Raw genomic sequence first — 56,062 nt, 5'->3', positions numbered from 1 at the left:
AAACACCCCGAACGGGTCGTTGACGCGTTTTGCCGTCGGGTCACGCGGGGCGCCGCGCGGCATGCGCGGCCCGGTGCCGGCGCCCGGCTTGGCGCCGAAACCCCAGCTCGGGCGGCCATCGGTTTCCTTCTCGGCATGCAGGTGGTTTTCCATCTCCTCGGGCTTCATGCCCGCAAAGAAGTTGAACACCTGGTTGTAGTGGCGCACGTGCTCGAGGCAGAAATGGTGGTATTGGCCGATGGCGCGATTGCCCTTGGGTGCCTTGTAGAGGCCAGGCTGGTCGCACCCCTCCCATCCGCAGGCCGGAACTTCGGGCTGCGCTTCGGGTTCCGGGTGCCGAGATCGGATCCGGATGCGGTCAAAATACTTGGAATCCAGCTTCATCAATCCTAGTTACGGGGCCTCGGCCACGCCTCAAACTGAACCGGTATCCATATGTCCGTTCGCGACACGATTGCAGAAAAACTTTCGGTCAAATTCGCTCCGACCCATCTTGAAGTGATTGACGAGAGCGAGAAACATAGAGGGCACGGTGGTTATCGGGAGGGCGGCGAGACGCATTTCCGGGTCCGGATCGCTTCACCGCTGTTCACGGGACAGTCACGCCTCGCACAGCATCGTGCCGTGATGGAGGCGCTCGACGCCGAGCTCAAGGCCGGTGTCCATGCGTTGGCCGTCGAGATTGTGGCCTCGACGCACTGATCTTCTCTGTTCGGTTTGGATGCGGCAGATATGGGTGCAACTGCCCGATGCTGCAACCGGCGCTTTGCTTTGCGGCCAAAGCCGGGCGAAGCCGTGGCAGCTTGCCGCTTTGTCTCCGAACTATCGCCCAAGGCGTTGCCTAGCACTGATCCTCGCAGACAGATGTGGAGGGCGACATGTCCACTTTGAAGACGGCGGTCCTCGCGGCCGCCTTTGCGCTATGCGCAGTACCCGGTGCCTTCGCCGCGGGCAGCAGCCTGCAGTTGATCATCGGCGGCGAGGCCTATGACGGGCCGCCGAAGTTCGAGGTGACGTTCGACGGCAAGGTGCTGGGCGAGGGGGCGGTGAACGCCGCCATCGACACGGCGACCACTGGCCGCTTCGCCGACGCCGAAGACAAGACGCCCTACGTGCAGGCCTTCGACTTCGATATCCCCGAAGAGCTGTTCAAGCCCGGTGGTGAAGTCCGCGTGCGGCTGGTGAACGAGGCCTATGGCGGTGACGGCTCCAACCGCGACCGCAACCTCTATCTCGCGGCAGTAGCGGTGAATGGCCGGGCTGTGACGGTGTCGGGGCTATCGACCCAGGGCACCACCGCCAATACCGAGAACGAGTTGCTGGGCGAATTCCTGGTGCTGAAGGACGGCAATGTCGAAGGCGTCTCGCGGGCGCCGACCGGCGGCTGGCCGCTGCCCGACGCCACCATCGCTGCAGCGCAACCGGTGGTGGAGCCGGTGACGACGGAAGTTGCGGCGGTGGCCGAGGAGCCTGCCGCGGCTCCGGCAGTGAAGGCGCCAGCCGCGGTAACTGCCCTGAAATTGCCGGAGGCGGCCAAGGCCGACAAACCGCTCGCCACTGCAAGCCTCGCTGCGGCGGAGCCAGCAGGCGCCGCGAGCCCCAGCTGCAACCGCGATGAACTCTACAACGTCGTCGGCTTCAACGAGAGCTCGAACGACCTGACGCCCAGGCTGATGCAGCGGCTCGACCAGATCGTTGCCGATATCGGGGAGCAGAAGTGCAAGGTGCTGGTCACCGGCTACTCGAGCCGCGCCGGCAACCACGCCACCAATGCGCTGTTCGCCATCGAGCGGGCGCAGAACGTGCTCGCCTATCTCAAGCAGGCCGGGTTGAAGTTCGAAAAGGTCTCGGCCACCGGCGCCGGCGCCACCGAGCAGTTCGGAGATACGTTCTACGCCAACCGTCGGGTGGTGATCTCGGTTGCGCCGTAAGCCAAGCTACATCTTGTCGGCCAGCTGCTGCAGCCGGTCGGCAAGGTTATTCAGCTCCCAGTCGCGGGCGAGCGCCGCGGCCTTGCCCCAGGTCGGCCTGGCGTCGGGAATGGGCCCGAGCGGCGCATCCGTCACCATGGTGGCGATGCGCTTATAGAGTCTCAGGTCATCGGCCTGGGTGGGGAAGCGGTTGTCGGCGATCATCGCTTCGAGATCGGGGTAACGCTGCAACAGGCTGGCCGCCGTGGCCTCGCCGACCCCCTTGGCGCCGGGAATCTTGTCGGACGGGTCGCCGCGCAGCGCGATGAAATCGGGGACCTGGCGCGGCTCGACCTTGTAGCGCTCACGCACACCGGCAGGGTCGATACGGGCAATCTCGCCCCCCTTGATCGGCGCGAGAATGGTGGTTCGCTCCGAGGCCAGTTGGTAAGCGTCGCGGTCGCTGGTGGCGACCAGGGCGGTGCCGCCGGAGGCTTCTTCCATCGCCACGGCGGTGGCGAGGAAATCGTCCGCCTCGAAGCGGCCGGCCTTGCCAAAGACGAAGCCGCACGCGGTGACCATCTCTGGCAGGACCTCGAGTTGCTCGACGATTTCGTCCTCGAAGATGCGGCCGCCTTGATAGGGGGCGAACTCAAGGGCTCGCCAGTTGGGTTCGGCCAGCGTGTCCCAGCCGACCACCACGGCGCGCGGTTGCTCGGCTTCGTGCAGCCGGATCAGGTAGTTGGTGAAGCCGACTATGGCGCCGCCGCCGCGATCGCCGGCCCGACGCACCGTCTTGGGCAAGGCGTGATAGGCGCGGTGGGCGAACGAGTCGCCGTCGATGACGAGCAACGGGCGGCGATCGGACATGGCTTTTCCTCGGCGATGGTCGCGCAGCACGAATCGATGCCGGCGCGTGAGCGCATTCAGGCGGCAGAATACATGTCGGAGGAAGCCGGCGTAGCGCGATCTCGCCCTCCGCCCATACTGATATGTAGCGCAGAAGGGGCTTGCTTCAAGACCCCGGCCATCCCGTAAAAGGCGTGTCCTCGTCCCTCAGAACGGAGACAACAGATGCGTAGATCCGAACATCAGGTGCTCATTGCCGGTGGTGGCCCGACCGGCTTGATGCTGGCCGGTGAACTGGCGCTGGCCGGCATCGACGCAGCGGTCGTCGAGCGCCGGCAGAGCCGCGAGGTGGTTGGAGCGCGCGCCGGGGGGCTCCATCCCCGGACGCTCGAAATCTTCGACCAGCGTGGCATCGGCGAGCGGTTTCTCGCCGAAGGGCAGGTGGCGCAGGCGGTGGGATTTGCCGGCGTCCGCCTCGACCTCAGCGGCTTTCCGACGCGCCATCCCTATACGCTTGGCCTGTGGCAGAACCATATCGAGCGGATCCTCGGCGGCTGGGTCGACGAGTTGGACGTGACGGTCTATCGCGGCACCGAGGTCATCGGCTTTACCCAGACCGATGCCGGTGTCGACGTGGCGCTCGGCGATGGTGAGACGATGCGGGCGCAGTATCTCGTCGGCTGCGACGGCGGGCGGAGCCTGGTCCGCAAGGCCGCCGGCATAGAATTCCCCGGGTCCGAGCCCACCACCAGCAACCTGATTGCCGAAGCCGAAATGGCCGAGGAGCCGCCGGAACTGGGAATTCGCCGCGATGCCACCGGCATCCACTCGATCGGACGCGCCGAGTATGAAATCCGCGACGGCCAGATCATCTTCGCGAAAAGCGGTCCGGTGCGGGTGCTGGTGACCGAGCGGGAGGTGGGCAAGAGCGGCGAGCCGACGCTGGACGAGGTGAAAGAGGTGCTGATCGGTGTCTACGGCACCGACTACGGCATCCACAGCCCGACGTCGATCACTCGCTTCACCGATGCGGCGCGACAGGCCGCCGCCTATCGGCACGGGCGCGTGCTGGTGGCGGGCGACGCGGCGCACATCCATCCGCCCGATGGCGGCATGGGGTTGCAGACCGGGGTGCAGGATGCGGTGAACCTTGGCTGGAAGCTGGCGCAGGTGATCAAGGGGAACGCGCCCGAGAGCCTGCTCGACAGCTATCATGACGAGCGACACCCGGTGGGCGCCAAGGTGTTGCGTTACACCATGGCGGCGGTGGCGCTGCGCCGCGAGGACGACCGCACCAAGGCGTTGCGTCAGACGATGGCCGACCTGCTTGAGCTCGATGAGCCACGTCGGCATGTTGCTGCAGACCTCACCGGGCTCGGCATCCACTACGATCTCGGCGAGGGCCACCCGTTGCTGGGGCGCCGCATGCCGGACCTCGACATCGAGACCGCCAGCGGCCGGCAGCGGGTGTCCGACCTGTTGCACGCGGCGCGGCCGGTGCTGCTCAACCTTGCTGCGCCAGGCACCCTCAAGCTCGCACCATGGGCGGATCGGGTCGAAGTGGTGGATGCGACATCTGCCGGGCCGTGGGCGTTGCCGGCGATGGGTTCGGTCACAGCGCCGGCGGCCCTGCTGATCCGGCCCGACGGCTATGTGGCCTGGGTCGGGGACGAGTCAGGACAAGGGCTGGCGGAGGCGCTTGCCATGTGGTTCGGGCCCGGAACGCCTCACGGATGAACTGGACGCCTGCGGCCATCGCCTCCGTCCCCCTTGAGGCCAACTCAAGCTGACGGCGTCTTCGATGCCTTCTTCCGACACCAGAAAATAGAAACCATCGCCCCTCGCTCGATAGCATCCAGAACTGTTCGCGATGTCTCCGGTCCATACACCCACAAGGGGGAGGGGAGGCGACGGAGTTAGTGGTGGTTCCTGACCGCTTCTAGGTAGGCGCGCACGGTGGCCGGGTCGACGTTCTTTTCAATGAAGGCCCGGCCGATGCCATGGGTGAGGATGAAGGTGAGGGCGCCGCGCACTACCTTCTTGTCCTGGGCAATTGCATTCATCAGGTAGTCGGTGTCGGGCAGTTCGCCTGGAATGTCGTTGATATGGGTCGGCAGGCCCGCAGCGCCGAGGTGCTGGGCGATGCGTCCGGTATCCTGGCTTGGAGCGAGGCCCAGGCTGGCCGAGAACCCGTGCGCCAGCACCATGCCGATGGCAACGCCTTCGCCGTGCAGCAGGCGATCGGAATAGCCGGTCGCCGATTCGAGTGCGTGGCCGAAGGTATGGCCGAGATTGAGCAGGGCGCGGACCCCGGTTTCCTTCTCGTCTTCCAGAACGAAACGGGTCTTGGCGGCGCAGCAGCGCGCCACCATCTCGCCGCGCAACGCGGCGTTGCCAGCAAAGATGTCGCGGCGGTTGTCCTCGAGCCAGAAGTAGAACGGCTCGTCGTCGATCAGCCCGTACTTCACCACCTCGGCATAGCCGGCGGCGAGCTGGCGTGGCGGCAGGGTGTCGAGGGCATCGAGGTCGGCGAGCACCAGCCGGGGCTGATGGAAAGCGCCGATAAGGTTCTTGCCGTGCGGCGAGTTGATGCCGGTCTTGCCGCCGACGGAGCTATCGACCTGCGCCAGCAGCGAGGTCGGCACCTGGACGAAATCCATGCCGCGCCGGGCAATGGCCGCGGCAAAGCCGGCGAGATCGCCGATGACGCCGCCACCCAGCGCGATGATCAGGTCACCACGCTCGAGCCGCGCCGCGAGAATGGCGTCGACGGTTTCGCCCAGTCGAGCGAAGGATTTCGTGCCCTCGCCATTGGGCAGCACGACGGTCGCATACTTCACCTCGGCTGCATCGAGCGAGGCGGTGAGCCGGGGCAGTTGTGCGATGGCGACTTCGGTGTCGGTGACGATGCCGAAGCGGCGGCCGGGGAACTTCGCCTTGAGCAGGGCGCCGGCATTGTCGATCAGCCCATTGCCGATGAGGATGTCGTAGGCGCGCTCGCCCAGCGGGACGTGGACCTTGGTCGGCTCAGTCATTGCTCTGCTCGGCGGTCAAATGTGCCAACACGGCATCGATCACTTCGCTCGCCACCTGATCCTGCGGCACGTCGCGCGAGACGATGGTGACGTCGGCCTCGGCATAGACCGGATAGCGCACCTCGATCAGCTTCTGCAGCGTCTCGCGCGGATTGGCGGTCTTCAGCAGCGGCCGGTTGGAGCGGCGGGAAACGCGCTGGAACAACAGCTCGAAATCGGCCTTGATCCAGACCGAGATCGCCGCGTCCTTCACCAGAGCGCGAGTCTCGGGGTTGATGAAGGCGCCACCGCCAGTGCCCAGCACGATGTTGTGGTCCTTCAGCAGCCGGGCGATCACCTTGACCTCGCCGGCGCGGAAATCGGCTTCGCCGTGGGTGCGAAAGATGTCCTCGATGGTCATGCCGGCGGCCTTCTCCACCTCCTCGTCGCTGTCGACGAAGTGGCGGCCGAGCCGGGCGGCGAGGCGGCGGCCAACGGTGGTCTTGCCGGCGCCCATCATGCCGATCAGGACGATCGGGCGGCGCCCGAGGAGCCGTTGCAGATCCTCGCGCCGGTCGTCGCGGGTGGTCGTGCCGTCGCGTGACATCGCATTTCCCTGTTCGGGCGGTTTGAACCGTTAGGGCGGCATAAAGTCAATGCCCGCTATGGTCGGAGCGCTATGGTTAGCGCGCCCTTGATCGCATCCGGCAAACAGGGGACACTGACCCGTAGCGTGACAAAAGCGGATTGCCATGCCGACTCTCATACGCCTGATCGTCATCCTGCTGGTCCTGGTCGGGCTTGGCTACGGCGCCATGTTCGCGCTCGTCGCGATGGTGCAGCCGCGCGACAAGGAAGTCACCGTCCGCATCCCGGCGCGCGATCTGGTGCCATCGGCACAGCGCGACCCGCTGGTGCGGCGCGAGATCAACACCACGCGCCAGCCCGAGGCGCCGGCGACGACGCCACCGGCCGCCGAGGCGCCGGCGCTGTCGGTCGAACCGACCACCGAGGTCCCTGCCGACGACGGTGAGGTGGTGACGCGGCAGCAGGGGATCGAATGAGCGGCGGCCATCTGGTCGACGCGTTCCTCGAGATGATGAGCGCCGAGCGCGGCGCGGCCAGGAACACGATCGAGGCCTACCGCCGCGACCTCGGCGACTATGTCGGGTTCCTGGCGCGCCGTGGCACAGGGCCGACTGCGGCCGGGCGTCAGCAGGTGACGGAATACCTGGCCTTTCTCGAAGCCGAGGGGATCGCCGCCTCCTCAAGTGCGCGCAAACTCTCGGCGATCCGGCAGTTCCACAAGTTCCTCGCCGCCGATGCGATACGCGGCGACGACCCGACGCGAATCATCGCTTCGCCCAAGGCGCGTCGGAGCCTGCCCAAAGTGCTGTCGATTGCCGAGATCGATCGGCTGCTCGGTCTTGCGGAAGCCGAAATCGAGGCGCCGGAGGCGAGTGACGCCAAGCGCGCCATGGCGGGGCGGCTCTACCTGCTGCTCGAACTGCTCTATGCTACCGGGATGCGCGTCTCGGAACTGGTGGAGCTGAAACGCGCCGCGGTGATGCGCGACGCGAGCTTCCTCACGGTGCGCGGCAAGGGCGGCAAGGAACGGATCGTGCCGCTCACCGATCGGGCGCGCGACGCGGTGAAGGCTTACCTGACGCGGCTCGAGCCAGGCATCTGGCTGTTCCCGGCCGGCGGCGAGAGCGGCCACCTCAGCCGGCAGGTATTTGCGCGTGAACTGAAGGGCCTGGCCGGGCGGGCGGGAATTTCGGCGGCTCGAGTGTCGCCGCATGTGCTGCGGCACGCCTTTGCCAGCCATCTGCTGGCGGGTGGAGCGGACCTGAGGGTGGTGCAGACGCTGCTCGGGCATTCCGACATCTCGACCACGCAGATTTACACCCACGTACTCGACGAGAAGCTGAAGTCGCTGGTGGAAGCGCACCATCCGCTGGCGGGGCAGGACTAGGCTTCGCCGGGCGCGTTGACCGCAGCGCCCACGGGCGATCGAGCTTACCCACGTTTCCGCTCGGTCATCCCATCCAGTCGCAGCAGCAACTCGTCCAGCGCTCGCAGTACGTCGCTCATCAGTATCGGCTTTGCCGGCGCGGCAGCCGGGACATCCTTCCAGGTCGCGCGCAACTCGTTGAGACGATCCTTGCGGCGACGGCGGGCGGCCTTGGCTTCGGCGAGGGTGCGGCGGGTCGCCTGATCCGAGGCGTCCAACGTGAACAGCTTCTCGCAGTGCGGACACCAGGCGGCGCCATCGGGGCGTACCAGCTTGGCGTTCTCGAGGAACTGGCCGCTGCAATGTGGGCAGCCGACGCTCACCAGCGCATAGGTCGTCATGGTCGAAGTGCGGTTCCGGTCGTTCGCGCCAAGCGTTGTCATGAAAGCGTCATTCAATGGTTAATGCGGCATGACGCGGCTGTGGAACGCGGACCGTGCACTCACCAGTCGCCCGGTCCGCGCTTGACTCAACCGGGTCGCATCGCCACTTTCCGGCCACTTTGGGGCGCGAGTTGACGCCCTCTCCATAAACTGGCGGGTTGGATGCAGTCCTATCTCGATTTCGAAAAGCCGGTCGCCGATCTCGAAGGCAAGATCGCCGAACTCAAATCCCTCGCCACGTCCGACCAGGCCGTGTCCATCGATGAAGAGGTGACGCGCCTGTCGGCGCGGGCCGACGAGGCGCTTGTCGATATCTACAAGAAGCTCAGTCCGTGGCAGAAGACGCAGGTGGCGCGCCATCCGCAGCGCCCGCATTTCTCGGACTACATCAAGTCGCTGATCTCCGAGTGGACGCCGCTCGCCGGAGACCGCAAGTTCGCTGAGGATCCGGCGCTGCAGGCCGGCTTTGGTCGTTTCAACGGGCAGCCGGTGGCGATCCTCGGACAGGAAAAGGGCTCCAACACCGAGAGCCGGCTGAAGCACAATTTCGGCATGGCGCGGCCGGAGGGCTATCGCAAGGCCGTGCGCATCATGGATATGGCCGACCGCTTCGACATCCCGTTGGTTTCGTTCGTCGATACTGCGGGCGCGTATCCCGGCATCGGCGCCGAGGAGCGCGGCCAGGCCGAGGCGATTGCGCGCTCGACCGAACGTTGCCTCGAGTTGGGTATTCCCAACCTCGCGATCATCATCGGCGAGGGCGGCTCGGGCGGCGCCATTGCCATCGCCACGGCCAACCGCGTGCTGATGCTCGAAAACGCCATCTATTCGGTGATCTCGCCGGAACCGGGCGCAGCGATTCTGTTCCGCGACGCGGCGCGCGCTCCCGACATGGCGGCAGCGCAGAAGATCACCGCGCCGGACTTGCTGTCGCTCGGCGTGATCGACGGCATCATCCCGGAGCCGGCCGGCGGGGCGCATCGCCATCATGCAGAGGTGATGGCCTCGACCGCCAAGGCCATTACGCAGTTCCTGACCGACTTCCCGGGCACACGCGGCCGACTGGAGGTTCGCGAACACAGGCGCGACAAATTCCTCGCCATCGGGACCAATTTGGGTTGATCGCCGCCCGGGGGCGAGGCATGAAGCCAATAGTAAACGGGCTGTTAACCAGGTCGGAATACCACTTGGTAACTGTCCGCTCGTAACCCGATTGTTCGGGCAGACAAGCATTTCGGGTACCTGACTTTGGGCAGAACGCTTCGTTCCATCCTTCTCGTCGGCGCCGCCATCAGCGTGGCCGCGCTGCTGGCTGGCTGTGGTGGGCTGAAGCCGGGCAACGCCAAGGCGATGGCGCCCTTGAAGCAGGAGACGATCAGCCGGCTTGCCGGACTTGGATCGTCCCCCAGTGCGGCGATGATGGTCCGCATTTTCAAGGAGAGCTCGGAGCTCGAGGTCTGGAAGCAGACGGCCAACGGCAGCTACAAGCTGTTCAAGAGCTACGAGATCTGCGCCTGGTCGGGTGTGCTCGGCCCCAAGATCAAGGAAGGCGACCGGCAGTCGCCCGAGGGATTCTATACGGTCACCCCGGGCCTGATGAACCCGAACTCCAATTATTATCTCGCCTTCAACACCGGCTTTCCCAACAAGTTCGATCGCGCCTATGGCCGTACCGGTTCGGACCTGATGGTGCATGGCGATTGCTCGTCGCGCGGCTGCTACTCGATGACCGACGAGTCGATCGCCGAGATCTACGCGCTGGCGCGCGAAAGCTTCAAGGGCGGGAACGCGTCGTTCCAGCTGCAGATCTATCCATTCCGCATGTCGGCGCAGAACCTTGCCAAGCATGCCGACAACCCGAACATGAGCTTCTGGAAGGACATCAAGGAAGGCTATGACCGCTTCGAGATCTCGAAGGCGCCGGTCTCCTGGGATGTCTGCAACAAGGAATATGTGTTCGATGTGCCCGGCGGCACGGCGCTCGACGCACTGGGCAGTTGCCCGGTGACGGTGGCGCAGAATGTGCCGGCGACGGTGAAGGCCAAGGCGGCTGCCGACGATGCGGCGATGGCGCAGGAGGTTGCCAACCTCGCCAACAAGGCGGCCAAGGAGGCGGCCGAGGCGCAGAAGGCGGCTGACGAGCGCGCTGCGGCCAAGGCGCGGGGCGAGGCGATCGGCAGTTTCTTCGGGGGCATGTTCGGCGGCGAAGCGGAGCCCGGGGTGGTCGACCCGAGCAAGGTAGCGCCAGTTCCGCTGCCACGGCTGCCGCGGGCCTAGCTCGGCACCTTGCGATGCGATCCCGTCGCTCCCATGTTGGCATGGTCATCGCGATCGGGGTTTTGCTCCTCTCGGTGCTGCTGGTCGGGCGCTTCATGCTCACCGAACGAGTGGGAGTTCGCGATATCGCCACCGAGCGCGTCCATGACCGCACGCAATTGGTTGCCGAGCTGACCGAAGCCGGGTTTGCGCTTGGCGACGCGGCGCATATCCGCATCTTCAAGCGCGAGCACAAGCTGGAGCTGTGGCTCAGGCGGGCTGACGGGCGCTTTGCGCTGTTCCGCGACTACGACATCTGCAAATTCTCGGGTGAGCTCGGCCCCAAGCTCAAGGAAGGCGACAAGCAAGCGCCCGAAGGTTTCTACCGGGTGGCGACGAGCCAGTTGAACCCCAATTCGCGCCATCACCTGAGCTTCAACCTCGGCTTCCCCAATGCTTTCGATCGGCAACTGGGCCGCACCGGTTCGGCATTGATGGTGCATGGCGGCTGCTCGTCGGTCGGCTGCTATGCCATCACCGATGCCAATGTCGACGAGGTCTATGCGGTGGTCGAAGCAGCGCTGAACAATGGCCAGGACGCAGTCGACGTGCACGTCTTCCCGTTCCGCATGACCGCCACGGCGCTGGCCGCCGAGGGCGGTAACACCTGGGCGCCGTTCTGGCGTAATCTCAAGGCCGGCTACGACTTGTTCGAGGCCGCGGGCCGCCCGCCCAAGGTCGGAGCCTGTCGAGGCGAGTATCGCTTCGGCGCAGATGCGGAGGGGCCGGAATGCGCCGTTATCGCCGCCTGGTCCTGATCGACCGGCTGATCCCGTTCCTTGCCGCCATCGTCGGGCTCGTGGCACTGGCCGGGGCTGTCGCGGTGCAGCTCAATACCGATGCCAAGACCAAGGCGGTGGCCGAGGCCGTGGCGGCGCTCCGCAGTTCGGTCGATGAACTGGGCAAACGAGCGGAGGCAGCGGCGGCGCCCGTCGACGATGGCACGGCGGCGGGCCTGCTGGCTCTGCAGGACCGGATGGTGAAGCTCGAGGGTGAATGGACGGCACAACAGGCCGCCGCAGCGGCGGCTCCCGCCGCTCTGCCGGGAGCCCCGGATGCAAGCACGGCGACGGCCGAGATCGACCCGAACCTGCCGACCACCGACTGCATCCCGCTGGGCACCCGCTTCATGGTGACGCCGGGCGAGAGCTACCCGATCTGCCAGTCGAAGGCGGTGATCAAGACCGGATTGATCACAGCCGACACGGTGACCATGGACGGCGTCGGCCAGGTGGTGGAAACCGGCTTCGGTTCCATTGCCGGCACCAGCTGCACGGTGATGGTGTTCTCTGCCGATGAGGCCGGCTTTGCCGAAGTGCGGGTAACCTGCACTTAAGGTTTGGGCTTCAGCGGCCAGTACACGGGCCTCTCAGTGCCGCCTCCCTCCCCCTTGAGGGGAGGGATTGAGGGAGGGGGTGGTGCAGTCGGCACCGAGGTTCCCCTCGCCACCCCCACCCCCCGCCCCTCCCCTCAAGGGGGAGGGGAGCAGATCGCGGCTCAGAAATGCTGCAAGTTTGCGGGTGCGTGCGCTCGGTCGACCGGCTAGAGCTAGCGCCGGGCGTTCGCCCCACACCACCTCGAGTCCATCGTGTCTTCACCTGCCGCCATGTCAGCGCATCAGTCCGCCTCGCTCAAGCGCATGGCGCTGGGGATCTTCGCCTACACGCTGTTCTCGGTGCACGATGCGCTGGTGAAGGCGGTGATCATCGCGCTGCCGGTGGTGCAGATCCTGTTCGTGCGCAGCCTCGTGGTCACGCTGATCTGCCTTGCCATCGGGCGGCGCCAGTTGGTGCTCGATCTCATCAGATCCGGCAACAAGCCGATGCTGCTGCTGCGCGCCGTGCTGACGCTGGCGGCCTGGTGCATGTACTACTCGGCTGGCCGCGAGCTGCAGCTCGCCGAGATGACGACGCTCTACTATTTCGCCCCGGTGCTGACCATCGTCCTGGCGGTGATGTTCTTGAAGGAACAACTGACGCTGGCGCGGGTCGGCGCCTCGGCCATCGGCTTTTTCGGCGTGCTGGTCGCCAGCAATCCGACCGGGCTGAGCTTCGGGCTGCCGGCGCTGATGGTACTGGGGGCGGCGTTCTTCTGGTCGGTGGCGATGATCCTGATGCGCACCATCTCGAGAACCGAGAGTTCGATGGTGCTGATCTTCTCGCTCAACCTGCTCTACACCTTGGTGATGGGGGTGGCGTCGATCCCGTTCTGGACTGCCATGGACCCCTTGCAGATCGCCATTGTGGTGGCGACCGGCATTGTCGGCGGCACGGCGCAGTATGTGCTGGTGGAGGCGGCGCGCCTGGTGCCGGCAAGCGTCCTCGGCACCGTCGAGTATTTTGCCCTGATCTGGAGCTTCGTGTTCGGCTTCCTGTTTTGGGGCGAGCAGCCCGCCGAGGTGGTGTTCCTCGGCGCGGCGCTGGTAATCGTCGCGGGGCTGGTGCTCGCCTGGAGCGAACGGCGACCGCGACGACCGGTGGTGGATATGCCTTAGGCAGCAGGTCGCGCCTCAGGCTTTTGCCGGGGCGGCGCCATCGAGCCCCGCGGTAGCTGGACGGGGCCGCAGCCCCGTCCAGATCAGGACCACTGCGAGCATCGTCACGCCGACATTGACTGCCAGGGCCAGGTGGATGCCGGCGATCAGCCCGGCCTGGGTGGCGGCGATAGCGCCGAAGATCGGAATTCCGATGGTGATGCCGACCTGCTGCGTCATCGAGACGAGACCGGTGGCGAGCCCCTGTTCGCTGTCGCGAACACCGGACGTGGCCGTGACCATCGATGCGACAATCGCGGTGACGTGGCCGAAAAAGCCGATGAACAGCGTCGGCACCAGCACCCACAGCCACGCCGGATCGGGGCCGAGCAGCAGCAACGGCGCGGTGAAGCTGGCCTGCACCAGGAGCCCGATGGCAAGTACGTTCCGCACGCCGTTGCGGGCGATGATACGGCCGGCGATGATGCCGGCGACGATCGAGGAAAGGCCGGGGATGCCGAAGATCAGGCCGGTGTCGAACGCCGACAGATGCAGGGCATCCTGCAGGTAGAGGGTGACGAGAAAGATCAGCGCCGGCTCCATCGAAAAGACGACCAGCGCCGAGAGATTTCCCCATTTCACCGTCGGCCGGGCGAGAATGCTGACGGCGACCAGCGGCGCCTTGCTGCGCAGCTCGATGATGAAGAACAGTGCCAGCAGGACGAGGCCGCCGACCAGCACGTATGGGTTGGCGCTGGTGACGCCGTAGACCAGGGCCAACAGGCCCAGCGTCACGGTTGTCGCCCCCGGAAGGTCGAGCCTGACGCCGACCGGCGCGCTGCTGGCACGAAGCACGAAGGGGGCAACGGCAAGAATCAGTACGGCGACCGGCACGTTGATGAAGAAGGCCCAGCGCCAGCTGAGGGCGCCGACCAGAGCGCCGCCGACCAGGGCGCCGACGGTGAAGCCGCCGGAGAGCAGCGCCCCATTGAGGCCAAGGACGCGGGCGCGCTGCCGTTCATCGCTGAACGAGGTGATGAGCAAAGCGAGCGCGGCAGGTGTGGCGATGGCGGTGGCAAGGCCCTGCAGCGCGCGGGCCGTCAACAGGATCTCGGGGCTGGTGGCGAAGCCGCCGAGAACCGACGCAATGGCCAACAGGGTGATCCCGATGAAGAACATGCGGCGGCGGCCGAAGAGATCCGCGATGCGGCCGAACAACAGGGTGAAGCCAGCCGCCGGCAAGGCGTAGGCGGTGGCGATCCAGGCCAGTTGCGAGAACGGCAGACCGACCGCCTCGCCGACTTCGGGCATGGCGACGTTGAGGATCGAGAAATCGACCGACAGCATGAAGCCGGTGCCGAGCAGGAGCAGGACGACCAGCCATTGCTGCCCGGTCATGGGGGGAGGAGCGGTGTTGCTCATCGGTTGTCTCCAGGTGGTGTGCTGCGCAACGGCGCGGCTCCGCCCTTGGCGATCCGCGGGGCCGGCAGCGAGCAGTTTCGGGGGTGGGGGCGAGTAGAGGAGAGCGAAGGCGTGGGCTAGTTCCGCCTCAGCGGCAGCAAGACCCGGCCTGGTTCAAAGTCTGCCGTCCACCGGCGCTTGCGCCGGTGGACTATTGCCTGCAGTTGCCCACGGGAGTGGGGCGGCTCAGGCGGCCGGTGCAGCGAGTTCGATCAGCTCGGTCCGGCCGCTCACTATCAACTGCTTGAGGCTGCCCTGAATCAGCGAGGTCCAGGCATCAGAGCAGGTATCGTAGCACTCGACGGCGGGCGCGATGCCCTGGTGGGTGAACACCACTTCGGTCTTGCCGCCCCTGTCGGCGATATCGAACATGATGGTGGTGCCGACCCACTCGGTCTTGTCCTCGACAAAGCTGAGCGTGCCCTCGACCACCTGCCAGGCGACCCGCTTGTTGGGCACCAGTTCGGTCACCACCTGCTTTGAATAATGGAACTCCTGGTAGCGGTAGCTGAACACGTCGCCGAGGTTACTGGTGCCGCCCTCGAACTCGCCGCTCCACCAGGCGCGCGGGTCGGTGATGGCGGCAAAGGCCGCCTCGGGGCTCTGGTCGACGGTGAACGAGGTGGTGAAGCTGTCTTCGGCCATCTTGGCATCTTTCATCAGGGTGGCGGGGTCTTCGGCGGTGATCCCGGCGCCGCTGTTCGGGTAGCCCTTGCCGGAGGTAATTAGGGCTTTGAGGCTGCCGCGGATGTAGGTGCCCCAGGCATCGTGGCAGACGTCGTAGCACTCGTGGTCGGGCAGCAGGCCGTGATGGGTGAAGGTGAGCCGGGCGCCTTCACCGACCGCCTCGATATCGAAGGCGATGGTGGTGCCGATCCATTCGGTCTTGTCGGCGATGAAGTTGAAATGGTTGTCCAACACCCGCCATGCGATGCGCCGGCCCGGCGCGGACTCAACCACCTTGAGGGTGCAGCGGTGGAGGTCGCGGGCATGGTAGTACCAGACATCGCCGAGCACTGCGGTGTTGCCCTCGACATCCTCGGACCACCAACCGCGCACGTTGTTGATGGCGGCAAAGACGGCGTCGGGGCTCGCCTTGACGGTGATCGAGGTGGTGTAGCTCTTGTCGGTCATTCTCGTTCTCCTTGGTTGAGTGAGGGGTCAGCTGGCGTTGCGCAGCTTGATGCGGGCCCAGAGGCGGCGGGCATCGCCATCGAGGGCATCCTCGACATCGGTGCGTTCGAGCCCAATATCGGCGAGTTGGAAGGCATCGAGGCTGGCGAGCTTGAGGATGGTTTCCCGGCGGGCCGGCCAGGTGGCGAGGCGGACGGCCAGTTTGATCAGGCTGCCGGCGATGCCGACTTGGCGGGACTTGTCGTCTGCGATTTCATAGAGTTCGAGGGTGGTCATGGCTGATCTCCGTCGGTTGCTTTTCGGTGAGCAGAACCTAGGCGGGGGTCAGTCGAGGGTGAGAGTGACAAGTGTGACGGGATTTGAATGGACTCGCTGATCACTGCTGCAGCGCTGGCGCTCGGGGCCGGTGATCCGCTCGGCGCGCTGAAGCGTGTGGCGCTGCGTGACGACGCGCCGGCGCTGGCATTGCGCGGTATCGCCATGGCGCAGCTGGGCGATCTCGAGCGGGCCAAGGCGCTGCTCAGGGCAGCCGGCAAGGCGTTTCACGCCCGCGAGGCTGTCGCGCGCGCCCGTTGCGTGGTGGCTGAAGCCGAGATCGCGCTGGTGTCGCGCGAACTCTCGTGGCAACCCAAGGCGCTGGAGACCGCGCAGCGGACGCTCGAAGCGCAGGGCGACCGCGCGAATGCGGCGCATGCCGCCAATCTGGCGGCGCGCCGGCTGCTGCTGATCGGCCAGGTGGATGCGGCGGAGTCCATCCTCGCACAGGTGGAGTTGCCGGGGCTGCCGCCGGCGACGGTGGCAGTACATCAACTGGTAACGGCCGGCATTGCGGTGCGGCGGGTCCAGACCGGACCGGCGCGGCTCGCGTTCGAGCGAGCGCTGGCAGCAGCGCGCCAAGCCGGCATTCATGCGCTGGTCGCCGAGATCGAGGCCGATGCGCTGGTGCTGGAAGGGCCGGCGGCGCGGCTGATCGGCGATGGTAGCGAGCGATCGCTTGACCTTGCCGGGGTGGAGCAGGTGCTGGGGTCGACAGCCGTGGTGGTGGATGCGACGCGCAGCGTCGTGCGGCACGCCGGAGCGATCGTCACGCTTGCGACGCGTCCGGTGCTGTTTGCTCTGCTGCGGACGTTGGCCGAGGCATGGCCGCGGGATGTATCGCGGGCGCAACTCGTGGCCGCGGCCTTCCGGGGCAAGGAAGCGGACGAGTCGCACCGCGCGCGGCTCAGGGTGGAGATGGGCCGGCTGCGCGCCGAACTGGTTGAAATTGCCGAGGTCAACGCCACCATGGCCGGGTTCACACTGGTCCCGGGCGCGGCGGCTGAGGTGGTGGTGCTGGCACCGCCCGTGGAGGATCAACACGCCGAGGTGCTGGCGCTCTTGGCCGATGGCGAGGCCTGGGCCAGTTCGGCGCTCGCCATCGCGCTCGGCACCAGCCCGCGTACCGTGCAGCGGGCGCTCGAGCAGTTGGCGGAACAAGGCAAGGTGCAGTCATTCGGTCGCGGCCGGGCGCTGCGCTGGATCACGCCGCCGGTGCCGGGTTTCCCGACGGCTTTGTTACTCCCGGGGCCGCTGCCCGGCGACTAGACCAAGGGTATCGAAATTGCACGAGAGGCTAGTCCGATGAAGCATGCGCATGCCGAAATCCTTCGCGAATACGGTCCATTCCCGGGTGCCGACGATGTGGCCGGGGTCACTTTCGACGGCACCAATGTGTGGTTTGCCTCGGGCGATCGGATCAACGCCTTCGACCCCGAGAGCGGCGCGCCGGTGCGCAACATCGACGTCGCGGCCCATGCCGGCACGACCTTCGATGGCGAGCACCTGTATCAGCTCGCCGAGGACGTGATCCACAAGATCGACCCCCGTACCGGGCAGGTGGTGAAGCGCATCTCCTCACCTGGCGGCGGGTCCGGCCTCGCCTGGGCCGAGGGCTCACTGTGGGTCGGGCAGTATCGCAGCAAGCAGATCCTGCAGGTCGACCCCGAAACCGGCGCCGTGCTGAGAACCATCAATTCCGACCGCTTCGTCACCGGCGTCACCTGGGTGGAAGGCGACCTCTGGCATGCCACCTTCGAGGACGGCGCCAGCGAACTGCGTCGTGTCGACCCGCAGTCGGGCGAGGTGCTCGAGCAACTCGACATGCCCGCCGGCATCGGCGTTTCCGGTCTTGAATCCGATGGTCGCGACCGGTTCTTCTGCGGCGGCGGCCGCACTGCCAAGGTGCGGGCGGTGCGGCGTCCAAAGCGCGAGACAGCGGCGGTCTGAAGCCGCAGCCGCCGGAGCCGGGCGCCACGACCTTACCGAAACCGGCCGGTCCTCACGAGGGGCCGGCCGGTGGTGCTGTTTGCCGGCAAGCTCGGCCCGGTGCTCCTGATGCCTGGCCTTTCGATGACCTCAGCCGCTCGCTGGGCAGATCGAGCTCGAGCGGTCGGCGCGAAACCAACGGCGGTTTCGCACCTAGACGCCAGGCGGCAGTGCCGAGGGGCATGAATAGTCAAGGCAATTTGGCTTCCTGCTGATTGTCTGCCACTATCGGCGCCAACAAGTGCGTAACCGAACCTGAGGCTTGAGGAGGAACTCCATGATGCATCATTTCCCGAACCAGATCGTCGGTGGGCTGGCAGCGATAGTCATGAGCGTCGCCGCGACCTCGGCTGTCCAGTCGCAGGAATTCATCAACGTACTCGCTGGCGGCACCTCGGGAGTTTACTACCCCCTCGGCGTCGCCCTCTCCGAAATCTACTCCGATGGCATTCCCGGCAGCCGGGTGCAGGTGCAGGCCACCAAGGCCTCGGTCGAAAACCTCAACCTGCTGGCACAGAAGAAGGGCGAGATCGCCTTCGCGCTCGGCGATGCTGTCAAGCTCGGCTGGGAGGGCAATACGGAAGCCGGCTACCCGACAGCGCTGACCGGCCTCCGCGCCATCGCCGCCATCTACCCCAACTACGTGCAGATCGTCGCTTCGGGCGATGCCGGCGTCGCCACAGTGACCGATCTCAAGGGCAAGAGCGTCTCCGTGGGCGCCCCGGCCTCCGGCACCGAACTCAACGCCCGGGCCATCTTTTCCGCCGCGGGCATGAGTTATGACGATCTGGGCAAGCTTGAATACCTGCCCTATGCGGAATCTGCCGAGCTCATCAAGAATCGCCAGTTGGAAGCCACGCTGCAGTCCTCCGGCCTCGGTGTCGCCTTCATCAAGGATCTGGCCTCGACCCACGAGATCAACCTCGTCGCCGTTCCGGCCGATGTGGTCGAAAAGATCGGCGCGCCTTACGTGCCGTCGGTGATCCCCGCCGGCACCTATCAGGGGCAGGACACGGACGTCCCGACCGCGGCCATCGGCAATATCCTCGTCACCCATGACGGTGTCAGCGACGAGACCGCCTATCAGATGACCAAGCTGTTGTTCGAGAATCTCGACCGCATGGTCGCCTCGCACGCCGCCGCCAAGGACATCACCCTCGAAGGCGCCATCACCGGCCTGCCCATTCCGCTGCATCCGGGCGCCGAGCGCTACTACCGCGAAAAAGGCATCATCAAGTAGTGGCGGCTTACCTGCGTCGGTCCGGAATTAGTCCGGACCGAGCCCCGGTGGGGCAGCGATGACAGATAGTGCCGCGCCGCACGGCGACGCCGTTTCATCAGGCGAGGAGGTGACCGAGGGTCTGCCGCCAGGCTTCGGCTCGGGCCTTGCCGGCCGCATCGCCTTCGGCATCGCCATTGCCTTTGCACTGTTCCAGCTCTGGACCGCTGCCTATGGGACGCTGCCCAGCCAGGTCGTGCGGGCCATGCATGTCGGCTTCCTGCTGCTGCTCGGCTTCGTGCTGATCAGCAACCTCGTGGCGAAGACACCGCTCACCAGGGGCCTGTTCTGGCTCCTGGGCATCGCCGGGTTTCTGACCGGCGTCTACAACTGGGTGTTTTACGCCGACATCATCCGTCGGACCGGCTTCATGACGCCGCTCGACCTGGTCGTCGGCGGCGCCACCGTGGTGCTCGTCTTCGAGGCAGCGCGCCGCCTGATGGGCTGGCCGCTTGCCGTCATCTCCGGGATATTCCTCGCCTATTGCTTCTTCGGCCAGTACCTGCCGGCGCCGCTGATCCATCGCGGCTACTCGGTCGAGCAGATCATCGAGCATTTCGGCTTCGGCACCGAGGGCATCTACGGCACGCCCATCTACGTCTCGGCCGCCTACATCTTTATTTTCGTGGTCTTCGCCGCCTTCCTGGAGCGGGCCGGAATGATCGCGCTCTTCAACGATTTCGCCCTGGGCCTCGTTGGCGGCCTGCGCGGTGGCCCGGCACAGGTCTGCGTGCTGTCCTCGGCGCTGATGGGTACCATTTCGGGGTCCGGCGTCGCCAATGTCGTCGCCAGCGGCCAGTTCACCATTCCGCTGATGAAGCGCTTCGGCTTCCGCTCCGCCTTTGCCGGCGGCGTCGAGGCGACCTCGTCCATGGGCGGCCAGATCATGCCGCCGGTGATGGGCGCGGTGGCCTTCATCATGGCCGAGACGCTGAATGTCCCCTATGCCGAGATCGTCAAGGCCGCCATCATTCCCGCGGTGCTCTATTTCGGCGTCTGCTTCTGGACCGTCTATCTCGAGGCCGGCCGCGCCGGCCTGAAGGGCATGGACAAGGCCAGCCTGCCCAATCCCTGGACGGCGCTACGCGCCAACTGGCCGCTGCTGCTGCCGCTGGCGGCCCTCGTCTTCCTGCTCTTTGCCGGCTACACGCCGATCTTTGCCGGCACCATGGGGCTCGCGCTGGTTGCTGTGCTCATCCTGGGCACGCCGATCGCCGCTCGTATCGGGCCAGTGGCCTTTCGCATTGTCTTCTGGATCGCGCTGGGGCTCGCCGCTGCATCGTTCCTCAGGTTCGGCGTCAACTTCCTCCTCGCCGTCATCATCGCGCTCATCGTCGCCTGCATCTTCGTCAAGGGGGGGCGCGAGACGCTCGTCATCTGCCGCGACGCCCTGGCCGACGGCGCTCGCAATGCCCTGCCGGTCGGCATCGCCTGCGCCATCGTCGGTATCGTCATCGGCACGCTGACGCTCACCGGTATCGCCTCCACTTTCATCGGCGCCATCATCGCCATCGGCGAAAACAACCTGTTCCTCTCGCTTGTCCTCACCATGCTGACCTGCCTCGTGCTCGGCATGGGCATCCCCACGATCCCCAACTACATCATCACCGCTTCGCTCGCCGGCCCGGCGCTGCTGGAACTGGGCGTGCCGCTGCTGGTGAGCCACATGTTCGTTTTCTATTTCGGCATCATGGCTGATCTGACCCCGCCCGTGGCGCTTGCGTGCTTTGCGGCCGCACCCATGGCAAAGACCTCCGGTCTCAAGATTTCCATCCAGGCCGTCAAGTTAGCCGCCGCCGGCTTCGTCATCCCCTTCATGGCCGTCTACACGCCCTCGCTGATGCTGCAGGATGGCGGCTGGATGGCCGCCGCCTACGGCTATCCGGTCGAGGTCGCCTACATCGTCTTCAAGGCCTGCCTGGCTGTCGGCCTGTGGGGCGTCGCTACCGTCGGCTTCCTCTTCGTCCGCGCCGGCCTTCTGACGCGGCTGGTCGCCTTCGGCGCAGGAGGCGCCCTATTGCTGGCGGTGCCCCTTACCGACGAGATCGGCTTCGTCCTCGGCTTCGCGGTGATCGCCTGGCAGTGGTGGCGCGGCCGCCCAGCCTCAGCACAGGCTCTCTGATGCTGTGCATCGCCACCTTCGGCAACCTGCTTGCGCTGGCCACCACCACCTTTACGCTGAGTTGGACTCACTCTGTCGAACACACCGAATGGCGCGAAACCTGGCAGGTGGCGGGGAACCAGCTGCAACTGACTGAAGCCCGAGTCGAGGGCCCAGGCGCCGGTATCGATGTTCCTGGCGACGCGCGCATGACGCCGACTGGATGGGTTTACAAACCCAGCCTGCCGCCGCAGCCCCGTTTGCTGCTGGCCGCCTCCGGCATGACGCCATCCGGCTGGACCTTGTGTGCATCCGGTGAGTGCCGCGAACTGGGCACTCGCTCCGGCAAGCCGATCGAAATCTGGGCCGCAGCAACCTGCAGTTCGGAAGCGGAATAGGACGGGTCAAGCTGCTCTCCGAAAGACACCCCGGTGACAATTTCGCGGGGCTGCGCGGTGACGCGACTATGATGATTTCTTGCAGCTGGAGACCACTGCTCGAAGTCCGCAGGCCGGTGACCCGGGTGGATGGCGAGCTCTGGCGAGGCGATCGACGCCGCGTGAGGTTGGCGCTAGGCTCGGGTGTCGAAACCCGGGAGCCGTGGATGCCAAAGCTCGACATTGCGAGTGTGCCTATACACAAGGGCACCGGATACCCGGCGCAGTTCAACGCGTTCAGCGCCGACCGCCTCCGGCAGCGCCTCGGCGACGCCGGGGGACTTGTGGATTTCGGGGTCAACCTGACCAGCCTGCCGCCGGGTAACTGGTCGAGCCAACGCCACTGGCACAGCCGGGAGGACGAGTTCGTCTATGTGCTGGAAGGCGAGCTGGTGCTGGTCGAAGACGGTGGCGAGACAGTGCTGCGCGCTGGCGACTGCGCCGCGTTCCCGAAGGGCACCGGCAACGGGCATCACATGATCAATCGTTCCGAGGCGCGGGCCGTTTACCTGGAACTGGGGTCGCGTCACCCTGATGACCTCACCACTTGCTCGGATATCGATATGATGAGCGCCAATGCGGACGGGCGCTTCGTGCACAAGGACGGTACGCCCTACTAGAGCAGTTCACGACCAGGCTGCATTTGCAGCTTGCGCATACCGGCCGCATCCCGCGCCGGCGGGCAACGATCTCCAGCGGCGTACTTTGCAAGCAACGAAAAAGGCCGCCCGAGGGCGGCCCTTTGAACGCTTGTCCTTCGCGTTCGGCTAGAACGCGCCGTGGCAGTGCTTGAACTTCTTGCCCGAGCCGCAGGGGCAGGGGGCGTTGCGGGAGACGCCGACCAGCAGCTTGGGATCGATCGGCTTCAGCGCCGGATCGGCCTCGATCACGCCGGCGCCGGCAGCGGCACCCGCGGCGGCGAAGGCGGCCAGCGACGGAGCCGGGCCGAGGGCCCGCGGCATGGTGCCGGTGATGTCGCTTTCGGCGTCGTTCTCGCCGGTGGTCGGATCGATGTGGATTTCGTCGAGCCCCTCGAGGTCGGCCTGCAGCGGCGTGGGCTGGCGCATCTGGATTTCGACATGGCTGAGCTGGGTGGTGACCAACTCGCGCAGGCTCGCCAGCAACTGTTCGAACAGCTCGAAAGCCTCGCGCTTATACTCGTTCAGCGGGTCGCGCTGGGCGAGACCGCGCCAGCCGACCACCTTCGACAGGTGATCGAGGGTGACGAGGTGCTCGCGCCACAGCCCGTCGATCGACTGCAGGAGGATGGATTTCTCGACCTGGCGCATGATGTCGGGCGAATAGCGCGCCACCTTGGCGGCGGCGAACTCGTCGGCGATCTTGACGATGCGCTCGCGCACCTCTTCGACGTCGATGCCTTCCTCATGGGTCCAGGCCTCAACCGGCAGGTCGACATTGAGATAGGTCTTGCCGGCCGCGACCAGTTGCTCGACCTGCCACTGCTCGGGATAAGCGCGCTCGGGGATGGCCTTCGAAATGATGTCGTCCACCACCTGGTGGCGCATCTCGTTGACCGTCTCGGCGACGTCCTCGCTGTCCATCAGCTCGAGACGTTCGGTGAAGATCGCCTTGCGCTGATCGTTCATCACGTCGTCGTACTTGAGGATGTTCTTGCGGATGTCGAAGTTGCGGGCTTCGACCCGGGCCTGGGCGCGCTCGATGGCCTTGGTGACCCAGGGGTGGGTGATCGACTCACCCTGTTCGAGGCCGAGCTTCGAAAGCATCGAATCCATCGATTCGACCGGGAAGATGCGCATCAGGTCGTCCTGCAGGCTCAGGAAGAACTTCGAGTGGCCCGGGTCGCCCTGGCGACCGGCGCGACCGCGCAACTGGTTGTCGATGCGGCGGCTCTCATGCCGTTCCGTACCGATGATGTAGAGGCCGCCGGCGGCCAGCACCTTGGCCTTGTCTTCGGCGATGGTGCGCTTGATCTCGGCGATCTTGGCATCGCGCTCGGCGCCTTCGAGGCCATGCGCTTCCTTTTCGATGCGCATTTCGAGATTGCCGCCGAGCTGGATGTCGGTGCCGCGGCCGGCCATGTTGGTGGCGATGGTAACGGCGCCGGAAACGCCGGCATCGGCGACGATCTGGGCTTCCTGCTCGTGGTGGCGGGCGTTCAGCACCGCGATGTCCTTGATGCCCTTGCCGCGGAGGATCTCGGCCAGCATCTCGGACTTCTCGATCGAGGTGGTGCCGACGAGGATCGGCTGGCCGCGACCGCGCGCATCGACGATCAGGTTGGCGATCTCATCGAATTTCTCCGCGGCGGTGCGGAAGATGGCGTCGTCCTCGTCCTTGCGCTTGATCGGCACGTTGGTCGGGATGGACGTGACGGTCAGGCCGTAAATGTCGCCGAATTCCTCGGCCTCGGTCGCCGCCGTGCCGGTCATGCCGGCGAGCTTCTTGTAGAGGCGGAAGTAGTTCTGGAAGGTGATGGAGGCCAGCGTCTGGTTCTCGGCCTGGATCTTGACGTGTTCCTTGGCTTCCAGCGCCTGGTGCAGACCTTCCGAATAACGGCGGCCCGGCATCATGCGGCCGGTGAACTCGTCGATGATCACCACTTCGTCGTTGCGGACGATGTAATCCTTCTCGCGCTGGAACATCTTGTGGGCACGCAGCGCGGAGTTGAGATGGTGGACCAGCGCCACGTTCTCGATGTCGTAGAGGTTCTCGCCCTTGAGCTGCCCGTTCTCGACCAGCGCGGCCTCGAGCTTTTCGATGCCCTGGTCGGTGAAGGTGGCTGAGCGCTGCTTTTCGTCGATCTCGAAATCGCCTTCGCCGAGCAACGGGATCAGTGTGTCGGCCATCTCGTAGAGCGAGGAACGGTCGGCCGAGGGGCCGGAAATGATCAGCGGGGTGCGGGCTTCGTCGATGAGGATCGAGTCCACTTCGTCGACAATGGCGTATTCGTGGCCGCGCTGCACCATCTGGTCGCGGCTGTATTTCATGTTGTCGCGCAGGTAGTCGAAGCCGAACTCGTTATTGGTGCCGTAGGTGATGTCGGCGGCGTAGCTGGCCTTGCGCTCGGCATCGTCGAGACCGTGGACGATGATGCCCGTGGTCATCCCGAGGAAGCGATAGATCTGGCCCATCCAGGCCAGGTCGCGGCGCACCAGGTAATCGTTGACGGTGACGAGGTGCACGCCCTTGCCGGGCAGCGCGTTGAGATAGACCGCAAGCGTTGCCACCAGGGTCTTGCCTTCACCGGTCTTCATTTCGGCGATGGAGCGGTTGTTGAGCACCATGCCGCCGATCAGCTGCACATCGAAGTGGCGCATGCCGAGCACGCGCTTACTCGCTTCGCGGACCGTTGCGAAGGCCGGCTCGAGAATATCGTCGAGGCTTTTGCCGGCGGCGAGCTGATCGCGGAATTCCTGGGTCTTGGCCTTCAACTGCTCGTCGGTGAGCTTCTCGAACTCGGGCTCCAGCGCGTTGATCGCGGCCACCCTCGGGAGGTACTTCTTCACCTGTCGATCGTTCGCCGAACCGAAGATCGCCTTGGCGATTGCAGCCAGTACCATTCGTGTCGTCCTTTGATTGTTCAGGGCCGGGTGGCGCTAAGGCGCTTCATCTCATCCGGCAGGCGGCGGGTCCTCACCCGTCAACACTCTTTGAAGTGGTGCGACATGTAAGAGCGGGTGTTTTGCTTGTCAACGTAACGCAAATGGGCCAAACCTGCGCCGCCGCGGGCCGGGGGCTCTGCGCCATCCGAGGAGAATTCCCAATGAACGTCCATGCCCCGCGGGGTTTCCACAAAGTTATGAAGACCCTGGCCGGTGCCCTGCTGCTCGGCACGGCGCTTGGCTTCGCCCCCGTCGCCGCCCTTGCGCAGGATGCTGCTGCCCCTGCCGCCGCCACTCCCGCAGCGCCCGAGACGGTGGTAGCGACCATCGGCGACCAGACGATTACCGAGGCAGACCTGGCGTTTGCCGCCGAGGACCTGCAGCAGGAACTGCAGCAGGTGCCGCCCGAGGAGCGCCGCGCTTTCCTCGTCACCGTGCTGATTGACATGAAAGTGATGGCCAAGGCGGCGAAAGCCGACGGCATGGCCGATACCGACCTGTTCAAGCAGCGCCTGCAGTATCTCGAGGAGCGCGCGCTGCGCCGTGACTACTTCACTCAGAAGGTCGCCGCCGCGGTGACCGAGGACACGGTGAAGGCGGCCTACGCCGAGTTCACCAAGGACTTCAAGCCGGTCGAGGAAGTACACGCCCGCCACATCCTCGTCGCCACCGAAGAGGAAGCCAAGGCGGTCAAGGCCGAGCTCGACGCCGGCAAGCCGTTCGAAGTGCTGGCGATGGAAAAGACCACCGACCCGTCGGGCAAGCAGAACGGCGGCGACCTGGGTTTCTTTTCGAAGGGCATGATGGTGCCGGAGTTCGAGGCCGTGGCGTTCACGCTCGAGCCGGGCAAGATTTCCGATCCGGTGCAGAGCCAGTTCGGCTGGCACATCATCAAAGTCGAGGAAAAGCGCATGAGCGCGCCGCCGCCGATCGAGCAGGTGCAGCAGCAGCTGGGCCAGCAGGTGATGTTCAAGGCGTTCGACGAGGCCGTCGCCGCGCTGAAGAAGGATGCCAAGCTCGAAATCCCGGATGCAGCGCTTGCCGCAGCAGTCAAGAAGCAGTCCGAGCCGCAGGCCGAAGGCGCCGCCGGCACCGCGCCGTAACCGCCTTTTCGGATGCCAAGCCAATTGGAACCCCGGCCGAGGCCGGGGTTCTGTCATTTTGAGCGTTCATGCCGCCCCGGGGGCATCCCTGCTTTCGCAGGGCTGACAGCCGGTGGCTGGGCTTGAACGAGCCCCCTGGTTCGCCGGGTGCGGCTCAATCCTGTGACGACTTGACGAGGCCGCGGACCAGGATCGAGGTGACCTTGTCGATAATGTCGGCCTGGTCGGCGAGCCGGTCAGTGAGCAGCAGTTTCCATGCATAAGCGGACATCAGGTCGGAGGCGGCAAGGCTGTCGGCATCAGGGCGCATCTCGCCGCGCGCCTTGGCCTGTTCGAAGATCGCAGCGGTGTGCCGGGTGCGCTCGATCGAATAGGCCTGCAACGCCTCGGCCGCCTTGGGGTCAGCCTGGGCTTCGGCGATCAGTGACTTGTAGACCCCGCCGGTATTGCCCGACCAGAAGCGCACCAGCTCGGTGAGGAAGGTGCGGATATCGCCTTCCAGCGTGCCGGTATCGGGGTCGGGCATGCGTGAACTCTTGAGCCGGGTGTAGACATCGAGCAGCAGGTGCGCCTTGGAGGGCCACCAGCGATAGATGGTAGGCTTGCCGGCGCGGGCCCGCCGCGCCACCGCTTCGATCGAGAACCCCGCGTAGCCCGCCTCGCAGAAAATCTCCTCGGCCGCAGCGAGGATCGCCTCGTGGCTGTCGGGGTTACGGGCGGCGCCGATGGATCGGCGTGGCTGGCTGTCGGTAATGGACATGGTGCTTGATGCCCTGGAACTCTTTGATCTGGTCACGCTGTCGAAGCGGAAAAGACTGCAACCTTCCCTCAAGACGCTCTGACGAGGATGCATGGCTGGAATACACGAAACAGCGGCACATATCCACTTGAACGTTACGTTCCGTTTCGATATGTAACGAGCCGTACCGTTCATATGGGGTTTTCGAATGTCCATTCAATCCGCTGCTGCCGCCGTCGCCGTTCCTGCCAGGCCGGCCGGTCCATCGCTCGCCGCCCGCACCCGCATGGCGTTGCTGGTGCTGGTCGCCGTCTATCCGGTCATTACCGCGATCATCTATCTGGTGGCGCCGTTCACCGAGGGCTGGCCGGTGTGGGAGCGTAACTTCGTGGTCGCTCCGCTGATGGTGATCGCCATGGTCTATTTCATCATCCCGACCATTCAGTCGCGCTTCGGCCGGTTCATTGCCACGGGTCGGTGGAGCGCTTCGCCGCTTCCATGAAGCGTCGAACCCTTCCCTTTCCCAGCCTGACGCGCTTTCGAACCGGAACAGTCTGCAACTTTTTCGGAAACCGCTTCGAGCAAATGAACGACTTGCTTCACGGCTAGGGTTGAGGCAAACGGATGGGCCTATTGTCGCCGTATAGGACGCAACATGGCCCATCCCGTTTCTCCCCTCGCGCCCAAGACTTACCCGGAACTGCCGGATGTCGCGGGAGTTCGGTTCGCGACGGCCGAGGCCGGGATCAAATACAAGAATCGCACTGACGTTCTGCTCGTCGCAATGGACGAGGGGACTGTCGTTGCCGGTGTGCTGACCCGATCGAAATGTCCTTCGGCGGCGGTCGACTGGTGCCGGCAGAACCTCGGCGGCGGCAAGGCCCGCGCATTGCTGGTCAATTCGGGCAATGCCAATGCCTTTACCGGCCAGAAGGGCAAGGCCTCGGTTTCCCTGTCGGCCGATATTGTCTCGAAGGCGCTCGGTGTTGCGCCGAGCGAGATCTTCCTTGCCTCCACCGGCGTTATCGGTGAGCCGCTCGATGCGCAGAAATTTGCCGGCGTAACCACCGAAATGGCAACCCGGCTGGCACCCGGCCCGTGGATGGACGCCGCCAAGGCGATCATGACCACCGACACCTTCGCCAAGGTGGCGACCGCCACCGTCGAGTTCGACGGCGTGCCGGTGGTGATCTCCGGCATCGCCAAGGGCTCCGGGATGATCGCGCCCGACATGGCGACGATGCTGAGCTTCGTGTTCACCGATGCGCCGATTGCCGCAAACGTCCTGCAGGGGCTGCTGCAGCCGGCGATCGACACGAGCTTCAATGCCGTCACGGTCGACAGCGATACCTCGACCTCCGATACCTGCCTGGTGTTTGCCACCGGCAGGGCCGGCATCCCCGCCATCAACTCGGCCGACGACCCGCGGGCCGAAGTGTTCGCCGAGGCTCTCGCCGATGTGCTGCATGAGCTCGCCATCCAGGTGGTTCGCGACGGCGAAGGCGCGACCAAGATGGTGAGCGTCACCGTCGAGGGGGCGACGAGCGACAAGAGCGCGTTCCGCATCGCGCAGTCGATCGCCAACTCGCCGCTGGTCAAGACCGCCATCGCCGGCGAGGACGCCAACTGGGGGCGCATCGTCATGGCGGTCGGCAAGGCCGGCGAGCCGGCCGATCGCGACCGGCTCGAAATCAGCTTCGGCGATATCCGCGTTGCAACGCAGGGCGAGCGCGACCCCGCCTATGACGAGGCGGCGACCAGTGCCTACATGAAGAATGAAGAGATCGAGGTGCGGGTTGGGCTCGGACTCGGCGCCGGCACGGCGACGGTCTACACCTGCGACCTGACACATGGTTACATCACCATCAACGGCGACTACAGGTCCTGATGGTTCCACTCAGCGTCAGTCAGATCGAAGGTGCAACACTGACAGCCTGGCCGGCGCTGCGGCAGGCCCAGGATGGCTTGTGGTTGTGGCGCTACGCGCAGGGCTACACCAAGCGCGCCAATTCGATCCACTGCCTCGATCCGAGCGATGGCGGCTATGCCGAGTTGCGGTTAATGCGGCTGGCCGAACTCTCCAAGCGCCATCGCATTGCGCCGGTGTTCCGGGTGACCCCGCTCACCGCACCTGAGATCGTTGAAGTGCTCGACGGCCTGCTCTGGGAAGAGTTCGAGCCGAGCCTCGTGATGGCGATGGAAATGCCGAATGAGGATTTCCCGCTCGACTTCCAGGCTCGCTACTTCGAACCGACCGATCCGCAATGGATGCGGGCGCAGGCGCAGATGTCGGGTTACGATCAGCCGACCATCGACGTGCTGGCCGAAATCCTCGGCCATATCGCCTGCGAGGCGCGTGGGGTGCTGGTCTACCACAAGGCCGGGCTACCGGTGGCGGCGGCGCTTGCTGCGGTGGCCAGTGGCATCGGCATCTACCTCAATGTCGTCACCCACCCCAATGCTCGCGGCATGGGCTATGGCCGGGCGGTGATGGGGGCGGCGCTCAATTGGGTGCGCTCGAAGGGCGCCACGCATTCGGCCATCCAGGTGCTGGCCGACAACGCTCCGGCGCTCAACCTCTACAGCTCGCTAGGCTTCGGTGAGGTTTACCCCTATATCTACCGGCGGGCGCCGGACTGGGGTCGGGGGTGAAGATCCAGCTGGTTGTGGCTTGCGCGCTGATCGATGCCGACCGGCGGGTACTGATTGCCCAGCGGCCGGAAGGCAAGCAATTGGCAGGCCTGTGGGAGTTTCCCGGGGGCAAGCTCGAACCGGGCGAAAGTCCAGAGGCGGCATTGATCCGCGAACTGGAAGAAGAGCTCGGTATTTCCACCCAGACGGCGTGCCTTGCTCCGTTAAGCTTTGCGTCCCACTCTTACGAAAGCTTTCACCTTCTGATGCCACTTTACGTCTGTCGTAAGTGGCAAGGAGTGCCGCAGGCTCGCGAACACGCCGCCTTGAAGTGGGTGCGCCCGCAACAACTGCGCGACTATGCGATGCCGCCGGCCGACGAACCGCTGATCGCACCCTTGTGCGATCTGCTCTGAGGATGGACGATGAGAGGCATTTGCGATCGGGTTCGATGCTTTCTCGGCGATGAGAGCGGCGCGACGGCAATCGAGTACGGTCTGATCGCCGGGTTGATCGCCGTGGGCGCGCTCGTCGCCATGACGCTGACCGGCACCAGCGTCACTTCCATGTTCGACTATGTGTCGGACCGCTCGGTCGACCAACTCGACAACATCAACGACATCTAGAGACTTAGGCTTTTCCCAGCACGTCCTTCAGGCGGACTGTCGCGCTGCCCGGGCGCAACGGCTTCTGCTGGCTTTCGTGCGGGGCCCAGCCGCTCATCCAGATGATCTCGAGCGTGGCGCGGACGCGTCCGTCCGGGTCACCCGCCAGGTCGGCATAGGCAGCGCTGGCCGCAGCGAGCAGGGCCTTGGTCGCCATGCGGCCGGGGCGGTCGGCCAACGGGTTCTGCGCGCCCAAGCCCTTGAGCTCGCGCATCAGCCGCAGCAGGTCGCCATAGCGGATCGGGTAGGTTTCGAGGTCGGTGACCGGCAGGGCGTAACCTGAGCGCTGCAGCAACCCGCCGGCATCGGCGAGCGGGATGAAGGGCGCGACCCGGGCGAAGGCCCCGCCCGAGGTTTCAGCATCGGCACGCAGAAACGCCTGCCGCAACTCGGTCAGGCTGTCGCCACCCAGCGCCGCGGCGATCAACAAGCCGTCCGGCCGGAGATGGGCGCGGATGCGGGCGAGAAAGCCCGGCACATCATTGATCACCTGCAGGTCGAACAGCGACACGATCAAGTCGTAGCCCTGGCGCGGCAGCAGCAGCGCCTCCGGGTCGACCAGCGGCGCATTGGGCGAGCCCAGCACCGTCGAGATGCGCTCGAAGGCGAAGGCGCCGCTGGCCGAGCGGCCCATCAGGGGCAGGCGCGATCCGTCCGGCGACATGATCAGCGCCTGCTCGAAATCGCGCGACACGGTGATCAGTCGCGAGGCCAGGTCGTCGAGCGCCAGCTGGGTGACGAAATCGTCCGGCTCGGTCGGCCTGCGGCTGAGATGTTCGGCGATCAAGGTGCGGTCGAAGACCTTTGGGGGGAGGGCCATGGTGGGTTCGCACGGTTCGATTGGTGACGGGAGCAACAGGAAAGGCTCGCAAGCTGTCCCGATCCCGCTTTAGACTGCCGGGTTATGGAATTGGGGCAGGGCAAAGTCAAAGCCGGAACGGCCGCCATGGCGCGGCTGGGCAGCGCTTTGCTCGATCTTGTCTATCCGCCGACCTGTCTCGACTGCGGGACGCCGATCGCGGCGCATGCGGCGCTTTGCGCGGGCTGTTTCAGAAAGCTCCGGCCGATCAGCCGGCCTTATTGCCCAGTGCTGGGCCTGCCGTTCGAAGTGTCGCTCGGCCCGGACGTTCGTTCTGCCGAGGCAATTGCCGATCCGCCGCCGTTCGACCGGGCTCGTTCCGCCGTGCTCTACAACGAAGTGGCCCGGACCATTGTCAGTCGCCTCAAATATGGCGATCGCCCGGAGCTGGCCGAGTTCTGCGCCCGACTGATGCACCCGGCGGGCGTGGATTTCTGGGGCGAGTCGCCAGTCCTCGTGCCGGTGCCGCTTCATCGCTGGCGCCAGTTCGAGCGGCGCTACAACCAATCGACGGAGCTGGCCCGGGCGCTGGCGCGTCGTACCGGACTTAGCGTCGACACCGGCCTCGTCAGTCGCCGTCGGCGGACCCGACAGCAGGTGGGGCTCTCCGTCGACGCCCGTCACCGCAATGTCGCCGGCGCCTTCACCGCGCATCCCGATGTGCTGCGCCGACTCAAGGGCCGAGGGGTGGTGCTGGTCGACGACGTCATCACCACCGGCTCGACCGTCAAGGCGATCACGCGTGAACTGAGGCGGGCCGGGGTGAGCAAAATCGATGTGATCTCGTTCGCGCGCGTTGTGACGGGCGCCGAACTCCCCATATAGAACTCAACAAACCCCAGCGTTTTTGTAGGCGAGATGAAAAAGGTAGAAATCTATACGACCCAGTGGTGCCCCTATTGCCATGCAGCCAAGTCGCTGCTGGACGAAAAGGGCGTGAGCTACGAGGAGGTCGATGCCGACGATCCCGACGTGCGGATGGCGATGGTGCAGCGCGCCAATGGCCGGCGCACCGTGCCGCAGATCTTCGTCGGCGAGACCCATGTGGGCGGCTATGACGACATGGCGGCGCTCGACCGGCGCGGCCAGCTCGATCCGCTGCTAGCCAACTAGGACTCACCCGATGCGCGTCGCCGCCCTGCAGATGACCTCAGGTACCCAGCCGGGCCCCAACCTCGACCAGCTCGAGCGGTTGGCCGGCGAGGCGGCCGGGCAGGGCGCGACGTATCTGTTGTCGCCCGAGGTCTCGGTGGTGTTTGCCGAGAACCGCGACGGGCTGAAAGCGGTGGCCGGACCGTGGGAGAACAACCCTGCCATTGCGCGTGTCGGCGAGATCGCCAGGCGGCTCGGCGTCAGCCTGCATCTTGGTTCGCTCGCTGTGGCGCTGCCTGACGGGCGCTTCGCCAACCGCTCGGTGCTGTTCCGCCCGGATGGCTCGGTCGGCGCGAGCTATGACAAGATCCATCTGTTCGATGCGACGCTGCCCGGCCTCAGGACCTATCGCGAGAGCGAGACCTATGCCGGAGGCGACGCCGCGGTGGTAACCGATGCGCCCGGTTTCAGGCTCGGCATGACCATCTGCTACGATGTGCGCTTTCCGGCGTTGCACCGGGCGCTGGCGGAAGCCGGAGCACAGGTGCTCGCCGTGCCGGCCGCGTTCACGGTGCCGACTGGCGAGGCCCATTGGGAAGTGCTGCTCAGGGCCCGGGCCATCGAGACCGGCTCGTGGGTGATCGCTGCGGCGCAAGCCGGCGCGCACGAGAATGGCCGTTCCACCTGGGGCCATTCGATGATCATCGACCCCTGGGGGCGGATCGTTGCCCAACTCGGCGGTGAAGGTCCCGGCGTCGCCATTGCCGACATCGAGCTATCAGCAGTGGATGAAGCGCGCGGCAAGGTTCCAGCGCTTGCCAACGCACGCCGGTTTTCGCTAACCCTCGGCGCTTCGGGCCCGACGGTATTCGCCCGAGAGGACGTATCGGCGTGATCAGCTATTCGCTCATCTGTGACAGATCCCACAAGTTCGACGCCTGGTTCAAAAGCGCCGAAGCCTATGACGAGCAAGCCGGGCGCGGCATCGTCACCTGCCCGATCTGCAATTCGGTGAAGGTGGAGAAAGCGCTGATGGCGCCGGCGGTGTCGCGGATGAACTCGGACAAGGTGTCGCTGTCGAGCGGCCATCCGCAACAGGCCGAGATCCGCGAAATGCTGCGGGTGATGCGCAAGAAGGTCACCAGCGAGGCCGACTATGTCGGCGACAGGTTCGCCGAGGAAGCCCGCAAGATCCACTTCAAGGAAGCCGATCCGCGCGGCATCTATGGCGAAGCGACCCGCGACGAGGTGGCCGAACTGATCGACGATGGCGTCGATTTCCTGCCGCTGCCGCATGTGCCGGACGAAGCGAACTAGGCCCGCAGATACTCCCGCAACAGTAGACGCGCCCGGTGCAGCCGGGCTTTGACCGATTCTCGCGTCGTGGCGAGGTGATTGGCGATCTCATCGATCGTCAACTCCTCCATGTCGCGCAGCAGCACGACCTCGCGATAGTGCTGCGGCAGCGACTGGATGGCGGCTGCGAGGTCGAGGCGCAGTTCTAGCTCCGGGCGGGTCGACAGCCGCATGTCGTCGGCGACCGTTTCGATCGGCTCGCCGGTCAGGTGCCGCGCCAGCCGGGCGCATTCCCGCCGAACCACAGCGTAGAGCCAGCTGGAGAAGGCCGATACGGCCCTGAGGCTGCCGATCTTGCGGTGCAGAAGGCAGAGCGCGTCCTGCACGGCGTCATCGACATCGGCGGTCTTGCAACTGGCCCGGGCGTAGCGCCGGAGGTCGGGTTGCGCGACCGCCAGCAGCTTCGCGATGGCGTCACGATCACCATCTCGCGCCGAGATGATCAACTGCTCGCGGGCGCGTTGCCAGGTCACGATCGGGGGTCTTTCACTGGTTTCCGGCCAAGCATCGCACAGGCCGGGCAGTAGCCGAAGAAGCCGGTCAGGATGACATAGATGCCCATCAGGGCAAGGCCATAGCCGAGCCAATCGCCTGGCAGACCAACCAGCCCATAGCCGATCATTGCCGCTCCCGCGATCACGCGGACAACTTGCTCCCAGGCGAAAACATTCTTGCGGTACAGCATCTGGTTCTCCGATCGCCGCCCATGAAGGGCGGCATATCGAGAAGAGGCGCCGAGCCGCCAAAACGGTTCGCGATCGAGCGATTTTCTTGCAGGAGGGGTGGTTTCGATCAAATCCGATCTGCTGAACGCCAGCCGAACAAGCCGGTTCAGTCACCGTTCAAGCCACCAGATGCAGGTTGGCCTCCAGAAACGGCGCTTCGGGCGCCACGACGGAGGATAGAATGCACCATTCCACCCTTACACCCGCGGCCACCGCCACCGGCGGCGCCATCCGCGCCGTGATGAGTGACGCAGCTTCGGCCGCGCTGAAGGCCCTGAAGCCGTTCGATGTCGCCATCGAAGACGCGCTCGACCGCACCTATGGCGTCGGCCGCTGGTTCCTCTTCTGGGACGAAGACCTGGCGGGTCATCCGATCCGCGGCACCATTACGCTCGCTTATGGGCGCGAGACGCTGGTCATCGGCTGATCGGTGCGTCAGGCGGGCTTTGCCGCCAGCACCATGTAGTTGACGCCCAGATCGCGGCTCGGCCGCCACTCGTCGGCCAGCGGATGGAACACCACGCCGGTCTTGTCGATGACCTTGAGTCCGTTGCGCGCGCAGAGCGCCGAGATTTCGTCCGGCGTCAGGAATTTGCTGAAGTCATGCGTGCCCCTGGGCAGCCAGCCCAGCACGTATTCCGCCCCCACGATGGCCAGCGCATAGGCGCGCGGCGTGCGGTTGATGGTGGCGGTGAACATCAGCCCGCCCGGTCTCACGAGGCTGGCGCAGCTCTTCATGTAGAGCGGCACGTTGTCGACGTGCTCCACCACTTCCATGTTCAGCACCACATCGAACCGCTCGCCCGAGGCATCGAGCGCTTCAGCGGTCACGGCGCGGTAGTCGATCGCGAGCCCAGACTGCTCGGCGTGATGCTGGGCGATGCGGATGTTCTTTTCGCCGGCATCGATCCCCACCATCGTCGCGCCGAGCCGGGCCAGCGGCTCGCTCAACAGCCCGCCGCCGCAGCCGATATCGAGGATGCGCACGCCTTCGAGCGGCCGGCGCACCGTGCTGTCCTTGCCGAAATGGGCGATGACCTTGTCTCGCACATAGCCCAGCCGCACAGGGTTGAACTTGTGCAACGGCTTGAACTTGCCCTTGGGATCCCACCATTCATCCGCCATGGCGGCAAACTTGGCGATCTCGTCGGGGTTGATGGTGGTGTCGGTCATACCTGATATATCCGCCGCTCAGGCACCGGCCGCAAGGGGACGCATCGGCGCAGCCTGGCTTTGTGGCTCCGAGCCATGGAACAGCTCCCAGAACCAGTCGTCGCCCTCGGCGACGAGCACCGCCGAAAGCCGGTAGGGCAGGCGGTTCGAGCCGCCGGCTCGCTCCACCACCGCATGACCCTCGCCGAAAAGCCAGACGCGCTGGGTGTCGCCGCCGCTATGGAGCAACGGAAAATCCCACCATACCGTGTAGTCCCGCCCGTGGATGCCCGCGAACAGGGCTGCGATCGCCTTGCTGCCGTGGGCGATCTCGTTCGCCTCCGAACCGACAAGCAGCGCATGCGGCACAAACAGGTCGGCGACCGCCGCGTCCCTGTCTCGCATTCGCCGATTGATTACCTCCAGCGCCTGCCGCGCGATCTCGACCGTCATAGCGCCCCCTCCCATATGCCCCAACCTATAGCCGGCGGCTCGGAGTTGATAACCCCCGCCATTTATGGCATGTCCCCGGCCGAATTCTGAGCGTACCGGCGGGTTCAGCCGGGCAACAGTCGGGGTAGGGGCCTTGGGCCGTATCGTAGTCAAGTTCGGCGGCACCTCGGTCGCCACGGTCGAGCGCATCCGTCAGGCGGCGCTGCATGTGAAGCGGGAAGTCGATGCCGGCAACCAAGTTGCCGTGGTGGTTTCGGCGATGTCGGGCAAGACCAACGAGCTGGTCGGCTGGGTCAACGAAGCATCGAAACTGCACGATGCGCGCGAGTACGATGCGGTGGTCGCCTCGGGCGAGCAGGTGACGGCCGGGCTGATGGCGGTGGTGCTGAGCGAGATGGGCATTCCGTCGCGCTCGTTCCAGGGCTGGCAGGTACCGATCAAAACCGATGACGCGCATGGCGCGGCCCGGATCGTCGAAATCGATCCGACCGAACTCGAAAAGCGCTTCGCCGATGGCGTGGTGCCTGTCATCACCGGGTTCCAGGGCGTTGCGCCGTCGGGCCGGGTCACGACGCTCGGTCGTGGCGGCTCCGATACCAGCGCCGTGGCGGTAGCCGCCGCGGTGAAGGCCGATCGCTGCGACATCTACACCGATGTCGATGGCGTCTACACCACCGACCCGCGCATCACCCCCAAGGCCAAGCGGCTCAGCAAGATCTCGTTCGAAGAGATGCTGGAAATGGCCTCGCTCGGCGCCAAGGTGCTGATGATCCGCTCGGTCGAGATGGCGATGGCGCACAAGGTGCGGCTCACCGTCCGCTCAACTTTCGACGATCCGAATGCGCCGCAGATCGCGCCGGACGGCACGCCGGGGGTACCCGGCACAATCGTATGCGATGAGGAAGAGATCATGGAAAAGCAGATCGTTTCGGGCGTCACCCTGGCGCGCGCCGAATCCAAGATCACGCTACGCGACGTGAAGGACCGGCCGGGCGTCGCCGCGGCGATCTTCGGGGCACTCAGTGACGAATCCATCGTCGTCGACATGATCGTGCAGAACGTCTCCGAGGACGGCTCGACCACCGACATCACCTTCACGGTGCCCGATGCCGAGCACGACAAGGCAGTGAAGGCGCTGAAGGCGGCAGGCGAAGCCGGCCGCTTCGAGTACCGCACGCTGACCAGCGCCAAGGGCGGCGCCAAGGTTTCGGTGGTTGGGGTGGGTATGCGCAACCATGCGGGCGTCGCGGCCTCGATGTTCAAGGCACTGGCCGACAAGTCGATCAACATCCAGCTGATCACCACCTCGGAAATCAAGACCTCGGTGCTGATCGATGACGAGTATGCCGAACTTGCGGTTCGCGCGCTCCATACGTATTACGGGTTGGACAAGCAGGACGCCTGAGACGCCTAGACCCCGGTCACGGCGCCGCTGGCGATAGGGCGGCGCCGGGCCGCCAGGCGGGAACGATGGCCATAGCGATCAGCGGGCCGCGCGTGCTGTTGAAGCAATTGCGCGAAACCATGGCGGAGCCGCTGGCTTCGCAGGCTCGGCTCGACAAGATCGTCAGTCTGATCGCCGACAACATGCACGCGGACGTCTGCTCGTTCTACGTGCTGCGCGATGACGGGGCGCTGGAGCTGTTCGCCACGCGCGGCCTCGCCTCTAGCGCGGTGCATATGACGACGCTGCGACTGGGCGAAGGCCTTGTCGGCCTCATCGCGGCGCAGGCCGAGCCGCTGAGCCTCGATAACGCACCCGCCCACCCCGCCTTCGCCTACCGGCCGGAGACCGGCGAAGATCCGTTCCAGGCCTTTCTCGGCGTGCCGGTGCTGCGCGCCGGGCAGACGCTGGGCGTGCTGGTGGTGCAGAACCGCGATTCGCACGCCTATGGCGAAGACGAGATCGAGGCGATGCTGACCACGGCGACGCTGCTCGCCGAGATGATGTCGACCGCCGATTTCGATGCACTGATCAAGCCGGGACAGGATATCGACCTCAGGCGGCCACGCAGCTTCGAGGGGAACGGCTTCACCGACGGTGTGGCGCTCGGCAAGGTGGTGCTGCACGACCCGCGCGTCGTCGTCACCAACTTCGTCGCCGAGGATACCGAGGTCGAACTGAAGCGCCTGTCGGATGCGCTCGACCGGATGCGGCTATCGATCGACCAGATGCTCAGCCATGGCGACATGCAGTCGTTCTCCGATCATCGCGAGATCCTCGAGAGCTACCGGATGTTCGCCAATGATCGCGGCTGGGTCGATCGGCTGACCGAGGCGATCAATAACGGCCTCACCGCCGAGGCGGCAGTGGAGCGGGTGCAGAACGATACCCGCGCCCGGATGATGCGGTCGACCGACCCCTATATCAAGGATCGGCTGCACGACCTCGACGATCTCGCCAACCGGCTGCTGCGCGTCCTCACCGGCGACGGCGCGACCGGCAAGAAGGACCTGCCCGAGAACGCGATCCTGGTTGCCCGCAACATGGGGCCGGCCGACCTGCTCGAATACGACCGGACCCGGCTCAGGGCGGTGGTGCTGGAGGAGGGGGCCGCCATCTCGCATGTGGCGATCGTCGCCAAGTCGCTGGGATTGGTGGCGGTGGGGCAGGCCGAGAATATCGTCTCGATGTCGGAATCGGGCGACGACATCATTGTCGATGGCCCGCAGGGCACAGTCTACCTGCGGCCGACCCCGGATATGATCCAGGTCTATGTCGACAAGGTGCGGCTGGGGGCCAAGCGCCGCGCACATTACCTCGAGCTCAAGGACAAGCCGGCCATCACCAGAGATGGCCACGAGATCACGCTGCTCCACAACTCGGGCATCGTCGCCGACCTGCCGATGCTGCAGGATACCGGTGCCTCGGGTGTCGGGCTGTTCCGCACGGAACTGCAATTCATGATCGCCTCGCGGCTGCCGCGGTTGAAGGAGCAGGTCGAGCTCTATGCCGAGGCGATCCGGCTCACCGAAGGCAAGCCGATCGTCTTCCGCCTGCTCGATATCGGCGGCGACAAGGTGATCCCGTATTTGCGCTACGAAGCCGAAGAGAACCCGGCCATGGGCTTCCGCTCGCTGCGCCTGGCGCTCGACCGGCAGGGGCTGTTGCGCATCCAGATCCGCGCGTTGCTGCAGGCCGCCAATGGCGGGCCGATGAAGATCCTCGTCCCCATGGTCACCGATGCATGGGAGTTCCGGCAGACCCGGCTGGTGGTCAACAAGGAACTCGAGCGCATGAAGCATGCCGGCCAGACGGTGCCGAGCAAGCTCGAACTGGGCGCCATGATCGAGGTGCCGTCGCTCTTGTGGGAGCTCGACCAGGTGCTGCCGGAGGCGGATTTCGTTTCGATCGGCTCCAACGACCTGGTGATGTTCTTGACCGCCGCCGATCGCGGCAACAAGCGGGTCGCGAAGTCCTACGATCCGATCGCACTGCCGCGGCTACGGGCGCTCAAGCACATCGTCGACATGGCCAAGCGCTACAACGTGCCGCTCACCATGTGCGGCGAACTCGCCGGTCGCACCGTCGAAGCCCTGGCGCTCCTGTCGATCGGCATGACCAAGCTGTCGATGAGCCCGCCTTCGATCGGCCCGATCAAGGAAATGATCCTCGGCACCGAGCTCACTCCGATTCGCAATTCCATCTCCGCCGCCCTGCTAGAAGGGGCGCACGGCCCCAGTATCCGCGAGCTGCTGCTCGAGTGGGCCGGCCGGCAGGGGCTGGTGATCTAGCCTTCGATGTCCTCTGAACCGGAAGGCCCCCTCACCCGGCGCTACGCGCCGACCTCTCGCCCAGAGGGAGAGGTGCGATGGGGCACGATCTGGCCGCATCACCACCTCTCCCTGGGGGGAGAGGTCGGAAGGCGCAGCCTTCCGGGTGCGGGGGCCTTGACCCGGCAGCAATACGGAACTAGCGCAGCCTGATGGCTTCCCTTCCCCAAGACAAGCTCGATGCGTTGACCAAGCGCTTTGATTCGATCGAGGCAGCCTTGTCGTCTGGTCCCTCGGCCGAACAGTTCGTCAAACTGAGCAAGGAGTATGCCGAGCTCGAGCCGGTGGTGCGGCCGATCCAAGCGTACCAGAAGCTCTTGGCCGATCTCGAATCGGCGGAAGAGCTGGCGAATTCCGGCGACAAGGAAATGGCCGAGATGGCGGCTGCCGAGATCGGCGAGCTGAAGCCGAGGATCGAGCAGGCGGTGGCCGAAATCCGCATCCTGTTGCTGCCCAAGGATGCCGCGGACGAGAAAAGCGTCATCCTCGAAGTGCGCGGCGGTACCGGCGGTGACGAAGCGGCTCTGTTCGCCGGGGACCTGTTGCGGATGTACCAGCGTTATGCGGACCTGCAGGGCTGGAAGTTCAGCCTGATGGAAGAAAGCCCGGGCGAAGTCGGCGGCTACAAGGAAGTGGTGGCCAACATCACCGGCAGGGGCGTCTACGCCAAGCTGAAGTTCGAAAGCGGCGTGCACCGGGTGCAGCGCGTGCCGGCGACGGAAACCCAGGGCCGCATCCACACTTCGGCGGCGACCGTGGCGGTGCTGCCGGAAGTCGAGGCGATCGACATCGACATCAAGCCCGAGGATATCCGGATCGATACCATGCGTTCGTCCGGCGCCGGCGGCCAGCACGTCAACACCACCGACTCGGCGGTGCGCATCACCCACCTGCCGTCGGGCATCGTGGTGACGGCGAGCCAGAAGAGCCAGCACCAGAACCGCGCCACTGCCATGAAGGTGTTGCAGGCCCGGCTCTATGAAGAGCAGCGCAATGCCCGCGACACCGCGCGGTCGGAAGCGCGCAAGGAACAGGTGGGCTCGGGCGATCGCTCGGAGCGCATCCGCACTTACAACTTTCCGCAGGGACGGGTGACCGATCACCGGATCAACCTGACGCTCTACAAGCTCGACAAGGTGATCGCCGGCGATGCGCTGGATGAACTGATCTCGGCGTTGATCACTGAAAACCAGGCGGCGCAGCTCGCCGCGATGGAGGGGATTTCCTGACACTGAACGTGGGCGCAGCATGGCGGGGGATACGCGACCTGTTCCGTAAGGCCGGCATCGACACGGCGGAACTGGATGCGCGGCTATTCGCCGAAGCGGCCTTCGAGATGGATCGGCTGGAGCTGGTCAATCGCGAGCGTGAGGAAGTCCCGGCCAAGCAGCTCAAGGCGCTCGAAGCCTTTGCCGCCCGCCGCTTGAAGGGCGAGCCGGTGGTCCGCATCCTCGGCGAGAAGGAATTCTGGGGCCTGGCCTTCAAGCTCAATGCGGCGACCCTGGTGCCGCGGCCGGAAACCGAGCTCCTGGTCGAGCGCGGCCTCGAGGTGATCGGCGCGCTGGACGGAGCGAGGATCCTCGATCTCGGCACCGGCACAGGCTGCATCCCGATTGCCCTGCTCACCGAATATTCCGATGTCAGCGCGGTGGCGGTCGACCTTGCCGCCGAGGCCCTGGAGATGGCGCGCTTCAACGCCAACCGGCACGGTGTCGGCAAGCGCCTGAGCACGCTCAAGGGCTCGTGGTTCGATCTGCTTGAGCCGGGCGAGCGCTTCGACCTCATCACCTCCAACCCGCCCTATATCGAGACCTCTGTGATATCAGGGCTGATGCCGGAGGTGCGCGAGCACGATCCGCGTCTGGCGCTCGACGGCGGGCCGGATGGACTGGCGGCCTACCGGGCGATCGCCGCTGAGGCAGGTTTGTTCCTCAAGGCCGACGGCGTGCTGCTGCTCGAAATAGGTGCCAATCAGGGCGCTGCCGTCAGCGACATCCTGGTCGGCACCGGCTTTGCCGAAGTGGAGGTCGTCCCCGATCTGAGCGGGCTCGATCGCATGGTGGTGGCGCGGCTCAACGCCAGCCCTTGAGTCTGCGTTAGGGGCTCCCATATTTTGTGCTTGGAAAGGCAGGGCGAACCATATAGGTTCCGGGTGCTGTCAACGGCGCGATCAAGATCGTACCAAGGTGACGGCCACCCGCTCATCGGCGAAGCTGCAATTGGCAGTGTTCGACTCTCGGACGAGGAACCGAGACGCCTTGATGAGCAAGAAGTGGTTCAGCACACGATAGCTCAGGTACCGCTGGAACGAGACCGCCCGCGCTTTGATACTGCGCCTGCGGCCCCCGGTACCGATGTCCCCATGTTGCCTTCAGTATTCTTTTCCAAGGCTTGAAAAGAGACGATGAGACCAAACAACCAGCAGAACAACAAGAACCGCTCCCGTGGCCGGAACAACAATGGTGGCCGCAAGCACGGCAACCCGTTGAGCCGCAATTACGAGAGCAACGGCCCGGACGTGAAGGTGCGCGGCAATGCCTCGCATATAGCGGAAAAGTACCTGCAGCTCGCCCGCGATGCACAGTCCTCCGGCGACAGCGTCATGGCCGAGAACTACCTGCAGCACGCGGAGCACTATTTCCGCATCCTCAGTGCGGCGCAGCCGCAGAACCAGCAGCGCGACCAGTTCGGGCAGCAGGCGGAAGAGGACGATTACGACGACGATTTTGCGCCGATCAACGATCGGTTCGCGTCGCCCGAGCCGCGCCAGTTCAACCAGCAGCCGCAGCAACAGCACGACCAGCAGCAGCAGCCGCAGCAGCAGCCGATCCCCGGCAGCGAGCCGGTGGTGATGGCGGTTGTCGAGACCGCCGTCGCTGCCCCCGCCCCGCAGGCGGCCGCCGAAGGCGAGGCACCGCAGGCCGAAGGCGAGCCACGCCGCCGCGATCGCCGGCCGCGTCGCCGGTCGCGCGGGCAGGGTGGCGAAGGTGGGGCCGACCCCGCCGGCGCCCCGCAGCCCGATGTCGGCGAGTTGCCGGCCTTCCTCACGGCCGGAAACCAGCCGGCCGAGTGAGCCGAAAGAACGCCTTGGAAAAAACCATGAGGCCGGGAGCAATCCCGGCCTTTTGTTTTGCCCTGGGCACCCCATATCAGCGTTGAGACCAGGGAGCGCCGCCGAGCGGGCCTCGGGTCTTGATCTGGTTCGAGCAAAGCCGCAGCGGTTTCGTTTGAGCCAAATCAACGCTTCAGGCGTTGGATGCGTGCCTCATCGAGGGCGATCCGGCGTGCCAGACGAGGAGAGTTGAATGAATATCGAAAAATACACCGAGCGCGCGCGCGGCTTCATCCAGAATGCGCAGCAGCTGGCGCTCGGCCAAGGCCACCAGCAGTTTTCGCCGGTGCATCTGCTCAAGGTGCTGCTCGACGACGAAGAGGGAATGGCTGCCGGGCTGATCGCCAAGGCGGGCGGCGACGCGCGGATTGCGCGGGCCGAAACCGAAGCGGCGCTCAAAAAGATTCCGAAGGTCTCCGGCGATGCCGGCCAGCTCTACTTGAGCCGTGAACTGGCGCGCGTCTTCGACACCGCCGAAAGCGCAGCGCAGAAGGCCGGCGATTCCTTTGTGACGGTGGAGCGGCTGCTGCTTGCCCTGACCGTCGAGAAGGATACCGATGCAGGCAAGATCCTCGCTTCGGCCGGCGTCACGCCACAGGGGCTGAACGAGGCGATCAACGAGATCCGCAAGGGTCGCACCGCCGATTCCGCTTCGGCCGAAAACAGTTATGACGCGCTGAAGAAATATGCCCGCGACCTGACCGAGGCGGCCCGCGAGGGCAAGATCGATCCGGTGATCGGCCGCGACGAGGAGATCCGCCGCACCGTGCAGGTGCTGAGCCGGCGCACCAAGAACAACCCGGTGTTGATCGGCGAGCCCGGCGTCGGCAAGACGGCCATCGTCGAAGGCCTCGCCATCCGCATCGTCAACGGCGACGTGCCGGAATCGCTGAAGAACAAGTCGCTCCTGTCGCTCGACATGGGCGCGCTGATTGCTGGCGCGAAGTATCGCGGCGAGTTCGAGGAGCGGCTGAAGGCCGTGCTCAACGAGATTTCGTCGGCCGATGGGCAGATCATCCTGTTCATCGACGAGATGCATACCCTGGTCGGCGCCGGCAAGACCGATGGCGCCATGGATGCCTCGAACCTGTTGAAGCCGGCTTTGGCCCGTGGCGAGCTCCACTGCGTCGGCGCGACGACGCTCGACGAGTACCGCAAGCACGTCGAAAAGGACGCGGCGCTCGCCCGCCGGTTCCAGCCGGTGTTCGTCGACGAGCCGACGGTCGAGGATACGATCTCGATCCTGCGTGGGTTGAAGGAGAAGTACGAGCTGCACCACGGCATCCGGATTTCGGATTCGGCGCTGGTGGCGGCATCGACGCTGTCCAACCGCTACATCGCCGACCGGTTTCTGCCCGACAAGGCCATCGACCTTGTCGACGAGGCGGCGGCGCGGCTGCGCATGGCGGCGGAATCGAAGCCCGAAGAGCTCGACGAACTCGATCGCCGCATCATGCAGCTGAAGATCGAGCGCGAGGCGCTGAAGAAGGAAACCGACGAAGGCTCGAAGACCCGGCTCGGCCGCCTCGAGCAGGAGCTTGCCGATCTCGAGGAGCAGGCCAATGCGCTGACGGCGCGCTGGCAGGCCGAGAAGGAGCGCATGCAGGGCAGCCAAAAGCTCAAGGAAGAGCTCGACAAGGCCCGCACCGATCTCGAACTGGCGCAGCGCACCGGCAACCTCGCCAAGGCAGGTGAACTCGCCTATGGGGTGATCCCCGATCTCGAAAAGCGCATCAAGGCAGCCGACGACCCCGATGGCGACGGCAAGGTCGACAATCCGATGGTCGAGGAAGTGGTGATGCCGAGCCATATCGCCGGCGTTGTCAGCCGCTGGACTGGCATCCCGGTCGACCGCATGCTGGAAGGCGAGCGCGAGAAGCTGCTCGGCATGGAAAAGGAACTCGGCAAGCGGGTCATCGGCCAGGCCGAAGCGGTGGAAGCCGTGGCGAAAGCGGTGCGCCGGGCCCGGGCCGGCCTGCAGGATCCGAACCGGCCGATCGGCTCGTTCATGTTCCTCGGGCCAACCGGCGTCGGCAAGACCGAGCTCACCAAGAGCCTCGCGCAGTTCCTGTTCGACGACGAACATGCGCTGGTGCGGCTCGACATGAGCGAGTTCATGGAAAAGCACTCGGTCGCCCGGCTGATCGGCGCCCCTCCGGGCTATGTCGGTTACGACGAAGGCGGGGTGCTGACCGAGGCGGTGCGTCGCCGGCCCTACCAGGTGGTGTTGTTCGACGAGATCGAGAAGGCACATCCTGATGTGTTCAACGTGCTGCTCCAGGTGCTCGACGACGGGCGGCTGACGGACGGGCAGGGGCGGACGGTCGACTTCCGCAACACGCTGATCATCATGACCTCGAACCTGGGGTCGGAATACCTGATCAACCTCAAGGATGGCGAGTCGGTCGAACTGGTGCGCGGCAAGGTGCTGGACGTGGTGAAGGCCTCGTTCCGGCCGGAGTTCCTCAACCGGATCGATGACATCATCGTCTTCCACCGGCTGCAGCGCGACCACATGGGAGCCATCGTCGACATCCAGCTCGGTCGCCTGCGTGGGCTGCTCAAGGAGCGCGACATCTCGCTCGAGCTCACCGATGCGGCGCGCGAGTGGCTGGCCAACGAGGGCTATGACCCGGCCTATGGCGCGCGTCCGCTGAAGCGGGTGATCCAGCGCGAAGTGCAGGATCGGCTGGCCGAGGAGATTCTCGCGGGGACCGTCAGCGACGGGCAGACCGTGGTGATCGACGCGGGCGAGGGCGGTTTGCGGCTCAGCTCAGCTGCGCCTCAAGCGCGGGGCATAGACGCCGCAGCGTAACTACGAAGGGCCGGTCCAGCGACCGGCCCTTTTCGTTGGGGCACAGGGCGTTTCGCGCGTGAGTCACACTGGCGCGGGCGTTGAGCTCAGTCCTGTACCTACTGACCCACTGCAATCACCCCACCTACGATGTCATCCCAGCGAAAGCAGGGACCCATCTCGCCGCCAGGCGCCAGCTGATCGTTGGGTCCCTGCTTTTGCAGGGATGACACCGAGGTGGTGGAGGAACCGTGCGGCCCAACGTGGTTCAGCGAAGGCCAGCAACGTTCCTTACCGTGTGCTCTCGGGAATCTTCGGCGCCACCCCGTTCATCATGTCGACCAGCACCTGGTAGACGAAATCCGGATCGCCCGTCGGCTGGTGCGGGTCGATGAGGTCGTGGCCGAGCCCGAGCGCCAGCGGCAAGCGCACCGCGTTCACCTCGGCGCCGTGCTCCTGCCAGTGCAGCACCAGCTCCTCGATCTTCAAGTTGCTCACCGCATCGTCGGCTTCGTTGAGCAGTATGCCGAGCCCCGGCGACAGCGGAGGCTTCGCCGTGGCGTCGTCCATCAGGGCGATGCTGAGGCGCAGGGCCTGGGCCAAGCCGCGGGTGGCGTAGCGCGGGTAGGCGTAGGTCATCCCGGGTGGGTTGTCGCGCGTCGCCGGATCCCACCAGACCATGGCATTTGGCGCGTTGAGCAGCAGCGCGGTTGCCGCATGGTTGGCCCAGCCGGGCACCAGGTTGGGGCTGAGGAACGGCGCGATGGCAATCGACTGGTCGGCATCGGCGCGGTGCTGGCCGATCCAGCCGGCGATGCTGCCGCCGGCCGACAGCCCCGATATCACCACCTCGTCGCCCAGCCCCTGGGCAATGTCCGTCGCCTCGTTGCCGACGGCGATCATTTCTTCGGCGGTGAGGTTGGCGAGGATCGTGCTCATCTGGTCGGCGTCGCCATGCTGCGGAATGCGCGGCAGGTAGACGTTGTAGCCCAGCGCGAACAGCCTGGCGCCGAGCTCCGCCGCCTGGGCCGGGCAGTTGGTGAGGCCGTGGAAGAATACCACGACGCGCTCGACCTTGTGGCCATGCGTCAGGAGGTTGGAGAGACAGCGTGGATTGAGTGGCAGCCTGGCTTCGTCGGTCCGTACCGCTTCGATCCGCGCTAGCGCCTCGTCGTAGCCGACGACCGGTCTACTGGCTGCGGGGTTGGCTCTCAGACTGTCGGTATCGAGCGGCAGCAGGGTCAGAACGGCGAAGGCGCCGCCCAGCGCAACGACGAGAGACAGGGCGAGCGCCGCCGCCAGCCGCGGTGCGGTGCGCCAAAAACCGCGCCGGTCATGCCGTGGAATGGTTTGGGGATGCAGGCGGTGGAGGACGAACACCAGCACGACGCCGACCATCGCGAGCGTCAGGGTCGAAGCAAAGCCGGTGCTGAGCTGGGTGATGATGGTGCGGAGCAGCACGTTGCTGCCGCGGCTGGCGTAGGTCTGCGGGTCGAGGCTGCCATGGCGCTGCAGGTCGGCCAGGGTCAGCACCACGGGATAGGAAAAGAATGCCACCAGCACGCCGGCGATGGCGCCGCGCAGCATGGTGTAGCGGCGCGGCCGGAGCAGCAGCAGCGACCAGAACAGCATGCCGGTCAGCCCGACGCCGACGAACAGCGTCAGCCAACTGACGCTGCCGCGCGGGCTCAAGGCAAGGTCGGTGATGACGAGACCGGAGAGCGGCACCGACAGCACTGCGGCGACAGCGAAGGCAAGGCCGGCGATAACGATCCACCGGCCGTGGCGTGGTGGGGGCGCTCTGCGATCCTGCTCGATCATTGCTGCGGACGATCCCCCGTCGCCGTCGGGACAACAGTGGTCTCAGTATCGGTGGCTGCATCTAAACTTGGCCGATGCTGATTGGCGACGATTTTAGTCGACTCGCAGAGCTGAACGGTCGACTTTCCTATTGAGCACAAGCCATTGTCGGGGGACGACGTACTCTTCGGGTGGTTCAGGGGGGCGGCATGGAGGGATCGACGATCGCATGGCTGCTGCTGGCGCTGGAAATCGGCCTGCAGCTGTTCTTCGTCGGCCGCGCCTTGCTCAGGCCCTATCGCGAACCGGTGTCGCGGCTCGCCTGGGTGATGGTGATCGTCGTGGCGCCGCTGATCGGGATGATCGCCTATATCCTGGTGGGCGAAACCAATATCGGCCGAACCCGCACCGCCCGGCTGCGCAAGGCTTTCGAGACGTTGCCGCCGCCGCTCGGCACCCCCGATGCCGAGGCGCAGTTGCCCGAGGGGATGCAGGCGCTGTTTCGCGCCGGAACTTCAGTGAGCGGTTATCCGCCGGTTGCCGGCAATCGCGCGCAACTGCTCGAAAGCTCGGACGCGGCGATCGAGGCGATGGTTGCCGATATCGACACCGCCACCGACCACGTGCACCTGCTGTTCTACATCTGGCTGCCTGACACCAACGGGCTGAAGATCGTCGCGGCGCTGCAGCGGGCGGCGGGCCGCGGCGTCGCCTGCCGCGTGATGGCCGACGATGTGGGCTCGCGCGCGATGATCCGCTCCGAGCACTGGCGCGCCATGCGCGAGGCAGGCGTGCAGCTGGCCCGGGCCATGCCGATCGGCAACCCACTGGTCGGGGCGTTGTGGGGGCGGCTCGATATGCGCAACCACCGCAAGATCGTGGTCATCGACAACGCCATCACCTATTGCGGCAGCCAGAACTGCGCCGATGCGGCCTTTCTGCCCAAGGCGAGGTTCGCGCCCTGGGTCGATGTGATGGTGCGGCTCGAAGGGCCGATTGCCCGGCAGAACCAGCACCTGTTCGCCTCGGACTGGATGGGTCATGGCGAAGACGACCTGACCGAATTGCTGCAGCGGCCATTGCCGCCAGCCCAGCCGGGGTTCGTCGCCCAGGTGATCGGCACCGGCGCGACGGTACGTCCCTCGGCGATGCCGGAAATCTTCGTCTCGGTGATGAACGCGGCGCGGCGCGAGCTGGTGATCACCACGCCCTATTACGTGCCCGACGAAACCATTCAGGCGGCACTGTGCGCCAGCGCCTATCGCGGTGTCGAAACCACCTTCATCGTGCCTGAGCGCAACGATTCCTGGGTGGTGGCTGCCGCGAGCCACAGCTACTACGCCGAGCTGCTCGAGGCCGGCGTGATGATCCGCGAATATCAGGGCGGGCTGCTGCACTCCAAGACCATGACGGTCGACGGCCAGCTGGCGCTGATCGGTTCGGCCAATATGGATCGGCGGAGTTTCGAGTTGAATTTCGAGAACAACATGCTGATCGCCGACAGATCGCTCACCCAGGCGTTGCGGCAGCGCCAGCAGAGCTACATCGAAGCATCGGTGCTGGTGCATGCGGCCGAGGTTGAGGCCTGGGGCGGCACGCGGCGGATCTGGAACAATACGGTGGCGATGCTCGGGCCGGTGCTCTGAGCAGTCAGCGGCAATGGTGCTAGATTGCGGGTTCAGTATTGATCGGTTGGCGGCAGCGCTCTGGCAAGTCCAGCCTTGGTCCGGGGCGCGGATGAGCGAGCGGCAGCTGGAGGAGAGACGTGCAGGTACCGGCGTGGCTGAAGCGGCTCCTCGATAGCTTCTCCGAAATGGGGCTGGTGGTCGGCTCGATCCTGTTTTCGCTGGCGCTGACTCCCTCCCTGCTGCCGCGCCAAGCGCTGATCCAGGGCCTGCTGTCGGGCTGCGCCTTCGGCATCGGCTACGGCATCGGCGTCGCGCTCGAGTGGCTCTGGAACTATATGGGCCTGCGGCTGCCGGCCTCGAGATATACGCATTGGCTGAAGATCGCGGTGACCCTCGGGTGCCTGGTACTGATGGCGGCCTGCCTCTACCAGACCACCGGTTGGCAGAATTCGGTGCGCGAGATCATGGGGATGCAGCCGGTCGAGGCCGGCCTGCCGATTTGGATCTTGTTGATCGCGCTGCTGCCGGCGGCGATCCTCATCGCGACCGGCAAGCTCCTCGCCTACGGGGTCGGTTTCTTCTCGCGCTGGCTGGTGCGCTATGTGCCGCGGCGCGTGGCGCTGGTCGGGAGCCTGGTGGTGGTCGGGATCATCGCGACCACCCTGTTCAACGGCGTGCTGCTGCGCGGCGCGCTCAGGGCTGCCGACGGGTTTTTCCTGAGGCTCGATGGCGTTGCCGGCCAGTTCGGCACGCCACCCACCGACCCCAACCGCTCGGGCAGCGCCCAATCGCTGATCGACTGGAGCAGCATCGGGCGCGACGGACGCATCTACGCCGACTCGGGTCCGACCAGGGCCGAGATCGAGGCGATCATCAGCCGGCCGGCAATGGAACCGCTGCGGGTTTCGGTGGGGCTCCGTTCGGCCGAAACCACCGAAGCGCGGGCGCAACTGGCGCTCGACGAAATGCTGCGGATCGGCGCGTTCGACCGCTCGGTGCTGCTGATCGTCACGCCGGTCGGCACCGGCTGGGTCGACCCGGCCGGGATGGATACGCTCGAGTATCTGATGGCCGGCGATGTTGCGTCGGTATCGCTGCAGTATTCCTACCTGCTGAGCCCGCTGTCGCTGGTGGTCGAGCCGGAATACGGCACCGAGGCGGCGCAGGCGCTGTTCAACGCGGTCTACGGCTACTGGACCAAACTGCCGCGCGACAAACGGCCAAAGCTCTATCTCAACGGCCTCAGCCTCGGCGCCCATGCCTCGCAGGCCTCGACGCCATTCTTCGATGTGCTGCAGGATCCGTTCCAGGGGGCGCTGTGGGTTGGCCCGCCCTTCACCAGCGGCATCTGGCGCTGGGCCACCAATAACCGGCAGGCCGGCACGCCGGAATGGCTGCCCAAATTCGGCAACCAGACCACCATCCGCTTCACCAGCCAGGGCGGCGGGCTCGATATCGCGGGAGTGCCGTGGGGGCCGATGCGCATCGCCTTCCTGCAGCATGCCAGCGATCCGATCGTGTTCTTCAGCTATGCGTCGCTGCACCGCGAGCCGGACTGGCTGAAAGGCGAGCGGGGGCCAGACGTGTCGCCGATCCTCAACTGGTACCCGGTCGTCACCTTCCTGCAGCTGGGGATGGACATGGCGTTGGCGCTCGAGCCGCCGCCGGGGCATGGCCACGATTACGCGCCGGCCGACTATATCGATGCCTGGCGCGCGCTGATCGAACCGTCTGGCTGGGACGATCGGCAGATTGCCGGTCTCAAGGCGGCGATGGTCGAACGCTTCGCCCGCCTCGCTGACCAATCGGCCGTGGCAAAATGAGAGCCGGCGGCAGTTGGGTCCATGGTTGCCTGCACGATCTGGATACGATAAGAACAAAAAGAGAACAACGGGAGTTATCAAGTTGAAGCAGCGGTACCAGATCGACTACCTCGAGTTTCCGTCCACCAGCGCACAGCAGAGCCACCGCTTCTTTGCCGAAGCGTTTGGCTGGAGCTTCACGGGCTATGGCCCGTCCTATGAGGGGATCGACGATGCGGGGATCGACGCGGGCATCGACGCGAGCGAGGGGCGGACCGAAAAACCCCTGGCGGTGATCCGTACCGAGGATCTTGAGCTGGCCGAGCGCGAGGTGCTGGCGGCGGGCGGGGTGATCACCAAGGCGGCATTCGATTTCCCCGGCGGACGGCGCTTTCACTTCCGCGAGCCCGGCGGCAACGAACTCGCGGTGTGGATCGAGAAGGCGTAGGCTGGCGACGCCGCAAGGTCATGTGTCGCGCTTTCGAAAGGCTGCAACTTTCCTGAAAGCGCTCCGCCAGGGAGCCGGGGATGAACGACGTCAAATCGAGTGCTGCGCCGGCCACCTTCTGTCCGGCCGAAAGCCGCATCTATGTGCTGGTTGCGGCGATCCTTGCGTCCTCGATGGGCTTTATCGACGGCTCCGTGCTGTCGATCGCCACCCCGGCGATCCGCGCCGATCTCGGCGCCAGCCTTGCCGATGCGCAGTGGATTTCCAACGCCTATATGCTGTTTCTCGCCTCGCTGCTGCTGATCGGCGGTGCAGCGGGGGATCGCTTCGGGCTGAGGAACATCTTTGCGCTCGGCATCGTGCTGTTCGTTGCAGCATCGCTGGTCTGCGCGGTGGCACCCAACCCCGGTTTCCTGATCATCGCCCGTGCCGTGCAGGGGCTCGGCGCGGCGCTGATGGTGCCGGGGAGCCTCGCGATCATCGCCAAGGCTTATCCGCGCGAAGAGCGCGGCAAGGCCATCGGGCTGTGGTCGGCCTTCTCGTCGCTCACCACCATCCTCGGGCCGGTCGTGGGCGGGTTCGTGCTCACCACCATGGGCGATTGGAGCTGGCGGCTGGTATTCGCCATCAACCTGCCGCTCGGCGGCATCGCGCTGGCGCTGCTGTTCCTCAAGGTCCCGGTCGATCAACCGGAAGCAGGCCGGCGGCTCGATCTGGTCGGCGGGGCGCTGATCACCGTGGCGCTGCTGCTGATCGCACTCGGGCTCACCGGCACCGGCGGCAATGCGCCGGTGTTGAGCCACGTGCTGGCCTATTGCGGCATCGGCCTCATTGCGCTCCTCGCCTTCCTCTGGTGGGAAACGCGCAGCAGGGCGCCGATGCTGCCGCTCTACCACTTCAGGAACGTCGCCTTTTCGGGCGCTCAGGGACTGACCTTCGCCCTCTATTTCGCGCTCTCGGCGGTAACCTTCTTCCTGCCGATGACGCTGATCGGCGGCTGGGGCGTCACCGCTGCGGAGGTGTCGATCGCCTTCCTGCCGTTCGGCATCGCGCTCACTGTGCTCTCGCCCTATGCCGGCAGGCTTTCCGACAAGGTTGGGCCGGGGCCGATGATCACGCTCGGTGCGGTGATCGTCGCCATCGCGTTTGCACTGCTCGGGCTCCTGGCGCCGCTGCAGAATGTCTGGCTCGGGGTGCTGCCGCTCACCATCCTGATGGGACTGGGGATGAGCGCCGTGGTGTCGCCGCTGTCGACGGCGGTGATGACCTCGGTCGAGGATCGCGATACCGGGCTCGCCTCCGGAGTGAACAATGCAGTGGCGCGCGTTGCCGGCCTCCTTGCGGTGGCGCTGATGGGCGGTGTCGCGGCCTTCGTGTTCGAGCGCTCGCTCGGCGGCTTTGCCGAGCTGCCACTGTTTTTCGGCATGCAACCCGACGCTCCGCTCGCCACCGATGCCGAAACGGCGCGGCAGGGCGCCAACAACGCCGCCTTCGCCGCCATCGCCTACAGCAATGCCGGGTTGGCGCTGCTCTCGGCAGTGATCGCCTGGTTCACCCAGGAGAACAAACTGAGGAAGAAGACGGCGTAGCTGCCGCGACCACTGGGCATGGCAGCCAACCACCAGGTCACCCCCCGCGAAAGCGGGGACCTCTGTTTGAGATGGTTCAGCGCTCACCAAAACAGAGGTTCCCGCTTTCGCGGGAATGACCCTGTGGAGAAGCCCTGCAGGTAAAGTACCCGGCTGCGCGTTCGGCTTAGTTCAGTGCCGCAACCGTCATCGGGGCGGCGTCGCGCTTCATCAGGTCGCGGATCTGCGCGATGGTCTGCTCGAAATTGCCCTCGTACTGGGCGGAGAGCGACTTGTCGCGCGGCAGCTTGACGCTCAGGGGGTCGACGAAGCGGCCGTTGACCTTGATCTCGAAATGCAGGTGCGGGCCGGTGGAGTTACCGGTCGAGCCGACATAGCCGATGATCTGGCCCTGGCGCACGCGCACCCCCGGCTTGATGCCGTCGGCGATGCGGCTCTGGTGGCCATAGCCGGTCTCAAAGCCGTTCACGTGCTTGATTTCGACATACTTGCCATAGCCGGAGACCCACTGGGCCTTCTCGATCACGCCGTCGCCCGAGGCATAGATCGGTGTACCGGTCTTGGCGGCGAGATCGACGCCGGTATGCATGCGGCGCGACTTGAAGATCGGATGCACGCGATTGCCGAAGCGGCTGGCGAGGCGACCGCCGCCCTGCAGCGGCCGGCGCGTCAGGAAACGCTTTCCGGTCTCGCCGTCGGGATCGTAGAAGTCGACGGTGCCGTCATCGGTGCGGAAGCGGAACAACTCGCGCGTCGTGGTGCCGAGCTTCAGGCCGACATAAAGCAGGTCCTGATGACCGTTGGCATCCTTCTCGGTCTCGAGAATCTCGATCGAGTCGCCGGCGCTGATGCGCTTCGTCAGGTCGATGTCGTAGGCAAACATGGCGACGATGCGCGACGTGATGGCATCGTCGATGTCGTGCTTGCGCGCCGTCTCCCAGATCGAGCGGTAGACCGAGGGCAGGTTGTTGACGTTGATTTCCTCGGTGTCTTCTTCCGGGAACTCGATCTTGGGCGGTTCGAGCCCGAGCACGTAGCTGCCGCGGTCGGTGAGCGCGGCAGTCGCGGCGTGCTTGATTTCGCCGCTCTTGGGATCAGGGAAGTAGATGCTGAGCCGGTGCGGGATCAAGGTCTGCGAGTTGCGGGCCGGCCCCATCAGGATGCGCAGGCGCGCCCCACCCGGCACGTTCGCCGACGACAGCACATTCTTCAGCGTTGCCGAGACCATGTCGTAGGTCTGGTTGTCGAAGCCGTTCTTGAGCAGCGGGTCCTTCAGCGAGCCGCTCTCGCGGACCGTGACCACGCGCTCGGAGCGGCCGAGCCCGGCGTCCTCGGCCAGTTTGGTCTTGGGCAGGATCGAGACATTCTCGGCGATGCCCGAGAGGCCGCCATCGGTCACCACGCCCAGGTCGCGCAGGCCAGTGTCGGGCTGCGCGTAGGCCAGCGCCACCTCGCCTTCGCCGCCACCCTCGGCAAACAGGTTTTCGACCGTCGAGCGGACGAAGTCCGAGGCGCTCTTGTCGGAGATGGCCGGAGCCGGAACGAAGCTCGCGGGCAGGGCTGCCGTCTTGATCTGCACCTCGCCTTCGACCTCGGCGCCATAGATGTCGGGGTTGGCGACATCGTCGCCATCGGCCACCACCGGCTGGCTGGCGTCGATCATCGCCACCGGATCGTAGTCGGGAATATCGTTGGACAGCGCCGTGGCCGCGGTGGCGAGCGTGGCGCGGACCCGCACGAAGGGTTGCTTCCTGATCAGGGCGCGGCCGTCGACATTCTCGCGAATGGAGGCCTCGACGATCTCGAGCTCGGAGCGGGTCTTGGCCACCGGGCGCACGCGATCGCCCTTTACCTGCGAGTCGACCGCCGTCTCGGTCGGCTTGGTGATCAACTGCAGCGCTTCATAGGCGGTGGAGAAGGTGTCCTGGCCTTCGAACGAAACATAAAGCGCGGCGCCCATCAGCAGCACGGACGTGAGGCCGGTCATCACCGTGCCGGTCAGCCAGGCGAAGCTCAGCTCACGGCCATGCGGAATCTCGCCATCGGTGGATTGCACGGTCAGCGCCGGACCATCCTCGAAGCCGCTGGCTTTGAGAAGCGCGGCGGTGCGATTGCGTTGTGCTGGGTTCAACCCTGTTCGCCTGCTGCCTATTGCCGAAGTCTCGGCGCCCCATTGGTCACAAGTGCCGCGCGCTTGGGCGCGAGTCAACTCATTGGCTCAGGCCTAGGTGCGGGGACAATACGGCAAAACTAGGCCTCGGTGGGTTGGAGGAGGCACCGGTTCCGACAATGCACCGAACAAACCGGCCACCCGATTCACCGCGGGAGCGGAAGATTCGCGCTTGCCTGGACCTCCAGGAAGGATTTCCACAGGGGGTGAATCACTGTCCGGGGGGTCTTGAACTCCCAGATTGCGAACACCAGATGACAGTCCTCGCGCGCACGTGCTATATACCCGGCTAACGGGTTGGACGGTGGTCCGGACGGGTGTCCGCGAAAAATGTCAGATTCGTCATTTTGGGCTGTTGACACCTCGAAGGGGTCGCCCCTATAACCCGCCCATCGCTGCAGACCGCGGTGCCGGAAACGACGCCAAAGACTGAAGCAAGCCTCTGAAATCACTAAGTGATTGGCGATTTCAGGTTTTCAGAATTCGGTCTTCCGAAAGTTGAAAATGGGGTGTTGACAGACGAAAACGTCTCGAATACAACCCGCCCCGCTGACGACGCCGAGCACTAGCTGCTCCCACTGATCAGCGATTACTGAAAGGGCAGAACTGCTGCCGGGCAACCGGAGAGAGGTTTCTGTTCTCTAAGGAATTCGGGAGCTTGAGGCTTCCACCGACGCCGCCGGCGAGAGCCGCATCCGGGGTCAGATCTTTGACATTGTGAAGATTGGAAGAAAGAGAAACGTGGACGGCGAGGTTCTTGCGGTCCGGTCGAAAGACTGGGCAACACGACACAATCGACGGTACGTTTCTTAGAGGTACATACCATTGCCGATGAACTTTAAGTTCGTTGGTTTAAGGTGTGTGTCCTCGTCAATTTGCATCGCAAGGTGCAAACGCAAAACGTGCAAATG

54 protein-coding genes (1 of these 54 cut by a window edge) are annotated in these 56,062 nt (G+C 65.4%); 37 read left to right on the top strand and 17 right to left on the bottom strand.

The features are described 5' to 3' along the window. Nucleotides 1-384: the 5' portion of a J domain-containing protein gene (locus VGV07_RS00765; RefSeq protein WP_326866762.1), read on the bottom strand. 258 nt of this gene lie to the left of the window's left edge; the window shows 384 of its 642 coding nt (coding positions 1-384); its start codon is at nucleotides 382-384; its stop codon lies off the left edge, out of view. Between the two features lie 51 nt (nucleotides 385-435). Between VGV07_RS00765 and VGV07_RS00760 the strand changes: the two genes are divergently transcribed. Together VGV07_RS00760 and VGV07_RS00755 are read left to right on the top strand one after the other, a co-directional pair. After that, complete coding sequence (locus VGV07_RS00760; protein ID WP_326866761.1) at nucleotides 436-702, top strand: BolA family protein; 267 nt, start codon at nucleotides 436-438, stop codon at nucleotides 700-702. A gap of 176 nt (nucleotides 703-878) precedes the next feature. Continuing rightward, nucleotides 879-1,931 carry an OmpA family protein gene (locus tag VGV07_RS00755; protein ID WP_326866759.1) on the top strand — a complete coding sequence of 351 codons (1,053 nt, stop codon included), beginning with the start codon at nucleotides 879-881 and terminating at the stop codon, nucleotides 1,929-1,931. A gap of 6 nt (nucleotides 1,932-1,937) precedes the next feature. Here VGV07_RS00755 and VGV07_RS00750 read toward each other — a convergent pair whose 3' ends face one another. Further along, complete coding sequence (locus VGV07_RS00750) at nucleotides 1,938-2,780, bottom strand: 5'-3' exonuclease (RefSeq protein WP_326866757.1); 843 nt, start codon at nucleotides 2,778-2,780, stop codon at nucleotides 1,938-1,940. 204 nt (nucleotides 2,781-2,984) lie between these two features. On the opposite strand from VGV07_RS00750, the gene VGV07_RS00745 reads away from it, so the two are divergent. Next, nucleotides 2,985-4,496 carry an FAD-dependent monooxygenase gene (locus VGV07_RS00745; protein ID WP_326866756.1) on the top strand — a complete coding sequence of 504 codons (1,512 nt, stop codon included), beginning with the start codon at nucleotides 2,985-2,987 and terminating at the stop codon, nucleotides 4,494-4,496. Nucleotides 4,497-4,675: 179 nt separating this feature from the next. Here VGV07_RS00745 and aroB read toward each other — a convergent pair whose 3' ends face one another. Continuing rightward, nucleotides 4,676-5,794, bottom strand: coding sequence for a 3-dehydroquinate synthase (gene aroB / locus VGV07_RS00740; protein WP_326866755.1), 1,119 nt, complete (start codon nucleotides 5,792-5,794; stop codon nucleotides 4,676-4,678). Continuing rightward, complete coding sequence (locus VGV07_RS00735) at nucleotides 5,787-6,380, bottom strand: shikimate kinase (RefSeq protein ID WP_326866754.1); 594 nt, start codon at nucleotides 6,378-6,380, stop codon at nucleotides 5,787-5,789. Before VGV07_RS00735 ends, aroB begins: the two co-directional genes overlap by 8 nt. Nucleotides 6,381-6,525: 145 nt before the next feature. Between VGV07_RS00735 and VGV07_RS00730 the strand changes: the two genes are divergently transcribed. Continuing rightward, nucleotides 6,526-6,837 carry a hypothetical protein gene (locus VGV07_RS00730; protein WP_326866773.1) on the top strand — a complete coding sequence of 104 codons (312 nt, stop codon included), beginning with the start codon at nucleotides 6,526-6,528 and terminating at the stop codon, nucleotides 6,835-6,837. After that, a complete protein-coding gene (locus tag VGV07_RS00725) occupies nucleotides 6,834-7,748 on the top strand; it encodes a site-specific tyrosine recombinase XerD (protein WP_326866753.1) in 915 nt (304 codons plus the stop codon). Before VGV07_RS00730 ends, VGV07_RS00725 begins: the two co-directional genes overlap by 4 nt. A 44-nt stretch (nucleotides 7,749-7,792) precedes the next feature. Here VGV07_RS00725 and VGV07_RS00720 read toward each other — a convergent pair whose 3' ends face one another. After that, nucleotides 7,793-8,170: a hypothetical protein gene (locus VGV07_RS00720; RefSeq protein ID WP_326866752.1), complete on the bottom strand. Its 378-nt coding sequence runs from the start codon at nucleotides 8,168-8,170 to the stop codon at nucleotides 7,793-7,795. Nucleotides 8,171-8,332: 162 nt separating this feature from the next. On the opposite strand from VGV07_RS00720, the gene VGV07_RS00715 reads away from it, so the two are divergent. The 5 genes from VGV07_RS00715 to VGV07_RS00695 all read left to right on the top strand — a co-directional run bounded on the left by VGV07_RS00715 (nucleotide 8,333) and on the right by VGV07_RS00695 (nucleotide 12,980). After that, a complete protein-coding gene (locus tag VGV07_RS00715; RefSeq protein ID WP_326866751.1) occupies nucleotides 8,333-9,292 on the top strand; it encodes an acetyl-CoA carboxylase carboxyltransferase subunit alpha in 960 nt (319 codons plus the stop codon). A 126-nt stretch (nucleotides 9,293-9,418) separates the two neighbouring features. After that, complete coding sequence (locus VGV07_RS00710; protein WP_326866750.1) at nucleotides 9,419-10,447, top strand: murein L,D-transpeptidase family protein; 1,029 nt, start codon at nucleotides 9,419-9,421, stop codon at nucleotides 10,445-10,447. A 41-nt stretch (nucleotides 10,448-10,488) separates the two neighbouring features. After that, nucleotides 10,489-11,244, top strand: coding sequence for a murein L,D-transpeptidase family protein (locus tag VGV07_RS00705; RefSeq protein WP_326866749.1), 756 nt, complete (start codon nucleotides 10,489-10,491; stop codon nucleotides 11,242-11,244). Beyond that, entirely contained in the window at nucleotides 11,217-11,822 is a 606-nt protein-coding gene (locus VGV07_RS00700; protein WP_326866748.1) for a hypothetical protein, read from the top strand. The genes VGV07_RS00705 and VGV07_RS00700 overlap by 28 nt, the downstream gene beginning before the upstream one ends. Before the next feature lie 252 nt (nucleotides 11,823-12,074). Further along, complete coding sequence (locus tag VGV07_RS00695) at nucleotides 12,075-12,980, top strand: DMT family transporter (RefSeq protein WP_326866747.1); 906 nt, start codon at nucleotides 12,075-12,077, stop codon at nucleotides 12,978-12,980. A 15-nt stretch (nucleotides 12,981-12,995) separates the two neighbouring features. On the opposite strand, the gene VGV07_RS00690 is transcribed toward VGV07_RS00695, so the two are convergent. From VGV07_RS00690 to VGV07_RS00680, 3 genes are all read right to left on the bottom strand, one after another. Further along, entirely contained in the window at nucleotides 12,996-14,381 is a 1,386-nt protein-coding gene (locus VGV07_RS00690; protein WP_326866746.1) for an MFS transporter, read from the bottom strand. A 225-nt stretch (nucleotides 14,382-14,606) separates the two neighbouring features. After that, nucleotides 14,607-15,554, bottom strand: a complete 948-nt coding sequence (locus VGV07_RS00685; RefSeq protein ID WP_326866745.1) for an SRPBCC domain-containing protein — start codon at nucleotides 15,552-15,554, stop codon at nucleotides 14,607-14,609. 27 nt (nucleotides 15,555-15,581) lie between these two features. Then, nucleotides 15,582-15,830, bottom strand: a complete 249-nt coding sequence (locus VGV07_RS00680) for a DUF1127 domain-containing protein (RefSeq protein WP_326866744.1) — start codon at nucleotides 15,828-15,830, stop codon at nucleotides 15,582-15,584. 87 nt (nucleotides 15,831-15,917) lie between these two features. Here VGV07_RS00680 and VGV07_RS00675 point away from each other — a divergent pair, with 87 nt between their 5' ends. The 6 genes from VGV07_RS00675 to VGV07_RS00650 all read left to right on the top strand — a co-directional run bounded on the left by VGV07_RS00675 (nucleotide 15,918) and on the right by VGV07_RS00650 (nucleotide 22,295). Then, nucleotides 15,918-17,138, top strand: a complete 1,221-nt coding sequence (locus VGV07_RS00675; RefSeq protein ID WP_326866743.1) for a helix-turn-helix domain-containing protein — start codon at nucleotides 15,918-15,920, stop codon at nucleotides 17,136-17,138. A gap of 36 nt (nucleotides 17,139-17,174) precedes the next feature. Continuing rightward, entirely contained in the window at nucleotides 17,175-17,819 is a 645-nt protein-coding gene (locus VGV07_RS00670; protein ID WP_326866741.1) for a PQQ-binding-like beta-propeller repeat protein, read from the top strand. A 319-nt stretch (nucleotides 17,820-18,138) separates the two neighbouring features. After that, the gene (locus VGV07_RS00665) at nucleotides 18,139-19,098 is read left to right on the top strand and encodes a TAXI family TRAP transporter solute-binding subunit (protein WP_326866772.1); all 960 of its coding nucleotides are present in this window, start codon (nucleotides 18,139-18,141) and stop codon (nucleotides 19,096-19,098) included. A gap of 58 nt (nucleotides 19,099-19,156) precedes the next feature. Next, nucleotides 19,157-21,259, top strand: coding sequence for a TRAP transporter permease (locus VGV07_RS00660; RefSeq protein WP_326866740.1), 2,103 nt, complete (start codon nucleotides 19,157-19,159; stop codon nucleotides 21,257-21,259). Then, a complete protein-coding gene (locus VGV07_RS00655) occupies nucleotides 21,259-21,636 on the top strand; it encodes a DUF1850 domain-containing protein (protein ID WP_326866739.1) in 378 nt (125 codons plus the stop codon). Before VGV07_RS00660 ends, VGV07_RS00655 begins: the two co-directional genes overlap by 1 nt. Before the next feature lie 206 nt (nucleotides 21,637-21,842). Then, nucleotides 21,843-22,295 carry a cupin domain-containing protein gene (locus tag VGV07_RS00650; protein WP_326866738.1) on the top strand — a complete coding sequence of 151 codons (453 nt, stop codon included), beginning with the start codon at nucleotides 21,843-21,845 and terminating at the stop codon, nucleotides 22,293-22,295. A 147-nt stretch (nucleotides 22,296-22,442) separates the two neighbouring features. On the opposite strand, the gene secA is transcribed toward VGV07_RS00650, so the two are convergent. Further along, entirely contained in the window at nucleotides 22,443-25,217 is a 2,775-nt protein-coding gene (gene secA / locus VGV07_RS00645) for a preprotein translocase subunit SecA (RefSeq protein ID WP_326866737.1), read from the bottom strand. Nucleotides 25,218-25,420: 203 nt separating this feature from the next. Here secA and VGV07_RS00640 point away from each other — a divergent pair, with 203 nt between their 5' ends. After that, on the top strand, nucleotides 25,421-26,362 hold the full coding sequence (locus VGV07_RS00640; protein ID WP_326866736.1) for a peptidylprolyl isomerase: 942 nt from the start codon (nucleotides 25,421-25,423) through the stop codon (nucleotides 26,360-26,362). A gap of 154 nt (nucleotides 26,363-26,516) precedes the next feature. Here the strand turns inward: VGV07_RS00640 and VGV07_RS00635 are convergent, their stop codons facing one another. After that, nucleotides 26,517-27,122, bottom strand: a complete 606-nt coding sequence (locus VGV07_RS00635; RefSeq protein WP_326866735.1) for a TetR/AcrR family transcriptional regulator — start codon at nucleotides 27,120-27,122, stop codon at nucleotides 26,517-26,519. Between the two features lie 187 nt (nucleotides 27,123-27,309). On the opposite strand from VGV07_RS00635, the gene VGV07_RS00630 reads away from it, so the two are divergent. The 5 genes from VGV07_RS00630 (at nucleotide 27,310) to VGV07_RS00610 (ending at nucleotide 30,358) form a co-directional block, all read left to right on the top strand. Continuing rightward, nucleotides 27,310-27,603 (top strand): hypothetical protein, encoded by a 294-nt coding sequence (locus VGV07_RS00630; RefSeq protein WP_326866734.1) that lies wholly within the window; start codon nucleotides 27,310-27,312, stop codon nucleotides 27,601-27,603. 153 nt (nucleotides 27,604-27,756) lie between these two features. Then, entirely contained in the window at nucleotides 27,757-28,989 is a 1,233-nt protein-coding gene (gene argJ, locus VGV07_RS00625) for a bifunctional glutamate N-acetyltransferase/amino-acid acetyltransferase ArgJ (RefSeq protein WP_326866733.1), read from the top strand. Beyond that, nucleotides 28,989-29,753 carry a GNAT family N-acetyltransferase gene (locus tag VGV07_RS00620; RefSeq protein ID WP_326866732.1) on the top strand — a complete coding sequence of 255 codons (765 nt, stop codon included), beginning with the start codon at nucleotides 28,989-28,991 and terminating at the stop codon, nucleotides 29,751-29,753. The genes argJ and VGV07_RS00620 overlap by 1 nt, the downstream gene beginning before the upstream one ends. Beyond that, on the top strand, nucleotides 29,738-30,148 hold the full coding sequence (locus VGV07_RS00615) for a (deoxy)nucleoside triphosphate pyrophosphohydrolase (protein ID WP_326866771.1): 411 nt from the start codon (nucleotides 29,738-29,740) through the stop codon (nucleotides 30,146-30,148). Before VGV07_RS00620 ends, VGV07_RS00615 begins: the two co-directional genes overlap by 16 nt. Before the next feature lie 9 nt (nucleotides 30,149-30,157). After that, nucleotides 30,158-30,358 carry a Flp family type IVb pilin gene (locus VGV07_RS00610; protein WP_326866731.1) on the top strand — a complete coding sequence of 67 codons (201 nt, stop codon included), beginning with the start codon at nucleotides 30,158-30,160 and terminating at the stop codon, nucleotides 30,356-30,358. Between the two features lie 4 nt (nucleotides 30,359-30,362). Here the strand turns inward: VGV07_RS00610 and VGV07_RS00605 are convergent, their stop codons facing one another. Then, nucleotides 30,363-31,217, bottom strand: coding sequence for an SAM-dependent methyltransferase (locus VGV07_RS00605; protein WP_326866730.1), 855 nt, complete (start codon nucleotides 31,215-31,217; stop codon nucleotides 30,363-30,365). A 90-nt stretch (nucleotides 31,218-31,307) separates the two neighbouring features. Between VGV07_RS00605 and VGV07_RS00600 the strand changes: the two genes are divergently transcribed. From VGV07_RS00600 to VGV07_RS00585, 4 genes are read left to right on the top strand one after another with little or no spacing between them, the layout of a single operon-like run. Beyond that, nucleotides 31,308-32,081, top strand: a complete 774-nt coding sequence (locus tag VGV07_RS00600; RefSeq protein WP_326866729.1) for a ComF family protein — start codon at nucleotides 31,308-31,310, stop codon at nucleotides 32,079-32,081. 33 nt (nucleotides 32,082-32,114) lie between these two features. Continuing rightward, nucleotides 32,115-32,369 carry a glutaredoxin 3 gene (gene grxC, locus VGV07_RS00595; protein ID WP_326866728.1) on the top strand — a complete coding sequence of 85 codons (255 nt, stop codon included), beginning with the start codon at nucleotides 32,115-32,117 and terminating at the stop codon, nucleotides 32,367-32,369. Nucleotides 32,370-32,379: 10 nt separating this feature from the next. Next, nucleotides 32,380-33,243 (top strand): carbon-nitrogen hydrolase family protein, encoded by an 864-nt coding sequence (locus tag VGV07_RS00590; protein ID WP_326866727.1) that lies wholly within the window; start codon nucleotides 32,380-32,382, stop codon nucleotides 33,241-33,243. Then, nucleotides 33,240-33,665, top strand: a complete 426-nt coding sequence (locus VGV07_RS00585) for a DUF1178 family protein (protein WP_326866726.1) — start codon at nucleotides 33,240-33,242, stop codon at nucleotides 33,663-33,665. Before VGV07_RS00590 ends, VGV07_RS00585 begins: the two co-directional genes overlap by 4 nt. Here VGV07_RS00585 and VGV07_RS00580 read toward each other — a convergent pair. Both VGV07_RS00580 and VGV07_RS00575 read right to left on the bottom strand, forming a co-directional pair. Further along, complete coding sequence (locus tag VGV07_RS00580; protein WP_326866725.1) at nucleotides 33,662-34,177, bottom strand: sigma-70 family RNA polymerase sigma factor; 516 nt, start codon at nucleotides 34,175-34,177, stop codon at nucleotides 33,662-33,664. The two genes, VGV07_RS00585 and VGV07_RS00580, sit on opposite strands and share 4 nt — an antisense overlap. After that, entirely contained in the window at nucleotides 34,174-34,500 is a 327-nt protein-coding gene (locus VGV07_RS00575) for a DUF2892 domain-containing protein (protein WP_326866723.1), read from the bottom strand. Before VGV07_RS00575 ends, VGV07_RS00580 begins: the two co-directional genes overlap by 4 nt. Nucleotides 34,501-34,610: 110 nt before the next feature. Here VGV07_RS00575 and VGV07_RS00570 point away from each other — a divergent pair, with 110 nt between their 5' ends. Then, a complete protein-coding gene (locus VGV07_RS00570) occupies nucleotides 34,611-34,856 on the top strand; it encodes a hypothetical protein (RefSeq protein WP_326866722.1) in 246 nt (81 codons plus the stop codon). Between the two features lie 8 nt (nucleotides 34,857-34,864). On the opposite strand, the gene ubiG is transcribed toward VGV07_RS00570, so the two are convergent. Then, nucleotides 34,865-35,602 (bottom strand): bifunctional 2-polyprenyl-6-hydroxyphenol methylase/3-demethylubiquinol 3-O-methyltransferase UbiG, encoded by a 738-nt coding sequence (ubiG, locus tag VGV07_RS00565; protein ID WP_326866721.1) that lies wholly within the window; start codon nucleotides 35,600-35,602, stop codon nucleotides 34,865-34,867. An 18-nt stretch (nucleotides 35,603-35,620) separates the two neighbouring features. Further along, entirely contained in the window at nucleotides 35,621-36,034 is a 414-nt protein-coding gene (locus VGV07_RS00560) for a nuclear transport factor 2 family protein (protein ID WP_326866720.1), read from the bottom strand. A 133-nt stretch (nucleotides 36,035-36,167) separates the two neighbouring features. On the opposite strand from VGV07_RS00560, the gene VGV07_RS00555 reads away from it, so the two are divergent. From VGV07_RS00555 to clpB, 6 genes are all read left to right on the top strand, one after another. Then, entirely contained in the window at nucleotides 36,168-37,439 is a 1,272-nt protein-coding gene (locus VGV07_RS00555; protein ID WP_326866719.1) for an aspartate kinase, read from the top strand. A 65-nt stretch (nucleotides 37,440-37,504) separates the two neighbouring features. Beyond that, on the top strand, nucleotides 37,505-39,769 hold the full coding sequence (gene ptsP / locus VGV07_RS00550) for a phosphoenolpyruvate--protein phosphotransferase (RefSeq protein ID WP_326866718.1): 2,265 nt from the start codon (nucleotides 37,505-37,507) through the stop codon (nucleotides 39,767-39,769). Between the two features lie 191 nt (nucleotides 39,770-39,960). Continuing rightward, the gene (prfA, locus tag VGV07_RS00545; protein WP_326866717.1) at nucleotides 39,961-41,037 is read left to right on the top strand and encodes a peptide chain release factor 1; all 1,077 of its coding nucleotides are present in this window, start codon (nucleotides 39,961-39,963) and stop codon (nucleotides 41,035-41,037) included. An 8-nt stretch (nucleotides 41,038-41,045) separates the two neighbouring features. Then, entirely contained in the window at nucleotides 41,046-41,897 is an 852-nt protein-coding gene (gene prmC / locus VGV07_RS00540; RefSeq protein WP_326866716.1) for a peptide chain release factor N(5)-glutamine methyltransferase, read from the top strand. 315 nt (nucleotides 41,898-42,212) lie between these two features. Further along, a complete protein-coding gene (locus VGV07_RS00535; protein WP_326866715.1) occupies nucleotides 42,213-42,881 on the top strand; it encodes a DUF4167 domain-containing protein in 669 nt (222 codons plus the stop codon). Nucleotides 42,882-43,113: 232 nt separating this feature from the next. Further along, the gene (gene clpB, locus VGV07_RS00530) at nucleotides 43,114-45,735 is read left to right on the top strand and encodes an ATP-dependent chaperone ClpB (protein ID WP_326866713.1); all 2,622 of its coding nucleotides are present in this window, start codon (nucleotides 43,114-43,116) and stop codon (nucleotides 45,733-45,735) included. A 270-nt stretch (nucleotides 45,736-46,005) separates the two neighbouring features. Here clpB and VGV07_RS00525 read toward each other — a convergent pair whose 3' ends face one another. Next, nucleotides 46,006-47,535, bottom strand: a complete 1,530-nt coding sequence (locus VGV07_RS00525) for a hypothetical protein (RefSeq protein WP_326866712.1) — start codon at nucleotides 47,533-47,535, stop codon at nucleotides 46,006-46,008. A 188-nt stretch (nucleotides 47,536-47,723) separates the two neighbouring features. On the opposite strand from VGV07_RS00525, the gene cls reads away from it, so the two are divergent. The 4 genes from cls (at nucleotide 47,724) to VGV07_RS00505 (ending at nucleotide 52,981) form a co-directional block, all read left to right on the top strand. After that, nucleotides 47,724-49,160 (top strand): cardiolipin synthase, encoded by a 1,437-nt coding sequence (gene cls, locus VGV07_RS00520; RefSeq protein WP_326866711.1) that lies wholly within the window; start codon nucleotides 47,724-47,726, stop codon nucleotides 49,158-49,160. A 119-nt stretch (nucleotides 49,161-49,279) separates the two neighbouring features. After that, nucleotides 49,280-50,965, top strand: a complete 1,686-nt coding sequence (locus VGV07_RS00515; protein ID WP_326866710.1) for an alpha/beta hydrolase — start codon at nucleotides 49,280-49,282, stop codon at nucleotides 50,963-50,965. Between the two features lie 82 nt (nucleotides 50,966-51,047). Next, nucleotides 51,048-51,392, top strand: coding sequence for a VOC family protein (locus VGV07_RS00510; RefSeq protein ID WP_326866709.1), 345 nt, complete (start codon nucleotides 51,048-51,050; stop codon nucleotides 51,390-51,392). 80 nt (nucleotides 51,393-51,472) lie between these two features. Further along, nucleotides 51,473-52,981 (top strand): MFS transporter, encoded by a 1,509-nt coding sequence (locus VGV07_RS00505; RefSeq protein WP_326866708.1) that lies wholly within the window; start codon nucleotides 51,473-51,475, stop codon nucleotides 52,979-52,981. 166 nt (nucleotides 52,982-53,147) lie between these two features. Here the strand turns inward: VGV07_RS00505 and VGV07_RS00500 are convergent, their stop codons facing one another. After that, nucleotides 53,148-55,112, bottom strand: coding sequence for a M23 family metallopeptidase (locus tag VGV07_RS00500; RefSeq protein ID WP_326866707.1), 1,965 nt, complete (start codon nucleotides 55,110-55,112; stop codon nucleotides 53,148-53,150). Between the last annotated feature and the right edge of the window lie 950 nt (nucleotides 55,113-56,062).

It is taken from the genome of Devosia sp., assembly GCF_035944845.1.
Taxonomy (GTDB): domain Bacteria; phylum Pseudomonadota; class Alphaproteobacteria; order Rhizobiales; family Devosiaceae; genus Devosia_A.
This window is presented reverse-complemented; position numbering and strand designations above follow the sequence as displayed.

Coding starts and splice junctions, on each gene's coding strand:
- VGV07_RS00670 (WP_326866741.1), top strand. CDS start 17,175: ATGAAGCATGCGCATGCCGAAATCCTTCGCGAATACGGTCCATTCCCG.
- VGV07_RS00715 (WP_326866751.1), top strand. CDS start 8,333: ATGCAGTCCTATCTCGATTTCGAAAAGCCGGTCGCCGATCTCGAAGGC.
- VGV07_RS00745 (WP_326866756.1), top strand. CDS start 2,985: ATGCGTAGATCCGAACATCAGGTGCTCATTGCCGGTGGTGGCCCGACC.
- ptsP (WP_326866718.1), top strand. CDS start 37,505: ATGGCCATAGCGATCAGCGGGCCGCGCGTGCTGTTGAAGCAATTGCGC.
- VGV07_RS00650 (WP_326866738.1), top strand. CDS start 21,843: ATGCCAAAGCTCGACATTGCGAGTGTGCCTATACACAAGGGCACCGGA.
- clpB (WP_326866713.1), top strand. CDS start 43,114: ATGAATATCGAAAAATACACCGAGCGCGCGCGCGGCTTCATCCAGAAT.
- VGV07_RS00635 (WP_326866735.1), bottom strand. CDS start 27,122: ATGTCCATTACCGACAGCCAGCCACGCCGATCCATCGGCGCCGCCCGT.
- prfA (WP_326866717.1), top strand. CDS start 39,961: ATGGCTTCCCTTCCCCAAGACAAGCTCGATGCGTTGACCAAGCGCTTT.
- VGV07_RS00605 (WP_326866730.1), bottom strand. CDS start 31,217: ATGGCCCTCCCCCCAAAGGTCTTCGACCGCACCTTGATCGCCGAACAT.
- VGV07_RS00750 (WP_326866757.1), bottom strand. CDS start 2,780: ATGTCCGATCGCCGCCCGTTGCTCGTCATCGACGGCGACTCGTTCGCC.
- aroB (WP_326866755.1), bottom strand. CDS start 5,794: ATGACTGAGCCGACCAAGGTCCACGTCCCGCTGGGCGAGCGCGCCTAC.
- VGV07_RS00505 (WP_326866708.1), top strand. CDS start 51,473: ATGAACGACGTCAAATCGAGTGCTGCGCCGGCCACCTTCTGTCCGGCC.
- ubiG (WP_326866721.1), bottom strand. CDS start 35,602: ATGACCGACACCACCATCAACCCCGACGAGATCGCCAAGTTTGCCGCC.
- VGV07_RS00755 (WP_326866759.1), top strand. CDS start 879: ATGTCCACTTTGAAGACGGCGGTCCTCGCGGCCGCCTTTGCGCTATGC.
- VGV07_RS00700 (WP_326866748.1), top strand. CDS start 11,217: ATGCGCCGTTATCGCCGCCTGGTCCTGATCGACCGGCTGATCCCGTTC.
- VGV07_RS00720 (WP_326866752.1), bottom strand. CDS start 8,170: ATGACAACGCTTGGCGCGAACGACCGGAACCGCACTTCGACCATGACG.
- VGV07_RS00610 (WP_326866731.1), top strand. CDS start 30,158: ATGAGAGGCATTTGCGATCGGGTTCGATGCTTTCTCGGCGATGAGAGC.
- argJ (WP_326866733.1), top strand. CDS start 27,757: ATGGCCCATCCCGTTTCTCCCCTCGCGCCCAAGACTTACCCGGAACTG.
- VGV07_RS00655 (WP_326866739.1), top strand. CDS start 21,259: ATGCTGTGCATCGCCACCTTCGGCAACCTGCTTGCGCTGGCCACCACC.
- VGV07_RS00590 (WP_326866727.1), top strand. CDS start 32,380: ATGCGCGTCGCCGCCCTGCAGATGACCTCAGGTACCCAGCCGGGCCCC.
- cls (WP_326866711.1), top strand. CDS start 47,724: ATGGAGGGATCGACGATCGCATGGCTGCTGCTGGCGCTGGAAATCGGC.
- VGV07_RS00685 (WP_326866745.1), bottom strand. CDS start 15,554: ATGACCGACAAGAGCTACACCACCTCGATCACCGTCAAGGCGAGCCCC.
- VGV07_RS00620 (WP_326866732.1), top strand. CDS start 28,989: ATGGTTCCACTCAGCGTCAGTCAGATCGAAGGTGCAACACTGACAGCC.
- VGV07_RS00735 (WP_326866754.1), bottom strand. CDS start 6,380: ATGTCACGCGACGGCACGACCACCCGCGACGACCGGCGCGAGGATCTG.
- VGV07_RS00560 (WP_326866720.1), bottom strand. CDS start 36,034: ATGACGGTCGAGATCGCGCGGCAGGCGCTGGAGGTAATCAATCGGCGA.
- VGV07_RS00690 (WP_326866746.1), bottom strand. CDS start 14,381: ATGAGCAACACCGCTCCTCCCCCCATGACCGGGCAGCAATGGCTGGTC.
- VGV07_RS00725 (WP_326866753.1), top strand. CDS start 6,834: ATGAGCGGCGGCCATCTGGTCGACGCGTTCCTCGAGATGATGAGCGCC.
- VGV07_RS00535 (WP_326866715.1), top strand. CDS start 42,213: ATGAGACCAAACAACCAGCAGAACAACAAGAACCGCTCCCGTGGCCGG.
- VGV07_RS00630 (WP_326866734.1), top strand. CDS start 27,310: ATGTCCATTCAATCCGCTGCTGCCGCCGTCGCCGTTCCTGCCAGGCCG.
- VGV07_RS00665 (WP_326866772.1), top strand. CDS start 18,139: ATGCATCATTTCCCGAACCAGATCGTCGGTGGGCTGGCAGCGATAGTC.
- VGV07_RS00525 (WP_326866712.1), bottom strand. CDS start 47,535: ATGATCGAGCAGGATCGCAGAGCGCCCCCACCACGCCACGGCCGGTGG.
- VGV07_RS00730 (WP_326866773.1), top strand. CDS start 6,526: ATGCCGACTCTCATACGCCTGATCGTCATCCTGCTGGTCCTGGTCGGG.
- VGV07_RS00570 (WP_326866722.1), top strand. CDS start 34,611: ATGCACCATTCCACCCTTACACCCGCGGCCACCGCCACCGGCGGCGCC.
- VGV07_RS00675 (WP_326866743.1), top strand. CDS start 15,918: ATGGACTCGCTGATCACTGCTGCAGCGCTGGCGCTCGGGGCCGGTGAT.
- secA (WP_326866737.1), bottom strand. CDS start 25,217: ATGGTACTGGCTGCAATCGCCAAGGCGATCTTCGGTTCGGCGAACGAT.
- VGV07_RS00660 (WP_326866740.1), top strand. CDS start 19,157: ATGACAGATAGTGCCGCGCCGCACGGCGACGCCGTTTCATCAGGCGAG.
- VGV07_RS00680 (WP_326866744.1), bottom strand. CDS start 15,830: ATGACCACCCTCGAACTCTATGAAATCGCAGACGACAAGTCCCGCCAA.
- grxC (WP_326866728.1), top strand. CDS start 32,115: ATGAAAAAGGTAGAAATCTATACGACCCAGTGGTGCCCCTATTGCCAT.
- VGV07_RS00705 (WP_326866749.1), top strand. CDS start 10,489: ATGGTCATCGCGATCGGGGTTTTGCTCCTCTCGGTGCTGCTGGTCGGG.
- VGV07_RS00760 (WP_326866761.1), top strand. CDS start 436: ATGTCCGTTCGCGACACGATTGCAGAAAAACTTTCGGTCAAATTCGCT.
- VGV07_RS00640 (WP_326866736.1), top strand. CDS start 25,421: ATGAACGTCCATGCCCCGCGGGGTTTCCACAAAGTTATGAAGACCCTG.